54 protein-coding genes (2 of these 54 running past the window's edge) are annotated in these 57,671 nt (G+C 59.7%); 36 read left to right on the top strand and 18 right to left on the bottom strand.

Features of this window, described 5'->3' with window-relative positions:
- The 8 genes from HYN24_RS06080 to HYN24_RS06045 all read left to right on the top strand — a co-directional run.
- Positions 1-1,098 carry the 3' portion of a DUF1329 domain-containing protein gene (locus HYN24_RS06080; RefSeq protein ID WP_240327746.1) on the top strand. It extends 123 nt beyond the left edge of the window, so 1,098 of the gene's 1,221 nt are visible here — the last part of the coding sequence; its start codon lies beyond the left edge, outside the window; its stop codon occupies positions 1,096-1,098.
- A 267-nt stretch (positions 1,099-1,365) separates the two neighbouring features.
- Positions 1,366-2,592 carry an HD domain-containing phosphohydrolase gene (locus HYN24_RS06075; protein WP_117608419.1) on the top strand — a complete coding sequence of 409 codons (1,227 nt, stop codon included), beginning with the start codon at positions 1,366-1,368 and terminating at the stop codon, positions 2,590-2,592.
- A 341-nt stretch (positions 2,593-2,933) separates the two neighbouring features.
- Positions 2,934-3,653 carry a class I SAM-dependent methyltransferase gene (locus tag HYN24_RS06070; protein ID WP_117610226.1) on the top strand — a complete coding sequence of 240 codons (720 nt, stop codon included), beginning with the start codon at positions 2,934-2,936 and terminating at the stop codon, positions 3,651-3,653.
- Positions 3,640-4,101, top strand: a complete 462-nt coding sequence (rnhA, locus tag HYN24_RS06065) for a ribonuclease HI (protein WP_117608418.1) — start codon at positions 3,640-3,642, stop codon at positions 4,099-4,101. Before HYN24_RS06070 ends, rnhA begins: the two co-directional genes overlap by 14 nt.
- Positions 4,098-4,814, top strand: coding sequence for a DNA polymerase III subunit epsilon (gene dnaQ / locus HYN24_RS06060; RefSeq protein ID WP_117608417.1), 717 nt, complete (start codon positions 4,098-4,100; stop codon positions 4,812-4,814). The genes rnhA and dnaQ overlap by 4 nt, the downstream gene beginning before the upstream one ends.
- Positions 4,815-4,821: 7 nt before the next feature.
- Positions 4,822-5,706: a triacylglycerol lipase gene (locus tag HYN24_RS06055; protein ID WP_117608416.1), complete on the top strand. Its 885-nt coding sequence runs from the start codon at positions 4,822-4,824 to the stop codon at positions 5,704-5,706.
- On the top strand, positions 5,703-7,007 hold the full coding sequence (locus tag HYN24_RS06050) for a M18 family aminopeptidase (protein ID WP_117608415.1): 1,305 nt from the start codon (positions 5,703-5,705) through the stop codon (positions 7,005-7,007). The genes HYN24_RS06055 and HYN24_RS06050 overlap by 4 nt, the downstream gene beginning before the upstream one ends.
- Positions 7,000-7,560 carry an isoprenylcysteine carboxylmethyltransferase family protein gene (locus HYN24_RS06045; protein WP_117608414.1) on the top strand — a complete coding sequence of 187 codons (561 nt, stop codon included), beginning with the start codon at positions 7,000-7,002 and terminating at the stop codon, positions 7,558-7,560. Before HYN24_RS06050 ends, HYN24_RS06045 begins: the two co-directional genes overlap by 8 nt.
- On the opposite strand, the gene HYN24_RS06040 is transcribed toward HYN24_RS06045, so the two are convergent.
- Positions 7,552-7,890 (bottom strand): hypothetical protein, encoded by a 339-nt coding sequence (locus HYN24_RS06040; protein WP_117608413.1) that lies wholly within the window; start codon positions 7,888-7,890, stop codon positions 7,552-7,554. The two genes, HYN24_RS06045 and HYN24_RS06040, sit on opposite strands and share 9 nt — an antisense overlap.
- Complete coding sequence (locus HYN24_RS06035) at positions 7,887-8,549, bottom strand: c-type cytochrome (RefSeq protein WP_117608412.1); 663 nt, start codon at positions 8,547-8,549, stop codon at positions 7,887-7,889. Before HYN24_RS06035 ends, HYN24_RS06040 begins: the two co-directional genes overlap by 4 nt.
- A gap of 87 nt (positions 8,550-8,636) precedes the next feature.
- Here HYN24_RS06035 and HYN24_RS06030 point away from each other — a divergent pair, with 87 nt between their 5' ends.
- The 4 genes from HYN24_RS06030 to HYN24_RS06015 all read left to right on the top strand — a co-directional run bounded on the left by HYN24_RS06030 (position 8,637) and on the right by HYN24_RS06015 (position 12,719).
- Positions 8,637-9,896: an ATP-binding protein gene (locus tag HYN24_RS06030; protein WP_117608411.1), complete on the top strand. Its 1,260-nt coding sequence runs from the start codon at positions 8,637-8,639 to the stop codon at positions 9,894-9,896.
- A complete protein-coding gene (locus HYN24_RS06025; protein ID WP_117608410.1) occupies positions 9,893-10,426 on the top strand; it encodes a response regulator transcription factor in 534 nt (177 codons plus the stop codon). The genes HYN24_RS06030 and HYN24_RS06025 overlap by 4 nt, the downstream gene beginning before the upstream one ends.
- A 126-nt stretch (positions 10,427-10,552) precedes the next feature.
- Positions 10,553-12,289: a bifunctional diguanylate cyclase/phosphodiesterase gene (locus HYN24_RS06020; RefSeq protein ID WP_117608409.1), complete on the top strand. Its 1,737-nt coding sequence runs from the start codon at positions 10,553-10,555 to the stop codon at positions 12,287-12,289.
- On the top strand, positions 12,282-12,719 hold the full coding sequence (locus HYN24_RS06015) for a bacteriohemerythrin (RefSeq protein ID WP_162888614.1): 438 nt from the start codon (positions 12,282-12,284) through the stop codon (positions 12,717-12,719). Before HYN24_RS06020 ends, HYN24_RS06015 begins: the two co-directional genes overlap by 8 nt.
- A gap of 105 nt (positions 12,720-12,824) precedes the next feature.
- Here HYN24_RS06015 and HYN24_RS06010 read toward each other — a convergent pair whose 3' ends face one another.
- From HYN24_RS06010 to HYN24_RS06000, 3 genes are read right to left on the bottom strand one after another with little or no spacing between them, the layout of a single operon-like run.
- Complete coding sequence (locus HYN24_RS06010; RefSeq protein ID WP_117608407.1) at positions 12,825-13,289, bottom strand: copper chaperone PCu(A)C; 465 nt, start codon at positions 13,287-13,289, stop codon at positions 12,825-12,827.
- A gap of 13 nt (positions 13,290-13,302) precedes the next feature.
- Positions 13,303-13,905 carry an SCO family protein gene (locus HYN24_RS06005; protein WP_117608406.1) on the bottom strand — a complete coding sequence of 201 codons (603 nt, stop codon included), beginning with the start codon at positions 13,903-13,905 and terminating at the stop codon, positions 13,303-13,305.
- Positions 13,905-14,378 carry a hypothetical protein gene (locus tag HYN24_RS06000; RefSeq protein ID WP_117608405.1) on the bottom strand — a complete coding sequence of 158 codons (474 nt, stop codon included), beginning with the start codon at positions 14,376-14,378 and terminating at the stop codon, positions 13,905-13,907. Before HYN24_RS06000 ends, HYN24_RS06005 begins: the two co-directional genes overlap by 1 nt.
- 199 nt (positions 14,379-14,577) lie before the next feature.
- Here HYN24_RS06000 and nosZ point away from each other — a divergent pair, with 199 nt between their 5' ends.
- From nosZ to HYN24_RS05940, 12 genes are all read left to right on the top strand, one after another.
- Positions 14,578-16,860 (top strand): Sec-dependent nitrous-oxide reductase, encoded by a 2,283-nt coding sequence (nosZ, locus tag HYN24_RS05995; RefSeq protein ID WP_117610225.1) that lies wholly within the window; start codon positions 14,578-14,580, stop codon positions 16,858-16,860.
- Between the two features lie 84 nt (positions 16,861-16,944).
- Positions 16,945-17,253, top strand: a complete 309-nt coding sequence (locus tag HYN24_RS05990) for a cytochrome c (RefSeq protein WP_117608404.1) — start codon at positions 16,945-16,947, stop codon at positions 17,251-17,253.
- A gap of 111 nt (positions 17,254-17,364) precedes the next feature.
- A complete protein-coding gene (locus HYN24_RS05985; RefSeq protein ID WP_117608403.1) occupies positions 17,365-18,129 on the top strand; it encodes a c-type cytochrome in 765 nt (254 codons plus the stop codon).
- Between the two features lie 81 nt (positions 18,130-18,210).
- Positions 18,211-19,185, top strand: a complete 975-nt coding sequence (locus HYN24_RS05980) for a hypothetical protein (protein ID WP_117608402.1) — start codon at positions 18,211-18,213, stop codon at positions 19,183-19,185.
- A gap of 5 nt (positions 19,186-19,190) precedes the next feature.
- Positions 19,191-20,549 (top strand): nitrous oxide reductase family maturation protein NosD, encoded by a 1,359-nt coding sequence (nosD, locus tag HYN24_RS05975; protein ID WP_117608401.1) that lies wholly within the window; start codon positions 19,191-19,193, stop codon positions 20,547-20,549.
- Entirely contained in the window at positions 20,546-21,454 is a 909-nt protein-coding gene (locus tag HYN24_RS05970) for a 4Fe-4S dicluster domain-containing protein (RefSeq protein ID WP_240327745.1), read from the top strand. Before nosD ends, HYN24_RS05970 begins: the two co-directional genes overlap by 4 nt.
- A 19-nt stretch (positions 21,455-21,473) precedes the next feature.
- The gene (locus HYN24_RS05965; RefSeq protein ID WP_205421452.1) at positions 21,474-22,451 is read left to right on the top strand and encodes a NapH/MauN family ferredoxin-type protein; all 978 of its coding nucleotides are present in this window, start codon (positions 21,474-21,476) and stop codon (positions 22,449-22,451) included.
- Between the two features lie 51 nt (positions 22,452-22,502).
- Entirely contained in the window at positions 22,503-23,354 is an 852-nt protein-coding gene (locus tag HYN24_RS05960; protein ID WP_117608400.1) for an ABC transporter ATP-binding protein, read from the top strand.
- A gap of 2 nt (positions 23,355-23,356) precedes the next feature.
- A complete protein-coding gene (locus HYN24_RS05955) occupies positions 23,357-23,848 on the top strand; it encodes a hypothetical protein (protein WP_117608399.1) in 492 nt (163 codons plus the stop codon).
- On the top strand, positions 23,849-24,676 hold the full coding sequence (locus tag HYN24_RS05950) for an ABC transporter permease (RefSeq protein WP_117608398.1): 828 nt from the start codon (positions 23,849-23,851) through the stop codon (positions 24,674-24,676).
- On the top strand, positions 24,673-25,167 hold the full coding sequence (locus HYN24_RS05945; protein WP_117608397.1) for a TlpA disulfide reductase family protein: 495 nt from the start codon (positions 24,673-24,675) through the stop codon (positions 25,165-25,167). Before HYN24_RS05950 ends, HYN24_RS05945 begins: the two co-directional genes overlap by 4 nt.
- 113 nt (positions 25,168-25,280) lie before the next feature.
- Complete coding sequence (locus HYN24_RS05940; protein WP_117608396.1) at positions 25,281-25,835, top strand: hypothetical protein; 555 nt, start codon at positions 25,281-25,283, stop codon at positions 25,833-25,835.
- A gap of 80 nt (positions 25,836-25,915) precedes the next feature.
- Here the strand turns inward: HYN24_RS05940 and HYN24_RS05935 are convergent, their stop codons facing one another.
- On the bottom strand, positions 25,916-26,224 hold the full coding sequence (locus HYN24_RS05935) for a hypothetical protein (RefSeq protein ID WP_117608395.1): 309 nt from the start codon (positions 26,222-26,224) through the stop codon (positions 25,916-25,918).
- A 160-nt stretch (positions 26,225-26,384) separates the two neighbouring features.
- On the opposite strand from HYN24_RS05935, the gene HYN24_RS05930 reads away from it, so the two are divergent.
- From HYN24_RS05930 to HYN24_RS05905, 6 genes are all read left to right on the top strand, one after another.
- On the top strand, positions 26,385-26,789 hold the full coding sequence (locus tag HYN24_RS05930) for a DUF1924 domain-containing protein (protein WP_117608394.1): 405 nt from the start codon (positions 26,385-26,387) through the stop codon (positions 26,787-26,789).
- 1 nt (position 26,790) lies between these two features.
- Entirely contained in the window at positions 26,791-27,252 is a 462-nt protein-coding gene (locus HYN24_RS05925; RefSeq protein ID WP_117608393.1) for a cytochrome C, read from the top strand.
- 5 nt (positions 27,253-27,257) lie between these two features.
- Entirely contained in the window at positions 27,258-27,863 is a 606-nt protein-coding gene (locus HYN24_RS05920) for a cytochrome b/b6 domain-containing protein (protein WP_117608392.1), read from the top strand.
- A 12-nt stretch (positions 27,864-27,875) separates the two neighbouring features.
- The gene (locus HYN24_RS05915; protein ID WP_117608391.1) at positions 27,876-28,532 is read left to right on the top strand and encodes a response regulator transcription factor; all 657 of its coding nucleotides are present in this window, start codon (positions 27,876-27,878) and stop codon (positions 28,530-28,532) included.
- Positions 28,529-29,878, top strand: a complete 1,350-nt coding sequence (locus HYN24_RS05910; protein WP_117608390.1) for an ATP-binding protein — start codon at positions 28,529-28,531, stop codon at positions 29,876-29,878. The genes HYN24_RS05915 and HYN24_RS05910 overlap by 4 nt, the downstream gene beginning before the upstream one ends.
- A gap of 65 nt (positions 29,879-29,943) precedes the next feature.
- Positions 29,944-30,912, top strand: a complete 969-nt coding sequence (locus HYN24_RS05905; protein WP_117608389.1) for a hypothetical protein — start codon at positions 29,944-29,946, stop codon at positions 30,910-30,912.
- A 61-nt stretch (positions 30,913-30,973) separates the two neighbouring features.
- Here HYN24_RS05905 and HYN24_RS05900 read toward each other — a convergent pair whose 3' ends face one another.
- The 8 genes from HYN24_RS05900 to HYN24_RS05870 all read right to left on the bottom strand — a co-directional run bounded on the left by HYN24_RS05900 (position 30,974) and on the right by HYN24_RS05870 (position 44,889).
- Positions 30,974-31,471 carry a hypothetical protein gene (locus HYN24_RS05900; RefSeq protein WP_117608388.1) on the bottom strand — a complete coding sequence of 166 codons (498 nt, stop codon included), beginning with the start codon at positions 31,469-31,471 and terminating at the stop codon, positions 30,974-30,976.
- Entirely contained in the window at positions 31,455-31,697 is a 243-nt protein-coding gene (locus HYN24_RS15790; RefSeq protein ID WP_162888613.1) for a hypothetical protein, read from the bottom strand. Before HYN24_RS15790 ends, HYN24_RS05900 begins: the two co-directional genes overlap by 17 nt.
- A gap of 138 nt (positions 31,698-31,835) precedes the next feature.
- Positions 31,836-33,089, bottom strand: a complete 1,254-nt coding sequence (locus HYN24_RS05895) for a hypothetical protein (RefSeq protein WP_117608387.1) — start codon at positions 33,087-33,089, stop codon at positions 31,836-31,838.
- Between the two features lie 101 nt (positions 33,090-33,190).
- Complete coding sequence (locus HYN24_RS05890; protein WP_162888612.1) at positions 33,191-35,572, bottom strand: tol-pal system YbgF family protein; 2,382 nt, start codon at positions 35,570-35,572, stop codon at positions 33,191-33,193.
- A gap of 89 nt (positions 35,573-35,661) precedes the next feature.
- Positions 35,662-41,619: a multiheme c-type cytochrome gene (locus HYN24_RS05885; protein ID WP_162888611.1), complete on the bottom strand. Its 5,958-nt coding sequence runs from the start codon at positions 41,617-41,619 to the stop codon at positions 35,662-35,664.
- The gene (locus HYN24_RS16350) at positions 41,616-42,005 is read right to left on the bottom strand and encodes a cytochrome c3 family protein (RefSeq protein WP_371413246.1); all 390 of its coding nucleotides are present in this window, start codon (positions 42,003-42,005) and stop codon (positions 41,616-41,618) included. Before HYN24_RS16350 ends, HYN24_RS05885 begins: the two co-directional genes overlap by 4 nt.
- Positions 42,006-42,194: 189 nt before the next feature.
- On the bottom strand, positions 42,195-44,027 hold the full coding sequence (locus tag HYN24_RS05875) for a cytochrome c3 family protein (RefSeq protein ID WP_117608383.1): 1,833 nt from the start codon (positions 44,025-44,027) through the stop codon (positions 42,195-42,197).
- Complete coding sequence (locus HYN24_RS05870; protein ID WP_162888610.1) at positions 44,002-44,889, bottom strand: hypothetical protein; 888 nt, start codon at positions 44,887-44,889, stop codon at positions 44,002-44,004. The genes HYN24_RS05875 and HYN24_RS05870 overlap by 26 nt, the downstream gene beginning before the upstream one ends.
- 183 nt (positions 44,890-45,072) lie before the next feature.
- Between HYN24_RS05870 and HYN24_RS05865 the strand changes: the two genes are divergently transcribed.
- The 3 genes from HYN24_RS05865 (at position 45,073) to HYN24_RS05855 (ending at position 48,276) form a co-directional block, all read left to right on the top strand.
- Positions 45,073-46,035 carry a diguanylate cyclase domain-containing protein gene (locus HYN24_RS05865; protein ID WP_117608381.1) on the top strand — a complete coding sequence of 321 codons (963 nt, stop codon included), beginning with the start codon at positions 45,073-45,075 and terminating at the stop codon, positions 46,033-46,035.
- Entirely contained in the window at positions 46,032-47,330 is a 1,299-nt protein-coding gene (locus HYN24_RS05860) for an NAD(P)-binding domain-containing protein (protein ID WP_162888609.1), read from the top strand. Before HYN24_RS05865 ends, HYN24_RS05860 begins: the two co-directional genes overlap by 4 nt.
- A 91-nt stretch (positions 47,331-47,421) precedes the next feature.
- On the top strand, positions 47,422-48,276 hold the full coding sequence (locus HYN24_RS05855) for a DUF6502 family protein (RefSeq protein ID WP_117608380.1): 855 nt from the start codon (positions 47,422-47,424) through the stop codon (positions 48,274-48,276).
- A 54-nt stretch (positions 48,277-48,330) separates the two neighbouring features.
- On the opposite strand, the gene HYN24_RS05850 is transcribed toward HYN24_RS05855, so the two are convergent.
- Positions 48,331-48,939: a TlpA disulfide reductase family protein gene (locus HYN24_RS05850; RefSeq protein ID WP_240327744.1), complete on the bottom strand. Its 609-nt coding sequence runs from the start codon at positions 48,937-48,939 to the stop codon at positions 48,331-48,333.
- A gap of 4 nt (positions 48,940-48,943) precedes the next feature.
- Here HYN24_RS05850 and HYN24_RS05845 point away from each other — a divergent pair, with 4 nt between their 5' ends.
- From HYN24_RS05845 to ppk1, 3 genes are all read left to right on the top strand, one after another.
- Positions 48,944-50,263, top strand: a complete 1,320-nt coding sequence (locus HYN24_RS05845) for a class I adenylate-forming enzyme family protein (protein ID WP_117608378.1) — start codon at positions 48,944-48,946, stop codon at positions 50,261-50,263.
- Positions 50,260-51,600 carry an isochorismate synthase MenF gene (locus HYN24_RS05840; protein WP_162888608.1) on the top strand — a complete coding sequence of 447 codons (1,341 nt, stop codon included), beginning with the start codon at positions 50,260-50,262 and terminating at the stop codon, positions 51,598-51,600. The genes HYN24_RS05845 and HYN24_RS05840 overlap by 4 nt, the downstream gene beginning before the upstream one ends.
- A 123-nt stretch (positions 51,601-51,723) precedes the next feature.
- Positions 51,724-53,805 carry a polyphosphate kinase 1 gene (gene ppk1 / locus HYN24_RS05835; protein ID WP_117608376.1) on the top strand — a complete coding sequence of 694 codons (2,082 nt, stop codon included), beginning with the start codon at positions 51,724-51,726 and terminating at the stop codon, positions 53,803-53,805.
- A 31-nt stretch (positions 53,806-53,836) separates the two neighbouring features.
- Here ppk1 and HYN24_RS05830 read toward each other — a convergent pair whose 3' ends face one another.
- The 3 genes in view from HYN24_RS05830 to HYN24_RS05820 are tightly spaced (at most 21 nt apart) and all read right to left on the bottom strand, a layout consistent with a single transcriptional unit that may run on beyond the window.
- A complete protein-coding gene (locus HYN24_RS05830; protein ID WP_117608375.1) occupies positions 53,837-55,630 on the bottom strand; it encodes an acyl-CoA dehydrogenase C-terminal domain-containing protein in 1,794 nt (597 codons plus the stop codon).
- Between the two features lie 21 nt (positions 55,631-55,651).
- Positions 55,652-56,599, bottom strand: coding sequence for a nitronate monooxygenase family protein (locus HYN24_RS05825; RefSeq protein ID WP_117608374.1), 948 nt, complete (start codon positions 56,597-56,599; stop codon positions 55,652-55,654).
- A protein-coding gene (locus HYN24_RS05820) for a long-chain-fatty-acid--CoA ligase (RefSeq protein WP_117608373.1) crosses the window boundary here: on the bottom strand, positions 56,599-57,671 show its 3' portion. It continues 586 nt past the right edge of the window; only the last 1,073 of its 1,659 coding nucleotides appear in the window; its start codon lies off the right edge, out of view; it ends in the stop codon at positions 56,599-56,601. Before HYN24_RS05820 ends, HYN24_RS05825 begins: the two co-directional genes overlap by 1 nt.

Genomic DNA, 57,671 nt, shown 5'->3' with positions numbered 1-57,671 from the left:
CTGCGCAACGGCTGGTACGACATCAAGGTGGCACCAAGCACCTCCTTCGACGTTGATAAGGCTTATATCGCGGTCACCGAAAGGGAAGCCAAAAAATCCCCGGCCCGGCTGGGAGACAAACCCGGCGAAATACTTGGCTATACCGGTGGCCGCCCCTTCCCCGAAGAGCCTCAGACAAGCGATCCGCGCGCCGGGGAAAAGATCGCCTGGAATTTTCGCTACGCGCACGGTGATGGCGGCGCCATCCTGCCCATTCTGTGGAAGTACCGCAATCTGCTGAGCGGTCAGGTTGAACGCTTGTTGCGGGTTGAGGTGCGTTTCCTGAAATTCAAGTATCGGACGACGGCCAGCCCCATACCGGACGTCACGCCCAACCCTTCCAATATCTATGCGGCCAGCTACCTGAAGGTCTTCGAACCGACCGATTTCAAGAATACCCAGCTCCTGATCCAGCGCTTTGACGACGATGCCAGGCAGGATGATGCCTACATGTATTTTGGCTTTCAGCGCCGGGTCCGTCGCCTGGCCACGGGTCAAACGACAGATGCTTTCCTCGGTTCCGATGTCATGATTGAAGATTTTGATGGCTACAACGCCCGGATCTCCGAAATGAAGTGGACCTACAAGGAGACCCGGCAGTTATTGATGCCCTTCTACAACCACAATGACTTGAAACTCTCCGATGAATTCAAGGATCCGGACGGCTTTCAATATGTGAATTTCAGCGGACAAGGAGGCTGTTTCCCCGACATCGCCTGGCAGATGCGCAAGGTTCATGTCGTTGAAGCCGAACCGGTCATGCCGGCCCACCCTGTCAGCAAGCGTATTTTCTATTTCGATGCGCAAACCTATGCCATTGCCCGCACGCTGATTTATGACCGCAAGGGCGAACTCTGGAAAATCGCCATTCTCGGCAAATCGCATCCCGATCACCATCTGCCGGGCAACAAGGGTACCGGGGTTCCCCTCAATGACTCAGGCGCAATGATCGACGTCCAGGCCAAACATTGTTCGACCGGCCAATTCAAGACCCTGGCCCAACCCGGGCTCAGTCCAAACGGGCTATTCCAGGTACAGAACCTGCGCGGAGGGGATTAAGACTGCTGGCTGCTTAGCCAACAACGCATCGGCCAATGTCGCCGTTCGGTTGGCAATCGGGTTCGGTCAGCAATGAGGGAGTTTGCTGTCGCTCGTTTGCCAAACAGGCCGGGCGACAGCAGGAAAGACTGATCGCATGAAATTCACCCTTGGGCAAACGAAATTGATGGAAAAGCTCAGCTATTATCTAGGCTTGGTTCTGAACACCTTGAATCTCGCAAAAGCAGAGGTTTGCGACTAAGCGAATTGCCAATCTGAGGCCAGCCTGTGTCGACCTATCGCGTCAATCTGCATCAAGCCATCTACTCCTTGTCAGATGCTCTCGATCTCGTCGGTGTTACGCATATTCACCACGGCAAGCGGGTAGCCTACATCGCAGCAGAATGCGGCAAAAAGCTGGGGTGGTCTGGGCGGCGTCTGGACGACCTCTTTCAAGCGGCCATCCTGCACGATTGCGGCGTCTCGAAAACCGTCATCCATTCCCGCCTGGCTCAGCTGGAATGGGAAAACGAACACGAACACTGCGTCATCGGCCATGCCCTGCTTGGTCAATGCCCGCAGCTAGCGAAGCTGGCCGATGTCGTCCTGCACCATCACACCCATTGGTCTGTTCTCAAGGATCTAGACCTCCCCGAAGAAACCCGGCTTAACGCCAGTTGCATCTATCTCGCTGACCGCATCGATATTCTGACGCTGGGTAACCTCAAGGATAACTCCAACATTCTGCTCGGTGTGCGGGACACCTGCCGACAGGTCATCGAGCACAAAAATGAATGGTTCCATCCCGAGATGGTCGAGGTTTTTCTCGAACTGGCCAGTTCAGAAGCCTTCTGGTTTCGCCTTGAAAGCGAGCAGGTCGCTGGCTATGCGGCGACCTGGGTCGGTTGCGAAAGCGAGGGGCAGCTTGAATTCTCCGATCTGCGCAGTCTCATGCATGTCTTCTCGGTGATTGTTGACGCGAAAAGTCCCTACACGCAAAGACACTCGGATGCTGTAGCACGCCTGGCCCGCTACATCGGCGAAAAGATGGGCCTCTCGCCCCGGACCTGCGAACTTCTGGAACTGGCCGGCCTGCTGCACGACCTGGGCAAACTCCGGGTCCCCGATAACTATCTCGACAAGCCCGGCAAGCTCACACCCGAGGAATACGCCATCGTTCGTCGGCACAGCTTCGATACCTTTAATATCCTGAAAAACATCAGTGGCCTGGAAGAAGTAGCTCAATGGGCCTCGCAGCACCACGAACGGATTGATGGCTCGGGTTACCCCTATCATTTGCAGAAAGCCGAACTCTCACTCGAAGCCCGCATCATCGCTGTTGCCGATGTCTTTCAAGCGCTCGAGCAGCACCGCCCCTACCGCGGCCCGCTACCGGCCAAGGACATTCTCGACATTCTGCAGGAAGAGGTAGAACAGGGAAAACTCGATGCCGAGGTCGTGGCCAGTGTAGAAGCCAACCTCGAACAATGCTGGGCCGTTGGCTTTAGCAAATGACGGTATGCAAGATGGCACAAGCAGCCTGATCCGCCGCGTGGTCGTAGCCTTTGCGCCCCCCCTGACCGCTTGATTTTGCTTTGACGGATGACGGGCTGACAGGGGCATTGATACACTCGCGACCCTCGGCCATGAGTGCGAAGAACAGCGAAGATTTACGCCGATCCAAGGTCAGGATGGATAGCGGTTAAAATCCCGGAACTGGCCTGGTCGTTATGGCGCCGGTTATTGAACTGGATATTGAACGAACGCAAAAATCGTTGCGGCAAAAGGCATTTCAAATCAACGCAGGAATGAACGAAATTTCAACCATGCCGGAACTCTCGAGTGCAGCACCCCGGATGTCAATTCCCGGACTCGATGCCTGGCTGTCCACGGCACCCGGCCGTTATGTGCTGGACTGGGAACAGCGCCAGCTCGACGCTGCCGTGGCTGACGTTTTTGGCTTCCATGCCCTGCAACTGGGGCTACCCCACGGCGACTTTCTGCGTGCCAACCGGATTCCCCTGCGCCTCAAGGCCGGCGAGTTCGGTGCCATCGATCTGCAGTGTGACTGCACTGCCCTGCCGTTCGCCTCGCTGAGCACCGATCTGGTCGTGCTCCCCCATATCCTCGAATTCAGCGACCAGCCGCACCAGATCCTGCGCGAAGTCGAGCGCATCCTGATTCCCGAGGGCCAGGTCATCATCGTCGGCTTCAATCCCATTTCACTGTGGGGTGCCAAACGCAAATTCGACCGCAGTGGCGAGTTTCCCTGGAACGGCAGTTTTCTCTCGGTCAACCGCCTCAAGGACTGGCTCAAGCTGCTTGGCTTCGAAGTCGACCGGGGCACCCTGGGCTGCTACCTGCCACCGGTCGACCAACTCAAATGGCTGCAAGGTCTGCAATTCATCGAATCAGCCGGCAACCGCTGGTGGAATTTTGCTGGTGGGGTATACGTGCTGCGCGCCATTAAGCGCGTCCATGGCATGCATCTGATCACCCCCAACTGGCGTAACAAGTCGGTGCGCGCCAAGGCGCTGCGCCCGATTGCTCAAAAGGAATCCAATGAAGGCCACTGAAGAAACCGTCGAAATATTTACCGATGGCGCCTGCAAGGGCAATCCCGGCCCAGGCGGCTGGGGTGCTATCCTGCGTCTCGGGCAGCACGAAAAGGAGTTGTGGGGAGGCGAAAAGGAAACGACCAATAACCGCATGGAACTGACCGCGGCAATCCGCGCCATCGAAGCGCTCAAGCGTCCGATCGGCGGCAAGATCTACACCGACTCGCAGTATGTGCTGAAGGGTATCAACGAGTGGATTCACGGCTGGAAACGCAACGGCTGGAAGACTTCCGACAAGAAGCCCGTAAAGAATGCCGACCTCTGGCAACAGCTCGATGCCCAGGTCAAATTGCACAAGCTGGAATGGGTCTGGGTCAAGGGCCACGCCGGGCATCCGGAAAACGAACGGGCCGACGCCCTGGCCAATCGCGGCATTGACGAATTGAGAAACGGGGAAGCGGCATGAGACAGATCGTCCTCGACACCGAAACCACCGGCCTTGACCCACGCTCGGGTCACCGCATCATTGAAGTTGCCTGTATCGAGATGGTGAATCGGCGCTTTACCGGCCACCACCTGCACAAATACATCAACCCCGAGCGCGAGATTGATGAAGGCGCCCAGGCCGTACACGGGATCACCCTCGAATTCCTTGCTGACAAGCCAAAATTTGCCGACATCGCCGATGAGTTCCTCGAATTCATTAATGGTGCCGAACTGATCATCCATAACGCGCCCTTCGACATCGGCTTTCTGAATGCCGAACTCGACCGCCTCGGCCGCGTGCCGGTCGGCACCATCTGCAACGGGGTGATCGACACCCTGCGCATGGCCAAGGATCTCCACCCCGGCAAGCGCAACAGCCTCGACGCGCTGTGCGAACGCTACGAGATCGACAACTCGAGCCGCACCCTGCACGGCGCCCTGCTTGACACAGAGTTGCTGGCCGATGTGTTCCTCGCCATGACGCGGGGGCAGAACTCGTTGATGATCGAACCGGACGCCGCAGCGCGCCCGAACCTCGGGGCAGACGGCCTGGTTCGCCAGCGCAAGCCGCTCACCGTGCAGCGCGCCTCGCCCGAAGAACTGGCCGAGCATGAACGCGTCCTGAAAGCCATCGACAAGGAGTCGAAAGGCGCCTGCCTATGGCTGGCCAAACCCGACGCCAACGCGGTCTGAGCCCGACATGGTCCCTATCTCCCTACTTATCTGGCTTACTCTCGAAACGGCCGCTTACGTGGCTTTCGGTCGTCAGGTCCTGCACCTCGAATGGCCGTTGGCCATTGTCGGGGCGATCAACTGCTTGCTCGGCCTGCGCTTCTGGATGAATGCCACGACCTGGCTGTTTGCCATGAAATTCGCCTCGCCGGCCCCGGCGCTCGGCGTCGGCCGGCGCTTTGTGATGATGGCCGGCGAGTATTTCGCCTTCCTCCTCACCTTCCTCCTCGTCCTCCCCTTCGAGCCGCTGTGGATGCCGGCCGACCGCCTTCCGCCGGGCCGCAAGCCTATTCTCCTGGTGCATGGTTTCGGCTGCAGTCGCGGCGTCTGGTGGCTGCTGCGCCGCCGCCTGGAGGCAGCTGGTCACAGCGTCGCCACGCTTAGCCTGACGCCGCCCTACACCAGCCTCGGCAAATTGGTGCCGCAACTCAACCAGCGTATCGAGGAAGTCTGCGCCACCACCGGCAGCAAACAGGTGACGCTGATCGCCCACAGTATGGGTGGCCTGATCTGCCGCTCCTACCTGGCTCGCCACGGCAACAAAAAGGTTGACCAACTATTCACCCTGGCCACGCCACACAGCGGCAGCGTGCTCTCCCGCCTTGGCCTGGGCCAGAACTCCCGCGAAATGACGCCGGGATCACTGTGGCTGCGCGACATGGCGACCGAACCCTTGAGGGTTCCCACCATCAGCCTGCGCAACCCTTACGACAACTACGTCATGCCTCAGGACAACCAGCGCCTGCCCGGCGCACGTGATGTCGAACTGCCGGTGGCCGGACATATTGCGATGCTTTACGATAAACGCATTGCCCGACTGTTGCTTGACTTGCTGAACCCCAAGACGCCATGAAAATATCCCCTGCTGTCCGCGCCCAGGCGCAGGATCTCCTGGATTTCATCGATGCCAGCCCGAGCCCGTGGCATGCCGTCCAGACTTGTGAAACACGGCTCACGGCAGCCGGCTTCAGTCGACTGGATGAAGCTGAGCGTTGGACCTTGATCCCCGGTAGCCGCCACTACGTCGTACGGGGTGGCGCTTCGATCATTGCCTTCATCGTCGGCAACCAGCCACCAGCAACCACCGGCCTGCGCCTGATCGGCGCTCATACCGACTCGCCCGGACTGCGCCTCAAGCCGAAGCCGGCGGACGATGCTGCCGGCATGGTGCGCCTCGGCGTCGAAGTCTATGGCGGTCCCATCCTCGCCACCTTTGCCGACCGCGACCTGTCGCTGGCTGGCCGCGTCACGGTACGCACCCCCGCTGGTTTCGTGATCCGTCTGATCCGCTTCGACGAACCGTTGCTGCGCCTGCCCAACCTCGCCATCCACATGAATCGCGAGGTTAACGAAAGCGGCCTGAAATTCAACAAGCAGACCGAACTGCCCTTACTGCTCGGTGTTTCGGAAGACGGCACAAAGGCCGAAGCACGTTTCCGTCAGCCCATCGCCGACCGCCTTGGTGTTAAGGCAGACGATCTGCTGACCTGGGAACTCAATGCCTACGACACACAAAAAGGTGTCCTGTGGGGTGTTGAGAGTGAGTTCATCGCCAACAGCCAGCTCGACAACCTGGCCTCCTGCCATGCTGCACTGAGCGCCTTGCTCGCCACCGACCAGCCCGCCGCCACCTGCCTGTGCGCCTTTTTCGATCACGAAGAAGTCGGCAGCGAAAGCGCCACCGGGGCCGGCGGCAGTTTTCTCGTCGATGTCATTGACCGGATGGCCAACAGTGCCAGCCTGGATAGTGAAGACCAGCAACGAATGCTGGCCCGCAGTTTTTTTATCAGCGCCGACATGGCACATGCCTGGCACCCCAACTTTCCCGCCGCCTACGAACCCTGTCACCACGCGCTGGTCAATGCCGGCCCGGTCATCAAGAGCAATGCCAACCAGCGCTACAGCACCAGTGCCGAGACAGCAGCCCGCTTCATGGCCATCTGCGCCAAGGCTGGCGTGCCCTGCCAGCAGTATGCCCACCGCACCGATCTCGGCTGCGGCAGCACCATCGGCCCGATCGTCGCCGCGCGCCTGGGCATCCCCAGCGTGGATGTCGGCTCGCCCATGTGGGCCATGCACAGTGTCCGCGAAAGTGCCGGCGTCCTCGACCACGGCTGCATGATCGCCGCCCTGAGCAGCGCCTTCGATGGTTGAGTTTCTAACCGACGCGCAGGCGCTGGCAGCCGGCACGGCGACGCTGGCCTGGCTCTCGCGAAAGCCGCTGAGCCGGCTTGGCAGCCACGGTTTCTATCGCTTCTTTGCGTGGGAGGCCATACTCGGTCTGCTGGTCCTGAATCGCCAGTTTCTTGACCGCGAGCTGACAACGCTCAACCTGCAGGTCGCTTCACTGCTCCTCCTGATCAGTATCGGCCTGGCCCTCACCGGGCTCCTCACGCTGTATCGGCAGGGCCACCCGGACCGGCAGCGTGACGATCCCTCCTTCTACGCTTTCGAGAAGACGACCCAACTCGTTTCGACGGGCATCTTCGGCTATATCCGCCATCCCATGTACAGCTCGCTGCTGGCCCTGGCCTGGGGCACTTACCTGCTCGACCCCGGACTGACCGGCAGTATCCTCGTCGGGGCGGCCACCCTGTTCCTTTGGCTCACCGCCAGGACAGACGAAAAGGAATGTCTGGCCTATTTTGGTCCGGTCTATGCCGAATACGCCCAGCGCACCAAACGCTTCATCCCCTTTCTATTCTGACGCAGCCGACGTCCCCATCATTTCGTTGCAGGTGGCACGGCCAAAGGTTTCAGCCTTTTTCGGGCTGGAAATCTGCGGCTCTTCGTAGATGCGCCGGATGATGTGATTGGTAATGCGCGCCCCGTCGCTGCCATCCTCATCAAACAACTTCATCGGCCGCCCCTTGTCGCGGTTGTAGAACGCCTGCAGGGCATGATCGCGCACCCGTTCGCAGAAACGGATGCGCTGGGCATCGGGCATGCTGTCGTCGATCTGTCCGGGATGACCGTGCCCCCAGGCCGAGGAAAGAATAAGCAGGACCATCATCCCGATCAAGCTTGAACGCTTCATTCGCCGTGCTCCTGAATCGATGTCAGATAAGCCAGAACATCCTGGATATCCTGCAGATTGAGGGCATTGAGCAAGCCAACCATACCTTCCTCGTCATGCGGCCGGTCGCCCTTCAGATAGAGGTCAACCTGACGCTGCAGATACGGGGTGTATTGCCCGACCAGCATCGGAAACATGCCTCGCCCCCGGCCGCTCTTGCCATGACAGGCGGCGCACTGTTTCTGGTAGATTTTCCCGCCATTGGTCAAATCGCCCTCGGCGCGGGGGACGATCATCACTTTTTCAGCCATCAGCAAGCGGGTCAGCGCATCCTCGGTGCCGACATAGGTCGGCATTTTGGTATCCAGCTCGATACCGGCGAGATAGGCGGCAATGTCCTTGATGTCGGCATCGGACAGCTCACGCTCCTGCGTATAAGGAAACATCGGGATATTGACCCGCGTCCGCGAGCGAAAATTCCTTAACTGGGTTTCGATGTATTTAACCTGCTGCCCCGCAATCCGCGGGTATTCGCCTTTCTTGCCGCCCTGGCCGTTATCGCTGTGACAGGCGGCGCAGGTACCGTTGATTTCCTTGCCTTTTTCAAGGTCGACGGCGCTGGCCGGCAGGTTCAGCACGAGCACCGTCAGCAGTAGTGAAAAGCGAAATACCTTCAGCATGCAGACCAACTCCCAAGGATCAATGCGACGAATTGTCGCACCTCTCAAGCCACTGAAAATTGACACAAATCACGCATAATCCGGGTCATGGCAATAACCCTGAGCACAACCGCAAACTCTGACCACCTGGCCAACCTGCGCCGCCTCGTCCTCGGTCGCTGGGCGGTGCTCGCCGTCCTGGCGCAACTCATTCTGGTTGGACCCGGCCTGCTCGACATCCCCGTCCCGCAGACACCGCTCCTGGGTATTGTCGCCATTGCCGGCCTGTTCAATGGCCTGGCGCAATGGCGAACGGCCAGCGCACGCACGGCCACGACAGGCGAAATTTTCAGCCACCTGCTGTTTGATGTCGGGATCCTGAGCGCCGTGGTATTTCTCAGTGGCGGCGCTGCCAACCCCCTTGTCTCGCTGCTTCTGCCACCGGTGGCGGTCGCTGCCCTGACGCTGCCGGGACGCTGGGTGGCGACCATTACCACCATCACCATCGCCGCCTATTCGCTGCTCATGGTTTATTACATCCCCTTGCCAATGGCCGATGCAACCCGGGCGACGCGCCTGCACCTGGGCGGCATGTGGCTGATTTTCGTTGTCTCTACCGTGATGATCGGCTGGGTTATCGTCCGCACCACCCGCATTATTCGCCAGCGCGATGCTGAACTGGCCACCGCCCGCGAACAGGGGCTGCGCGATGAGCGCGTCATGGCGATGGGAACGCTCGCTGCCGGTGCCGCGCATGAACTTGGCACGCCGCTCGGCACGATGGCCCTGCTGGCCGGCGAACTGGCCAACGAAGCCGGTCTAAGCCCGGCAGCCCAAGAGGACATTGCCCTGCTGCGCCAGCAGATCGGTGTCTGCAAGCAGATCATCACCGGCCTCTCACGCCGGGCTGGCGCCGAACGTCTGGAAAACTCGCCGCTGCAGGCTGCCGACCAGTGGCTCGCCGAGGTACGCCAGCATTGGCATGCGGCCCGTCCGCAGGCGAGCAGCCGGCTGATCGTCACCAGCGACGGGACAGCCCCCGATATCGTCGCCGACCCACGCCTCGAACAAGCCGTCCTCAACCTGCTCAACAATGCTGCCAACGCTACCGCCAGCCCGCTTGATATCCGTCTGGGCTGGAGTACCGAAATCCTCAGCATCGACATCCGTGACCACGGTCCCGGCTTTCCTCCCGAGGTACTTGAACTCGGTGGACAAGCCAGCTTTCCCGCCCATGAACGGGGTAGTGGCGTCGGCCTGATGCTGACCCGCAGCGCCGTCGAGCAGCTGGGTGGCAGCTTGACCCTGGCCAACCCCGACGACGGCGGCGCCCTCGCCCGCATTGAACTGCCCCGGACCAAGACATGAACGAACCGACACTGATCATTGACGATGACCCGAGCTTCAACGCCATCCTCGTCCGCACGCTTGAGCGACACGGCCATCCCGCCCACGGCGTGCTCGATCCCGCGTCGGCCCTGGCTGCCGCGCGAGAAACCGGGGCTGAACGCATCGTCCTCGATCTTAATCTCAACGGCAGTTCCGGGCTGGCCCTGATCCCACAATTACTTGCCATCAACCCGGCCTGCCGCATCGTTGTCCTGACCGGCTACGCCAGCATTGCCACAGCCGTCGATGCGGTGAAACTCGGCGCCATCCAGTACCTGGCCAAACCGGTCGAAATAGAAGCCATCCTGAGTGCCTTCGACGATGAAGATGGCCCCGATTTCGAGTTGCCCGCGTCCGATGAGCCGCTGTCAGTCGACCGTCTTGAATGGGAACACATCCAGCGCGTCCTCCACGAAAACGATGGCAATGTTTCAGCCACGGCACGCGCCCTGAAAATGCACCGCCGTACGCTGCAGCGCAAACTTTCAAAGCGCCCGGTCAAAACCTGAGACAAGCGCGCCCGGCTTGGCCGGGCTAGTACTTTATGGTTAGTTTTTACGGCTGGTTTCCGATATGCTGGCAGAAAATCCTTTTCACATGGCGCCTGCGGTATATCTTCGAACCATCCGTCATCAATGCATAGTGACCACCTTCTCAGCAGAAACCCACCCGGGACCCAGGGACAGCTTCTCGACAAGTTCAATCTGGCCCAGGTTGGCTTGCTGTGCCTCGATAAGGATCTGCGGATTCGCGAAGCCAATGCCCTGGCCTGTACCATCGCTGCCTGCCCTGGCGATGCGCTGATCGGCCAGGATATTTTCGCCAGTTTTTTCGGTCAGCATGATGAGGCCACGTGCCGCGCCGTAGCTACCGCTCTCCGTACAACCGGCTACTGGAACGGTGAAATCAGTCTGCGCCGGCCGGATGGATCGCCATACACTGAGCAGATCTCGATCGCCGATGCCGGGACCTGGTCCGGCTCCGACCATGGCTACCTCGCCATCATCACCAACTACACCTGCGCCAGCCAGGCCAGAGAACAAGTCCATCAATTCGCCCACTTCGATGCCCTGACCGGCCTTCCCAACCGCCTGCTGCTAATGGACCGGCTCGAACAGATCATCGCCGCCAACCGGCGAACCGATAGCCTGCTGGCCATCTGCTTCATCGACCTGGACGGTTTCAAACACGTCAATGACAGTCTCGGTCACGATGCGGGCGATGCCCTGCTCATCGAAATCGCCCGGCGCATGCAGGCCTCCTTGCGCAGCGCCGACACCGTCGCCCGCATTGGTGGCGATGAATTCATCGTACTGCTTTCCGTCATTGACAGCGAAGATGAGTGCTACCAGACCATCGAGCGATTGCTCAAGGTGATTGCCGAGCCGTGCACACCGGTGGCCGGCGCGCAGATCCAGGTCAGCGCCAGTATTGGCGTGACCATTTTCCCCGACGACGACAGCGATGGCGAAACCCTGATCCGCCATGCCGACCATGCCATGTACGCCGCCAAACGGGCTGGCAAGAACAGCTACTGCATGTTCGATGCGCGCATGGAACAACGCCTGGAAGCTCGCCAGGACACCTTGCTCCGGGTTTCCCGCGCCATGCGAACGGGGCAGTTCGAGCTGCAATACCAGCCCACACTCGACGTCAGGAGCGGCAGAATTGTTGGCGTTGAAGCGCTGATCCGCTGGAACCATCCGGTACTTGGCTGCCTGCTGCCGGGTGAGTTCATTCCGCTCATCGAGGACAACAGCGCCGCTCTCGAACTCGGCGAATGGGTGATTCGCGAAGCCTTGCGGCAATGCCATGCCTGGCATCAGCGCGGCCTGGATCTGGACGTCAACATCAATCTCTTTGCCCGGCAACTGCAGCATCCCGGCTTTCCCGCCGCACTCGCCCGGATGATTGCCGAAACCTGGCCTGACATGCCGTCCGGCCGCCTGATCCTTGACATCGCCGAACCGACGACGGGCAAGGCCCTCGAGTCGGCGCAAACGGCCATCCGCAGTTGCCGCGCGTTGGGCGCAAACTTTCACCTCGACCAATTCGGCGCTCGCGACTCCGCCCTCAAATCATTGCGCAGCCTCGATCTTGACGGCGTGAAAATCTATCGTACCCTGATCAATGACATGCCCTATGACCGAAGCGCTGCCAGTCTGGTCGAGGGTATCGTCGGCCTTTGTCAGGCGTTCGGTCTGAGCGTCACGGCGGTCGGTGTTGCCAACGAGGATCATCGCTGCGTGTTGAGTCAACTCTCTTGCGATTTCATGCAAGGCAATCAAATCAGCTCTCCATTGCTGGCGCCCGAACTTGAAGAGTGGCTGGCAAGTTTTTCTTCCAATGCGTCAGGAGCAAGGCATGAGTAGCGTTTTCGCTGACATCGAATGGACCGACCAGTTGGTCACCGGCATCCCGGAAATCGACCGGCAGCATCGCTATCTCGTGAGCGCCATCAATGACGCCAAACACAAGCTGCGCGAATTTCCCGACCTCAAGCTGATTGAGCAGATCACCAAGGATCTTCTCGGCTACGCCATCTATCACTTCGAAACCGAAGAGGACATGATGCTTGAGTTCGGCTATGCCGAGGCCAGCACAGCCGACGCCGAGTTGCACCAGAAGCAGCATCGCGATTTTTCTGCCCAGGTGATCTCCGTCCGCGATGCCCTGCGCGCCGGCCACCCGGTTTCAGTCGAGGACCTGCTCGGCTTTCTCAACAGCTGGCTGGTCAATCACATCATGAATACCGACCAGAAACTGGCCACCTTTCTCAGGGAGAAAAAGGCAGCATCCTAAGCAACCAGGTCAACTCGCTCCGAGCAATCGAGCGTCACTGGTTGCTACACCAACGGCAGCCCCCATTCGGCAAGCCTCGCCGGGTACACCGCCCGACCACCAGCCTTAGTGCTTGTGCTCCATCGCCGGCATGCCAGCCGCCATCGGGCGGACGACCCGGGCATCCACCTGCTTGCTGCTGCCATCATCGAAACTCAGGGTAATCGGCACGACATCGCCTTCCTTCATCGCTGCCTTGAGGTCGATCATCATGACGTGCAGGCCGCCCGGCTTGAGCACGGCTTCACCCTTGGCCTTGACCTCAATACTGGCAACCGGCCGCATTTTCATGACGCCACCTTCATTGAGATGGGTATGAAGCTCGGTAATTTTGGAGGCCGGGTTATCTGCCCTGAGCACCTTGGCGTCCTTGTCGCCATTGTTCCTGATCACCATGAAGGCGCCAGTCGCCGGTGCATTGGGGGGGGCCAGCCGGACGTAGGCGTCCTGAACCGAAATCTGGTCGGCAACGCCGGCCAGAACGCCGGCCGAGAACATCAGGCCAACTGCGAGCAGGGACAAGTGCTTCATGCGTCTTTCTCCATCAGTTTATTTTCAGATACTTGCGAATCGCGACGACCACCTGATCGGGTGGCGTGGCATGGACCATCTTGCCAACCAGTTGGCCATCCGTGCCAACAATGAAGGTGTCGGACGAGTGATCAACGACATAACCACCACCCGACGTTTCAACTTTCTGTTCGGCGTAAAAAACGCCATAACGCTTGGCAATCTCAGCAATGACTTCAGGCGCTCCGGTCGCCCCGACCATGGCCGGGTGGAAAAACTCGGCGTATTCCTTCAAACGCTCCGGCGTATCGCGTTTCGGATCAACCGACACAAAAATCATCGCCACCCTCGCCACTTCCTCGGGCTTAAGTTGCTTGAGCCCTTCTGCCGTAGCCGCCAGGGAGGTCGGACAGACATCCGGGCAATAGGTATAGCCAAAATAGAGGAGCACGAGTTTGCCGCGAAAATCACTCAGTGAAACCGGCCCGCTCGCTGACTGCAGCGTGAAATCGCCGCCGGCCGCAATCGCCGCACTGGGCAAGGGCCTTTCCGGCATTTCCGGCTGCCACATCAGGGCTACCCCGGCAATCAGCAAGGCCAGCGTGGCGGCAATGAAAATCAGGATGCGTTCGGACATCAGTGATTGTGCTCCACGGTCGAAAAGCGGTACGGAATTGCTACCCGCTCGCTACCTGTTTCGATCAGGACGGTCGCCTGCCAATCCATTTGCCCGGTGATGCAGACCGGCAAAGTCACCTCGGCAACATGGCGACCTGCGCCGCGATCAGCCAGCAGAGGCCGGTTCAGGCCCATGTTCATCTCGGTACCGGCGAAATCAACTTCAACACGGGTCGGCGAAAAACCGGTGGTCGTGACCTCCACTTCAAATGGCTTGACCAGCGGCACCGGGCGCGTGCCCATCGCCAGACTGACCGTACCGCCAGATGGCAGGGCAACGCTGCAGGCTTGCCGCTGCAGACTGCAGACGGGGTCGGGCTGCACCGTGACATCCGCCTTGGGCAAGAGCATCGGCGAGAGTTTGTAGCCAACGACGACAATCAGCGCGATCAGCTCCAGGCCTATGACATCGATCAGTATTTTCTTGTTCACTAGTTTGCTTCTGGGGTTCGAGCCAATCGGAATCCCTGCATTTTCGCCGAATGCATCTGTTTGGATTTAGCAGACATCAATTCTTTCACACTCTGCGAAGAATACAGTGTGCGGCAAATTGTCGCAGCGTAGCCATGTTGCAGGCGGCAATGGGGGAATGGAAGTTTTTTTGCTTCTGATGCTCATGGGAGAAATCAAGATGAAAAGATTTGTAGTCAAAACCACCGCGCTGCTTCTCGCCGCCGGTTTCGCAGCCACGGCCTGGTCGGCCGAATCGCTGCAGGACGTGATGAAGCGTCGTGGTCTGAGCCAGCAGGATCTGCTCGCCGCGTCCAAGACCTACGTCCCGACCGGCAAGCGCGACGAATTCGTCGTCTTCAGTTCGGGCGGACAATCGGGCCAGATCATTGTGTATGGCATTCCGTCCATGCGCATCCTCAAGTACATCGGCGTATTTACGCCGGAACCGTGGCAGGGCTATGGCTTCGACGAAAACTCGAAGGCCGTGCTGCGCCAGGGCAACATCGACGGCAAGGAAATCAACTGGGGCGACACGCACCACCCGGCCATTTCTGAAACCCAGGGCAAGTACGACGGTCAGTTCCTGTTCATCAATGACAAGGCCAACCCGCGTCTCGCCGTGATCGACCTTCGTGACTTCGAAACCAAGCAGATCGTGGTCAACCCGATCTACAAGTCGGAACACGGTGGCGCCTTCGTCACGCCGAATACCGAATACGTCATCGAAGCCGCCCAGTACGCCGCACCGCTCGAAAACAAGAAGTTCTACCCGCTCGAAGACTTCAACGAGAAGTATCGCGGTGGCGTGACCTACTGGAAGTTCGACCGCAAGGAAGGCCGCATCGATCCGAAGCAGTCCTTCTCGATCGAACTGCCGCCCTACTCGCAGGACTTGTCGGACGCCGGCAAAGGCCCGTCTGACGGCTGGTCCTTCACCAACTCCTTCTGTTCCGAGCGTTACGTCGGCGGCATCGAAAAGGGCCGTCCGCCGTATGAAGCCGGTTGCTCCGCCAAGGACACCGACTATCTGCACGTGATCAACTGGAAGAAGGCGGCCGAACTGGTTGCCGCCGGCAAGGCCAAGGTCATCAACGGCCACAAGGTGCTGATGATGGAAACGGCGATCAAGGAAGGCATTCTCTTCCTGGTGCCGGAACCGAAATCGCCGCACGGCGTTGACGTGACCCCCGACGGCACCCGCCTGATCGTCGCCGGCAAGCTCGACACGCACGTTTCCGTCTATTCCTTCGACAAGATCCAGGCCGCAATCAAGGCCGGCAATTTCGAATCCAAGGACCCCTACGGCATTCCCGTGATCGCCATGAAGGACGCGCTGGACAAGCAGGTTCAGCTTGGCCTCGGCCCCCTGCACACACAGTACGACTCGAAATCCTGCATCGCCTACACCTCGCTCTACGTCGACTCCCAGGTTGCCAAGTGGAACTACTGTGACGGCAAGGTGCTCGACAAAATCTCCGTGCATTACAACATCGGTCACCTGATGACCATGGAAGGTGATTCCGTCGATCCGAAGGGCCGCTACCTGGTCGCCCTCAACAAGCTGGCGATTGACCGCTTTGTCCCGGTCGGCCCGCTGCACCCGCAAAACCACCAGCTGATCGACATTTCGAACGACAAGATGCAACTGTTGTACGACATGCCGCTGCCGCTCGGTGAGCCGCACTACGCCGTGGCTATCGACGCCACCAAGCTGAAGCCGGGCGTCCGCTACAAGGTCGGCACCGACTCCCGTACCGACAAGCCCCATCCGGGTGCCGTCCGTGCCGGTGAGGAAGTCACCACCAAGAAGGGCAACAAGATCGAGGTCAAGGGTACGCTGATCCGTTCGCACATCACGCCGGAAACCATCGAAGCCGAAGTTGGCGACGAAGTGACCATCCACCTGACCAACCTCGAACGCGCCCAGGATGAAACCCACGGCTTTACCGTGTCGACCATGAACGTGCACGCTTCGGTTGAGCCGGGCAAGACGGTGACCGTCAAGTTCAAGGCTGACAAGGAAGGGGTGTATCCGTACTACTGCACCGAGTTCTGCTCCGCCCTCCACCTTGAAATGCAGGGTTACCTACTGGTCAAGCCGAAGGGCTGGAAGCCGGGCAAGAGTGAAGCGGCCAAGGCCGTCTATACCGAAGCCGACTACAAGGCCACGGTGAAGAAGGTCGTTGATACCCAGGTTGTCATTGATTCCGTCGTTGGCTACATCACCAGCGTCAACTTCAAGGACTTCCCAGATGTCGTGAACATGGTTGACGACGCTACCGACCAACTCGGCAAGATCAAGGAAGCCAAGGCCAAGCACGAAGCCGCAGCGGCCAAGAAGGATTGGGACCAGGCTAACCTGTGGGCCGAGCAAGTCTGGCAATACCAGGTCAAGGCCGCCGACATCGGCCTGCGCGCCAAGACCTACCTTGAGCAGAACGGCGCCAAGAAGGTCAAGTAAGCCAAAAGTCTTGATCTGACTTAAGGCATTCAGCGGGGAACAGAGCCAATCTGTTCCCCGTTTCACATTAAGGAGGGAATACCCATGAAATTTGTAATGACTTTGCTCGCCGCCGGGCTCATCACCACCCCGGCCTTCGCCGCACTTGATGGCGCAAAACTCTATGCCGAAAAGACCTGCAACGCCTGCCACGGCCCGAAGGGCGACAAGCCGCTGATGCCGAATTACCCGAAGGTGGCCGGCCAGAACGCCGCCTACTCGGAACAGCAGATCAAGGACATCAAGAGCGGTGCCCGCAACAACGGCCAGACGGCCGCCATGAAGGGCGTCCTGCACCTCGTCAATGACGAGGAGATCAAGGCCATCTCGGAATACCTGTCGAAACTGAAATAAACAGGAGAAGCCGGTTTTTCCCGCTTCTGACCAACATCAAAGAACGCTGATATGCGCAGTGAAACAATGCTTTCAGCGTTCCGAATCACCTGCCATAAAAGGAAACCAAACATGAAAGCATCACTGCTTTTGATCAGCTTGCTCACGGCAGGCATTGCCTTTGCCGCACCGCCAGCCCCGAAATCCGAAGGCATCGAGGGCAAGGATTACAAGTGGAATGCCCAGGGTGGCGAAAAGAGCGAGGCACTGAACAAGAAGGGCGACGCCAAAGCTGGCGAAGAAGGTTACGAAACCTGCGGCGCATGCCACCTGCCCTCTGGCGCTGGTCGTCCGGACGGCACTTTCCCGCAACTCGCCGGCCAGCACACCACCGTGCTGATCAAACAGATGGCCGACATTCGCGCCGGTCTGCGTGACAACCCGACGATGTACCCGTTTGCCGCCACCCTGACCGATGCCCAGGAACTGGCCAACGTTGCCGCCTACATCGAGAAGCTGTGCATTCCGCTCGACCACGGTCATTACGACTCGAAGCCGGGCGACAACATGGACAAGAACTGGAAGGCTCCGGCCGATACCGACAAGCGCATCGCCGACGGCAAGGCCTTGTACGAAAAGGAATGCCTGGAGTGCCATGGCAAGAACGGCGAAGGCAACAAGGAAAAGTTCTATCCCGTCATCGCCGGCCAGCACTACAAGTACCTGCTGCGCCAGATGACCGAAATTCGCAACGGCCATCGCCGCAATGCCAATCCGGACATGGTCAAGATCATCAAGAAGTACACCGACGATCAGCTGATTTCCATTTCGGCCTATCAGGCCAGCCTGGTCATGCCGGGCAATATGTGCAAACCGAAAGCCGGCAAAAAGAAGTAACGCTTTAGACTGGTTGCCTGAACCTGCTTCAGGCAACCATTTCCAGTCGACAACCGGAGGCATTCAACAGAGAGCAGCAACATGGAAAAACAAAATAAAATCATTGGTGGCCTGACCCTGATTTCACTGGTCTGCCTGATCGCCGCCTACTTCGCCCCGATCTGGTGGGTCTCGCTGACCGCCCCGAATTACCCGCCCGATGCCTTCCCCGATGGCATCCGCATCCATTTCCATTTCGACGGCGTCTATAACGGCTGCAAGGCGGCCGGCAAGGGCACCCGCATGGCCAACGAGATCATTCAGAAAGATCTCTCCCACGAAGACGAGCGTTACAACCCGATCACCGACGCCGCCAAGAACGTCGACAAGGGCGCCGAAGGCCTCGACTGCGTCCATGAGATGAACACCATCAACCACTACGTCGGCATGTTCCCCATCGCCACCGGGGCGCCGGTTGAAAAACCGCTCGCCAAGTTCTTCTTCGGTTTCTTCGCGGTGATGTTGGCAGCCTTTGCCATGCCCCGGAAAAAGCCCCGCTTGCTCGTGCTGGCTGCCGGCTTCGCCGCCGTTGCCGCCTGGATGATCATCGACCAGTTCGTTCTCGGCCATCTGGAAAGCCACGTTCAGGCCTACATGCAGGAGTCCGGCACCTTCTTCAAGGATATGGAGCGCATCAACGCCTGGGGCGACAATGTGCGCAATGTCTCGACCATCGTCATTTTCGGCCTCATCGCGGTGATGGGCATCGTCATTGCCGGGGTGGCCAGGATTCGCCCCTTCCAACTCCTGCTCGCCCTCGTTCCCGCCCTCCTGCCGGTCTTCTTCGTCATCACCTACGCCGGCTGGCTGTGGTTCTTCGGCCACAACATGCACCCCTGGGGCGCCTTTACCGTGAAGCCCTTCATGCCCACCGTCTTCGGTGAAGGCAAGGTCGCCCAGTTCTCGACCTTCTCCTATCCATACTGGGGCTATGGTCTGCTCGTCGCCATCTTCGTCTGCATGATGCTGGCCTTGCTGATCCGTCGCAAACAGTTGCGCGAAGGGACGGCCGAGTAAGCCGTATGCACCATCTGAACCATCTGGCCAAGCTGAGCCTGGCTGCTGCCCTGCTCCTTGTTCTGACCACCGGCCAGACCGAGCCGCAAGGCGGCGTTCCGGCCGGCATGGGCGCACGAGCCGATGTCGATCGGCCGAAGCCGACCTTCATGCTGCATGAGCGCGACAAGCGGGTGCATGGCCTGAAACCCTTCCAGGATCTCGTCGACAAGGCACCGGCTGGGTCCGTCCTCAAACCGCCGGCCGGCAGCTATGCCGGCCCGGTCGTCATCAACAAGCCGCTGACCATCGACGGTGGCGGCCAGGTCAGCATCGATGCCGGCGACCGCGGCACGGTCATGATCCTCAATGCCAGCAACTCGACTCTACGCGGCCTGCGTCTGACCGGCTCCGGCGACTCGCACGATTCCGACGACTCCTGCCTCGATGTACGGGGTGACGGTAATACCATCGAGAACCTGACGATGGACAACTGCCTGTTCGGTCTCGATCTCAAGCAGTCCAATCACAGCATCATCCGCGGTAACAGTATCCACTCCAAGGACCGCGAGCTCGGCGTTCGGGGCGACGGCCTGCGCCTGTGGTACAGCAATGACAACCTGATCGAGAAGAACCGGATCATCGACTCGCGCGATATGGTCGCCTGGTACTCGCACAAGAATATCTTCCGGGAGAATCTCGGCCGACGCAGCCGCTATTCCATTCATTTCATGTTCGCAAACGACAACGTCGTCGAACGCAACGAGTTCTACGACAACGCCGTCGGCGTCTATTTCATGTACACCGAGGGCGGCATCGTGCGCGACAACGTCATCTCGCACGCCACCGGTGCCACCGGCATGGGCATCGGTTTCAAGGAAGCCTCGGGGACAATCATCGAGAACAACGAAATCATCTACTGCGGCGTCGGCATCGGCTCCGACCTGTCCCCCTTTCAGCCCGACAGCAACATCGAGATTCGGGGCAACCGCTTCGCCTACAACGGTACCGGCATCCTGTTCAACAGCGAAACCGGCGGCAACAACATGATCGACAACATTTTCGAGGGCAACCTGACGCAGGTTGCCTATGGCGGTCACGGCGACAACAACAACAGCCCGAAGAACGTCTGGCGCGGCAATTACTGGGACGACTACCAGGGCTTCGATCGCGATGGTGACGGCTTCGGCGACAAGACCCACGAGCTCTATGCCTATGCCGACCAGATCTGGATGGAACTACCAATTGCCCGCTTCTTCCGCAGTTCACCGGTGATGGAACTCCTCGACTTTCTCGAACGCCTGGCCCCCTTCTCGACGCCCGACCTGATCCTGCGCGATGAACAGCCACGCTTCATCAAACCGCAAAGAGCGGCCCGCGCATGAGCGATCTCGACCACGACCGCAGCACCGACGACGCCTTGGACGTCGCTCCGGCCGAGCCGACGCCGCGCCCGTCGACGCCAGCCGGCAAGCCGGCGGTATCCATTGCCAAACGGCAAACCAACCGCCGTCGCGTCCTGCGCACGATCCTGCTCACCGGCGGCGTCCTCGGCGCCGCGCTGTCCGGCTTCCTGCCCCTCGTCTATGCCCAGAAGAAACGTCTGCGCCCACCCGGCGCCCTCGATGAAAAGGACTTCCTCGGCAGTTGCATCAAATGCGGCCAGTGCGTCCAGGTCTGCCCGGTCTCGGCCATCAAGCTGGCCGACCTGATCGACGGCGTCGGCGTTGGCACCCCCTACATCGACCCACGCCAGCAAGCCTGCGACTTCTCCTGCGATGCCGTGCAGTGCATCCTGGCCTGCCCGACCGGCTCGCTGACCTACCACAAGCCCGATTTTCTCCCCGTGCGCCCGGGTGCCGCGCTGGCCGCCAAACCCATCCTGATCGCCAAGGAAAAGGACGCCGAGCCGACGCTCAATCTGCACGAACGCATCGGCGTCGCCCGCCTGACCCGCCCGGAGGCCTGCCTGGCCATTCAGGGCAAGGGCTTCAAGGGGCTGACGCGAGGGGCCGACTTCAGGGGCAAGCTGCGCTACATGTCCGTAGACCGCTGGAAGCCGGTGAAGGTCAGCAGCCATCCCTACGATGTCGCCGAATGCGATCTGTGCGTCCGCGAATGTCCGGTCAAGGGGGCCATTTCGATCGAAACCGTGTTCGCCCCGGATGGCAGCAAGCGCAAATCGCCGGTCATCCACGAACCCTGTGTTGGTTGTGGTGTCTGCGAAATGGTCTGCCCGGTGGAGCCAGGTTGTATCACCGTCGAAGCCGGCGAGGTCTGGAAAATATGACCAACAGGAATCCCCGCCGATGAGCGCCCTTCTCAAACGCCGCTTTGTCGATCAGATCAAGGTCATGTTTGGTGCCGAACCTTCGAAACCGAAGGAAATCAGCCCGGCCGCCCAGCAGATTCATTTCTACAAGAAAGGCAACCGCGACCTCATTGCCGAAAATCTGCATGCCCGCGCCCATGCCGGGCACAGCAACAAATGGCGCAATCGCCGCTGGGCGACGCTGATTTTCGCCAACCTGCTATTCACGCTGTCCTTCTTCCTCGACATCCAGATTCTCGAAGGGGCGCTGACTGCCTCGCGCTTCGTCGGTTTCCACCTGATCGACCTCAATTCGGCGCTGCAAGTGATGCTCGCCCACAAGCACATCATCAACAATCTGCTGATTGGCACCGGCACCGTGCTCGTTCTTTGGGTACTGCTTGGCGGCCGCACCTTCTGCTCCTGGGTCTGCCCCTACCACCTGCTGGCCGAATGGGCCGAAAAGATCCATCTCTATCTGGCCAAAAAGAAACTGGTCACCGACCAGACCATGGACCGCCGCCTGCGCACCGTGTTCTGGGCCATTTTCGCCCTGCTCGCGCTGGCCACTGGCTACACCGTCTATGAAGCCATCTCGCCAACCGGCATCCTGTCGCGCGCCCTGATCTATGGCCCCGGCCTGGCACTGCTCTGGGTGCTGGCCCTGCTCTTCTTCGAGGTTTTTTTCTCGCGCCGCGCCTGGTGCCGCTATGCCTGCCCGATCGGCCTGACCTACGGCGTCGTCGGCATCGTGTCACCGGTCCGCATCATCTACAAGCTCGATGCCTGCTTCCACGAAGGCGATTGTCGCAAGGTCTGCCTCGTGCCGCACGTGCTGGACACGGTGATCAAGGGCCGCGCCGTCGAAAAGGAAGTACCGATTGGCCCCGACTGTACGCGCTGTGGACTCTGTGTCGACACCTGCCCGACCGGTTCGCTGAGTTTCGAGGTCAAGGGCCTGTCCAAACTGGCCTGAAATTTGACGCAGATTCAGGGCCGACCAAAGTCCCCCACCTATAATTTGCCCATGATCAAATTTACGAATCTGGTAAAAGACTTTCGCCGTGCCCGCATCCTGGATGGCATCAGCCTCGACATCGACCTTGGCGAGCGCGTCGCGCTGATCGGCTCGAACGGTGCCGGCAAGACCACGCTGATTCGGTGCCTGCTGGGTGAATACACGCACCATGGCGAAGTAACGATCAACGGCCTCGACCCGCGCAGCAACCGGACGGAAGTGCTCGGCAACATCGGTTTCGTGCCGCAATTGCCGCCGCCGCTGAAAATGCCGGTCGGCCAGCTGATCGATTTTTCGGCCGCCCTGTGCGGCACTGACCCCCAGCGTATCCACGACATAGCCCGACGCCTTGGCCTCGACATCGACGCCATCCTCACCCGCCAGTTCGTCCGCCTCTCCGGCGGCATGAAACAAAAACTGCTGATCGCCATCGCCCTCGGCCGCGAGGCCAGAGTGCTGATCATGGACGAACCGGCCGCCAATCTCGACCCCGAAGCGCGCAAGATTTTCTTCGACCTGCTGGCCGAGCGTCTCGACGATGCCACGATGATCATCTCCAGCCACCGCCTCGACGAGGTCTCGGCCCTGGTCAACCGGGTCATCGAAATGGACATGGGCAAGGTCGTCCTCGACGACAAGGTGGCCGATGCCGTAACCCTGACGGCCCGCCTGGCCTGCCGCGTCGTCCTCAGCCGCTTTGAACCAGCCTTCGCCAAGGCACTGGCTGGCTGGAACCTGTGCAGCAGTGACGACAACCGGGTCTGGGAAGGCGACATCGCCGGCCCTGACCGCCTCCGCTTCCTCGGCATCATTTCCCGCTACACGGCGCTGGTCAGTGACCTGTCGCTATCCGAGAACTGACCATGTGCAACCAGCAACGCCGCCACTTCATCAGCCGCCTCGGCCTCGGCGGATTTATGCTCACCCCGCTCGCCACCGCCCTATCGGGCTGCAGTAACAAGGGTGGCTGGCCGGACGGGATGGCCGAGATCAAGTGGGACCGCGACACCTGCACCCGCTGCAGCATGGTCATTTCCGACCGTCGCTTCGCGGCCGAAATCCGGGGCGGCCCGGACAACGCCGTATTCAAATTCGACGACCCAGGCTGTCTCGCCTTCTGGCTCAAGGAAAAGAGCGAGAAATTCCCGTGGCTGACCGACCCCGCGACCCGTATCTGGATCGCCGACTACAACAGCAAGAGCCGCGAGGAGATGAGCTGGCTCGATCCGAAACGCGCCCAGTTCATCACCAAGCAATCGCCGATGGGCTACAACTTCGCAGCCGTTGCCATGCCCATGCCGGGCAGCCTCGATTTCACCGACATGCGCCAGCACACACTGGCCAAAGGCAAGTAAATGAAACAACTGTGGCTCACCGCCAAACTCGATATCGTCGAATCCCTGCGTGCCCGCTGGTTCCAGATCTACACCCTGGTCTTCGGTGGCATTGTGGCCCTGCTCTTTCTCTTCGGCCTGACCGAATCGCGCGTCCTCGGCTTCATCGGCCTGTCCCGTCTACTTGTCACCTACATCCAGCTGACCATGGCCATTCTGCCCATCTTCGTCCTCATCACCACCGTACGCTCGGTAGCCGGCGACCGTGAGGCCGGCGTTTTCGAATATCTGCTCTCGCTGCCGGTATCCCTCTCGGCGTGGTTCTGGGGCAAGATTGTCGGTCGCTACATCGTGGTGTTCACCCCGGTCTTCCTTGCCATGCTTGGGGCCGTAATCTGGGCCACCATCCAGGGCATCGAAGTGCCGTGGGACATGTTTGGCTACTACACCGCCCTCCTCGCCGTCATGGCCCTGTGTTTCCTCGGCATCGGCATGCTCATTTCGGCTGTTGCTCGCAGCACCGACATGGCCCAGGGTGCAGCCTTCATGGTCTGGCTCTTCCTGCTACTCTTCCTTGACCTCATCCTGCTCGGCGTCATGATCCAGGGCAAGGTCGCGCCGGAACTCGCCGTCACGCTGGCCCTGGCCAATCCGCTGCAAGTCTTCCGGACCGCCGCGCTGGCACTGTTCGACCCGCAACTGATCGTTCTCGGCCCCTCGGCCTATGTCATCCTCGACCTCTTTGGTGCGACCGGCTACAAGATCTTTGCGCTGGTCTACCCGGCAACCCTCGGCATGGTCAGTGCTACCATTGGCTACTTCATCTTCCGTCGTGGTGATCTGCCTTGAAAAAGCTGTTTGCAGTTTTCGTTTTTAGCCTGTTTTCCGGCCTGACCACTGCGCAGGAAACCACCTCATCGGCCCCGCTGTTTGCCGCCACGCTCAACGACCTCCGCGACAAGCCGGTCGCCCTCGAGCAGTACCGTGGCAAACCGCTCGTGGTTAATTTCTGGGCCCGCTGGTGCGGCCCCTGCCGGGCTGAAATTCCCGAACTGCTGAAGTTCCGCGCCGCCCATAAGGGAAAGGTTGAAATCCTCGGCATCGGCATTGAAGACAACGCCGAGCCGGCCAAGGATTTTGCCAAGGCCTACGACATGAACTACCCGGTCTTCGTCGCCAAGGACAAGGGTATCCCGCTCATGCAGGCGCTTGGCAATACCCGGGGCGGCCTGCCCTACACGCTGTTCATCGACCGCAACGGCGAGGTCGTCCAGAAAAAGCTGGGCGTCCTCAAGAAAGCCGATTTCGATGCTGTGCAGGAAGCGCTGCTGAAGAAATAGGTCCTTAAGCGACCCAGGTCACAGACCGGCCCAAAGCCGTCCGATATAGTTGCCCCGATTGCGCCCGGCCCTTGTGCCCGGGCTATCGACAACAATTTGCTTTCGGAGAATCCATGACCATCAACCGCCTCGCATCCACCCTCCTGCTCGCCGGCCTTGCGCTCGGCACCACGGCCAGCCACGCCGACGGCCTCAGGTTTTTCCCCGGTCTCGACAAGGACTTCAAGGCAGAGCCTTCACTGGCTCTCTCGGCTGGCGTCATGGGTGCCGCGGCCACCAACAGTGACTCGATGTTCGTTTATGGCCTCGACTTCAACATGAACTGCGGCCTGATCCAGACCCCGGACAACCGTATTCGCACCCACGTTCAGATCAATCACGTCGACGAATCCGGGATGAAAGCCACCTCCTTCGAACTATCGCCGCGTTACACCGTGCCGCTCGGCAGTGGCTTCTCGCTCGGCGCCGGCCCGGTGCTCGGTGTCGTCCTGGCCGACAACGGCCGTAACGACAAGAGCCTGTTCGGCTACGGCGCGGTGGTTGGGGCCAACTACCGCAAGGGCATGTACTACTCGGGCCTCGACCTGCGCTACCTGAACACCAGCCAAAGCGATGGCGTCAGCTTTGAAAACTGGGCGCTGATGGCCAAGGTTGGCATCAACTTCTAAGCACCTCGCCGATGACTGACGAAAATGGAAGGCAGATGCCTTCCATTTTTTTGTCATGGCTGCGGGCGTCGCCCCTTGCTTTACAGAGGTCGTGACGAATCGATAGCCTTAAGGAACCTTTGCCGCGCCTGCTCCAGTTCAGCCTGCCCGGCCTCGCCGACCAACTGCTCACAGGTCTCGACAAAAGCGTTGAAGGCCATGCGCACGACGGGTGCCTCAAGCCGTCCCTTGCCTTCGACAGAGGGTAAGTCGAGCGGCCTCAGCACGGCATGACGGGGAATGATGCGTTGCCCGCCATCCTCGGAGGATGCCGTCAATGGACCGGTTTTGACAAAGACCTGTCCCTCGTATTCAAAGCGGGCGCCGATGGCCAGATGCTGAAGTTTCATGACGGGTTTCCGGTAATGCTTTCCAAATTGAGCGAACGGGGCGCGTAGAAGGCCCTTCGCTCTGAATCTTAGCGTTAATCACCCCTTAAGTTTCGCCTAAGGCACCTTTAAGGCTCGCTCCCTACACTGCTTCTCCATGAACACACCAAGGAGAAGAACAATGAAAGCGATCCCCTCCATCGGCCTGCTGCTGGTCAGCCTGGCCAGCCATGCCGAGACGCCGCAGCAAGTTCGTCAGATTTATGTCAGCGAAGCCAGCGCCCAGCAAGCCGGTTTCACCCCATCTGCCAAGCGCGGTGAGGCCTTTTTCCGCCAACGCTTTGCCATCAACGACAAGATGCCGGCGTGCACCAGTTGCCACACAGACAGTCCGCTCAAGGCCGGCCAACATGCGGTAACCGGCAAGAACATCCGGCCGCTGGCCGTGGCCGCCAATGCTGAACGTTTCAGCGATCCGGCCAAAGTTGAAAAGTGGTTCGGCCGCAATTGCAAGGAAGTCGTCGGTCGCGCCTGCACGCCGGGCGAGAAGGCCGATTTCGTGACCTACCTGAGCGAGGTACGCTGAGATGAAACACATTTTACTGATCGCCCTGCTCGGCAGCGCCTTCCCGGCCCTGGCGGACCGCCTGCCGATGCCGGCCAACGCCCCGGCCAGTTTCAGCGCGGAGTGCAGCAGTTGCCATATTGCCTACCAGCCGGCGCTACTGCCGGCCAAGGACTGGCGCAAGCTGATGAGCGGTCTGAGTGACCATTTCGGCACCGATGCGACGGTGGACAGCAAGAAAGCGCAGGAAATCACCGCCTTTCTTGAGCGTAACGCCGGCGATCCCAGCCGTCTGGGCAATGCCGGCAATCCGCCGCGCATCACCAAGACGGCCCGCTTTTTCGGCAAACACGATGAAATCCCGGCCCGCTTCTGGCGCGACCCGCGCGTCAAGTCGGCCGCTAACTGCGAAGCCTGTCATGGCGGTGCCGCCAAGGGCAATTACAGCGAACGTGACATCGCCATTCCTGAATTGAGGGAGTAATCATCATGCAAAAAATACTCGTCTGGGACTGGCCGGTTCGCCTCGGCCACTGGCTCATGGTCGGCGGCTTCGTCATTGCCTGGCTGACCTCGGACAGCGAAAGCTGGCGCCTGGTCCATGCCGCTTCTGGCTCGGTGGTCGTTGCCGCAGCGCTCTTCCGTCTGCCCTGGGGCTTCATCGGCTCACGTTACGCCCGCTTTGTCGACTTCCTGCGCGGCCCTGGCTCGGTCATTGGCTACCTGCGCAGCCTGCTGCGCCTGGAACCGGATCACCATACCGGCCACAATCCGGCCGGCGGGTGGGCCATCATGCTACTGCTCGGTCTCGGCATCACCACCGGCCTCATTGGCTGGGCGATGTATAACGAATCGGGTGGCGAATGGCTGGAAGAGCTCCACGAAGGCCTGGCCGTCACCATGCTGACCGTGGTTGTCATCCACGTCGCCGGAGTCATTTCGGGCAGCCTGCTGCACGGTGAAAACCTGGTGCGGGCGATGCTAACCGGCCACAAACAGGGTTCGCCCGACGATGCCATCCCCTCGGCCCGCCCACTGGCTGCCATCGCTCTCCTCGTCTGGGTGGCTGCTGCCAGCTGGTGGCTGGCAAGCTGATAGAATAAAAGCATGCGCATCCTGCTTGTTGAAGACGACCCCGAACTCGGCGATGGCCTGACCATCGGCCTGCGCCAGTTCGGCTTTGCCGTCGACTGGCTGCGCGATGGCAACTCCGCCGACCAGGCCTTGCAGTCAGAAAGTTTCGACCTGGTGGTCCTCGACCTTGGCCTGCCCAGACTTTCCGGCATGGATGTCCTGAATCGCGCCCGTGGCCGGGGACAGACCATGCCCATTCTCATCCTCACTGCCCGTGACGCCACCGGTGATAAGGTTTCCGGTCTCGATGCCGGGGCTGACGATTACCTCGTCAAGCCGATCGACCTCGACGAACTGAGCGCCCGCATCCGCGCCCTGACCCGGCGCAGCGCCGGCCGCGCCGCCCCACTGCTGACGCGGGGCGAACTGAGCGTGGACCTGGCCGCACACCGGGTTACGCTGTCGGGGGATGAAATTGACCTGTCCGGCCGCGAATTTTCGCTGCTCCAGATGCTCCTTGAGAACGCCGGCCGCGTGTTGACCCGGACCCAGCTTGAGCAATCGGTCTACGGCTGGCGTGACGAGCCGGACAGCAATGCCCTCGAAGTACACATCCACCATCTGCGCAAGAAACTCGGCGGCGACCTCATCCGCACCCTGCGCGGGGTCGGCTACACCATCCCGAAATGAGCCAGCCGGCCACCACCCTCTGGTTCTCCCTGCGTCATCGCCTGCTCGGTCTGCTGCTTGGCGGCGTTGCAGCCGCCTGGCTGGTGACCATGGTGTTCAGCTATATCGACGCCCACCACGAAGTCGATGAACTGTTCGATGCCCAGCTCAGTCAGGCCGCCCAGACCCTGCTCGCCCTGGCCAGCCATGATGAGGGCGACGACATTGAGGATCTCGGCGACGCCTCGCACAAATACCAGCGCCGCCTGCGTTTCCAGATCTGGCGCGCCGACGGCCGGTTGCTGATGCGCTCGAAGAACGCCCCGGAAACACCGTTGACCGATGCCATAGGCTTTTCCGAAACCCAGGGCGACGATGGGCACTGGCGTCATTTCAGCCAGTGGAACGAAGATCGCAGCCTGCAAGTCCAGGTCAGCGAAAACCACCATATCCGCGACGAGTTGATCGGTCACATTGCCTGGCGTCTGCTCCTGCCCGCACTCTTCGGCCTGCCCTTGATCGGCCTCTGGGTCTGGCTCGCCACCCGGCAGGGCTTTGCACCGCTGGATGGTATCGCCCGCCAGATCGCCAGTCGCGACCCGCAACAATTACAGCCGGTGCAACCGTCGACCGCACCCGAGGAGATCCGCACCCTGCTCGAAGCGTTAAATGGCCTGTTCCAGCGCGTCGAACACACGCTCGAAGCCGAACGCCGCTTTACTGCCGATGCGGCCCACGAACTGCGCACCCCGCTGGCCGCCTTGCAGGCCCAGTTGCAGGTCGCCCAGCGCGCCCGCGACAGCGACGAGCGCGACCGCTCGATGAGCCAGCTGCAAAGCGGCCTCACCCGGGCCGCCCACCTGGTCGACCAGATGCTGCATCTGGCCCGCCTCGACCCCGAATCCGGCCTGCCCAATCCGCAAGCCGTCGATCTCCCGGAACTGGCTGAAGAAGTTTGCGCCGATCTCGGCCCGCAAATTCTGGAAAAAAATATCGATTTCGATTTCACCGCCAGCCCCGCCTGCCAGGTCACCGGGCAAGCCGAATGGCTACGGGTGCTGATCCGCAATCTGGTCGACAATGCCGTTCGCTATACCCCGGAAGCCGGCCAGGTGCGCGTCAATATCACCAGAAGCGAGGCGCAGATCACCCTCTCGGTCAGCGATAGTGGCCCGGGCATCCCGCCAGAAGAGCGCGAATCCGTCCTGCGTCGCTTTCACCGCCTGAATCAGGGGAGCCAGCCGGGCAGTGGCCTCGGGTTGGCCATCGTGGCACGCATTGCCGAACTGCATGGTGCCACGCTCAAGCTCGACGCATCTAATATGCCAAAAGGCCTATTGGTCACGATACAATTCCCCGGCCGCTGATTATCGGATTATGATCCGTGACTGGCCGCAGGCCGTTTTGTGCCGAAGCATTCGTGTAGAAGACCATGACCTCTGAGTACCAACTGGCAAAAGCCCCCAACTCCTCCGACAATCCGCCCGAAGGCACCCGTCGCATCATCGACGGCCTTGAGCGCGTGTTTTACGATGGTTACTGGATCAAGACCTACCCCGTCCCGGCTGACTCGCTGGAAGCCAAGAAAAAACTCATCGAGGCACTGACCCGCCGCCTGTTCAACCACACCGAACATGGCCTGAACATTCCCGGCACCCGCCTGCACGAAGCGCGTACCACTTACGAGAACGAAACCGATCCATCCCGCAAGCGCGTCAAGGGCGCCATGCTGGCCGGCGCCCTATTCAACCGGGCGGCCGACATCTTCCGCAAACTGGTTGAACTGCAGGCCTGCGGCATTGAAATCCTCAGCGACAACCCACTCATGCGCGAATGTGGCAAATGCCTGCTCGACGCCATGGAACTCGGCCGCTGCGTCATGCATCGCAGTGGCGAGGAAGGCATCGACGAACTGTGGGGCGAGCCTTTCCGCGCCTTCTCGATCCCGCTCGAAGACTTTTACGAGAGCCGCTACATCAAGATTGGCCAGGTCCTGCGTGATATCGACCTGATTTCCAACGCGATGATCGACAATTTCAGCGGCATCCCGGCCTTTTCGGATATCGAAGGACCGGTCCGCGATCTGGCGGTTGCCGCCAAGATCAAGACGGAAACCCTGCGTACCGACAGCGACATTTTCGATGTCTGGGCCGGCATGGTCACGGCAGGCGAACGCCTGGCTAGCCTGACCGTGGTCAACGGCCCTGGCGTTTATAGCGCGCCGTTCACCTACAACCTCTCCGACGGTCTGCAACTGATCCGTCAGGGCCGTGACCTGATTTTCTACATTTCCCGTGCCAGAACGGCGATGCCCAAGAGCACGCGGGACTATATCGACCTGTGCAAGAACTATCTGGCGACCGGACGGGCCCCGCTCTTCATCGGGCATCTACCGGCGTAGCAAAATCAGTCTTGCAGGATCGGCCAGGCAATCAGCCCGGCACGAAGATCAGATATCGTGGCTAACCCTTGGACTGCGCCCTGAACAGATTCAGTGCTCGCTCCAGGATGAGCCTGTCTGCAATATCCTTGTCGCGCACGGTTTGTTTTGTTCGCAGCAGACCTTCGAGACTGACCGTTCGGACGGGGATGCCCTCCAGATCAACGGTCACAGCATAATGTTTGAGGGAATCGTAGGTCTCACCGCATGCATTTAGCATAATATCGACCAAAAAGGCGTCGGCAACCCGAATGTTGTCACCTTCCGCAAACCACTCCGGCTCCAGGTCCTTTGCCGCCTGATCTGGCAGCACCATTAACGCCGCCTTAACTTTGACCCCGGATTCCGTTGTTGCCGGAACCAGCACGTCGATGTCCGTTGTGGCCCGATGGTAGCCATGAACAAACAGCGCATACCCACCGATAAGCAGGTAATCGACTTGTTGTCGATTCAACGACGCAATCAGTGCCTTGAGATCCTCCAGGGACGCTGGTCGGCAATACTCATCCGTTTCGGCCATTGACTCGCTCCAATGCAAGCTTTGCCATTCCCTTGGCCAGGCTGTCCAGTTGATGCTGGTTGGCGTCTTCGTGTGTTTTGAAACGGTACACGCCTTTGGCAATGAATGTCGTATTGCCCGTCGGCAAGCGATGCATTTCATCATTGAAGCGAGCCCCTTCGGCCAGGAGTGCTCCGGACGCAAGAAGACCAATGGGGCGCTCTTTGCGCTGACCTACTGTTCTCATGCTAAAGCCTCCTGTCCTTGGTTGCCTAGATGATACACCGACCCTCGAATCGCGCCGCAGACACAAAATCTGGATTGAAAAACAATGTCCCCGCATACGCGGGGACATCAAATCATCCTGAATCCTGGCAATCGCCGATCAACGTTCCGTATTCAGCTCCACGACCAGCGTCGTATTGCCCAGCTTGGCCTTGACCGGGGCGGCGATGATGTCGCCCTTACTCTGATCGGCACTACCGGTCTTGGAAATCTTGGCCGTCACCAGAACGTCAGAGAACTGGGAAATGGTGCGATTGGGCATGAGCGCCATGCTGTCATCGAGACGAAACTCGATAGGGAAGTCTGCGCCCTTGTAGCGACCGACGGCGAGCGGCGCACCGCTGCCATCCGGGGCCTTGGCGACGACGAAGACAGTATCATCAGCGGCAACCTTGCCCTTCAGCTTCGGGCTCAGCGTCACCACGCCGGCCACCGCACCCAGCGCCATCGCCGGCTGGGCTTTGGCGGCTGTCGGGGTGGCATCGGCACCCGGCTTCTTGCCAGAGATCATCGAATTGGCTTCGGCAATGTTGGCATCAGCCAGCTTGGCATCCATCGATTCCGGTGCCGCGGCGGCCTTCATACGCTTCCAGAATTCGATGGCACCCTTGTAATCGGCCCGATCAAAGGCTTCACTACCAGCCAGAGCCAGCGCCTTGACATGCTTGCCATCGGCGGCAAGCGCGCGCTTGACGATCTTGCGGCCTTCGTCATCCCATTTGCGATCCTTGGTCATCACATGCGCATCAGCCCAGTCGGCCAGCGTCTGTGCATCCAGCGTAACCAGAGCGGAGGCCTTGGTATAGGCAGCATCGGCTTCGGCATGACGGCGCAGTTCGCTGTAGGTTTTGGCCAGCAACAACCAGCCCTCGCCGTTGTTGGGATCTTTCTCCATCTTGTCCGCCAGCTTCTTGACCACCGTACCGAGGTCACCGCCAGTATTACCCTGCTGCCCCGGCTGCGCATGCGGTGCGCCCGGCATGGCGCCCGGCTCACTGATTGCAGCGGGCTTCTGGGCATCGCCGGAAGGCGAAGACATCCAGATGGCAGCCACGGCAATGACGACCACAGCAGCGGCAGCGATCAAACCAAGCTTTTGGCCTGAGACCGGCAAGGTGAAGGCCGGCTGGGTTTGCACCGGATCGAGCACGGCAGCATGCAGAACAGCCTGCTGGCGATCAAACTCAGCCTGATCGATACGCCCTTCAGCCTTGGCCAGGAGCAATTCACGCAGGGCCGAAGCAACATCAACCTTGGCGACAGCCGGCGATTTATTGGCTGCGTATTTGCCCAGCCCCCACAAGACAAGCAGGGAAAGCGCAATGCTTGCCAGAACGATGTAAACGAAAGTCATATTGGGTTCACCGAATTATTCTGAAAGGAAGTGGGGGTAAAAACGAATCTGGCAACCCGGAAGTTGCCAGAAGTTCAAAGCCGATTGGCGATCAGCTGGGTTTAGCGATAGTCCCAACGAATGCCGAGATAGAGATATTCACGCTTGTTACTGCTCGTCGTGGTCCCAGTATTTTTGGAATCGCTGTAGCCAAGCTCACCTTCTATGGACAGATCGGGGCGCCATTGATGAACTAATTTGACGCTCGGCGAGAATTGGGTCGAATTCTGTCCGCTGTCGCTGTGCTGGCTGTAATAACGGATATTGTTTTCCAGACGCCAGTTTTCTATAAACGGATAGATATAGCTTAGACCGAGATTCTGGCCGGTGTAGTTCGGCCCGGAAATATAGCCGAGATAGGCGACGCCGATCCCGTTCGGAACAAACAGGTTGGTGGCGATGGCCTGCGCAGAATACATGTTCGTGCGACCCGATGCATCAGAAGAAGCCCGACAGGTCTTGGTAATCATGTCGTAGCTGTCAGTTACACAGAGACCCATTTCCGAAATGCGCATCGTACCCCTCGGACCTTCGACACAAAGGGGGTCGGTCGGATTGGCACCGTCCTGAATTTCCTTACACATCTGGGCCAGGGGAATCGTGGCATTGGTACCGGTAATCTCCGACATCCGGTAGTCAAACCCGAACTGCCAGCGCTCACCGACCGGAACAGTGACACCAGCAGCGAACATGCTAGAGGCTGACGTTGTGTCAGAAACCAGTTGCCGGGATTGGGTCATACCGACATTGGCAACCAGATCATTGGCGTTCGAGTACCCCGATGACGGCAGGGCATTCAGGAGGCTATAGGACGGTGACTTCCGATAATCGTAGGAGACAAAATAATTGTTCCCGGATTTGTCCATGTAGTTGAGTTGCCCCATCCCGATATTCATGCCCTTGTAGAGCAGGTCGTAATCGAGCATGCCGTACCCGTTCAAGGCACCGTCAAAATAGCGGAACTCCGATCCAATAGCACGGCGGTTCAGAAGACCGTCGAGCTTTTCCTCGATGGCATACAGGCTGGCGCCTGGGCGAGCCAGTTGGGCCGCAAACTCAACGCTGCCACCGTAAAACGTCTTCTTGAATGGCGCATTGAAGATGACGGCATCACCGTAAACCGCACTCACCTTGAAGTCCGGATTGAGGTTGTAGCTACCCGTAATACCGTCGAAGCGATCCATGACACCACTGCCGTTCGGATTCTGGCGACCGGCCCGAACAAAATAACCGACTTCACGGTCAGTCCGCTCGGCGTAGGCCGCATATATGCGATTGTAGTCACGGCTCGGCTGCATGAAATTGCGGCTGTCTGCATCACGGAAAACGATGCGCGTATCGGTCACCGAATTACGCAGACGGGCATTGAGATTGATCGACGAAATCAGCGACTCCTGGTCCTTTTTCATCGGACCCGAATCCTGCTGCGATTGGCCGGTGAAGAAATACGAGGACAGGCTACCCGTCACCACCCATTCGGCCGGCTTTTCATCACGCACCCTTGCAACACGCTTAACGGTGTCGGTCACCGGCAGCGCAGCCAGACGCTGCTTGATTCTCGGCGCATCGGAGGAGGTCGGGTAAAGCTTCAGGAAAAGCTCGTATTCCGCCTTCGCCTTCGTGTTTTCACCGTTTTTCTCCCGCGCTTCGCCGAGCAAAGCTTGAGCAGCCTGCGTCTGGGCGTTGCCAGGTAGGCTCAGGATACGGTTCATGCGGTTGATGGCTTTCGGATAATCCGCCTTTTCAAAGGCATCACGACCATCGGCCAGGAATGCCTGAGCGGTTGCTTCGACTTTTTCCGCTGTCATGACCGGCGCTTCATCAGGTTTGCTGGCATCCGGAATCTGGGTAACCGGGGTTGCCGGAGACTCGGCGGTCACAGCTGCCACCACGAGGGGCGCTACGGCGACGGTCGGCAAAGCAGCCTTGGCTTTTTCCTTGTCCTTCTTTTTGTTTGTGGCTGGTGAAACTGCCACCACTTTTTCCTTGGGGGCTGCTTCAGCAACAGCCGGCACCGCCTTGGCGGGCTCGGCGACAGGCAGGACTACAGGTGCTGGCGGAGCCTTAGCTTCAATCAGAGCGGGTACGAGAATCTCGATACTGTGATTGTCATCACCAGGACGAACCTTGAACGTAGTGGACTTTGCGAAAGTGATCAACATGCCATTGACCAGTTCCGGATAGGCCACCGTGAATTTCGGCACCAGGTCGCTCTTCGGCGAACGCAGGACTTCCTGCATCACTTCGCTTTCGGAAAAGCCCGGATTCCTGACGCGGAAAAAGATGCGCAGAAATTTCCCCTCGGCATCCGGCACATGCCTGACGTACTGGATTTCCGGTCCAAAGTGGATGGTGATCTGCGCGTGCTTTTCGTCAGCCCGGGCAATATCGATGGAATCGAGAATGTTCGCGAACGCGTTGGCGCCAAACAGCAGCGCCGCCACGAATAGACCAATCCGACAGATCAACTTTGAAAGCGTCACCGGTGATGCCGCAGCATGTGCAAACCTGACAATTACGTTATCTCGCAAAATCAATTCCATTTTGTATAGGCCGAACCGATACTACCCAACGGCCGGTGGCAACCACTCGACGAACAATCCTTGCTGCCGGCACTATGATGGCTGGACCGACTTACTCTGAAGTTTGCCGCATTTCCAACCAGATAGGTAGAGCTACGGTCGTGACAGGCGTAGCACGGCGTTCCGGTAAGCATGGCATGCAAGGTGGCACCCGTCTTGGTCGAAGTGGCAAACGTCGACGTGGTATGGCAAGCGTCGCACTTGTTGGCCGCGCCATAGGGCATGTGATTGGTCGGCTTGACCGTAACCCCAGTGTATGGGGACACGTGACAGGAATCACAGGTACCGGCTACGACCCCAATGTGGTTAAAGGTATATGGCCCGGTCCATGCTGTCTTGTTATGGCAGGCGTCGCAGGATGCCGTCGTTGGCAGGTGGCTGGCCGGTTTGTAGCTCATGCTCGGGTAGCTGACGAGGTGGCATGTCGAACACGTTCCGGCGGCAATACCCGTGTGGGCATACGGCAGGATCAGTGGCAGCCAAGAAATCCCCGTACGGTGACAGACACTACAGGCGGCGGTGGTCGGAATATGCAAAACCGGCTTGCCCGAGGCTATCGTGCCGTTATGGCAGGTCGCACAGGAGTTCGTCCCCATCTGCGTTGCGGTGTGTGCAAAGCTGGTCGGCTTCCACAATGTCGTCGTATGGCAGTAGTCGCACTGCTGTGTCGTCGGCATGTGTGTTGCCGGTTTGGCTTGCGCGTTGAGCGTCGTGTAAGCACCACCGTGACAACTGATACAGTTCCCGGCCGTACCGGTGTGGTTCATGGCCGCCGGGGCAAACAGGGTGTAGTTATTGTGACAGGTGTCACACTGCCCGGTGGTCGGGATGTGGTTGGTCGACTTGCCAATGGCGATGACGCTGTTATGACACGTCGAGCAGCGGCCTGTGGCCGGTGGCGAGAGTACCGAGTGATCCTGCGTATGCATCGCCCAGGAAACAGTCGACGTGTGGCAACTCGAACACTGCGCCGTCGTCACCTGGTGGGTCACGGGTTTCATCTGTGCGTTTTGCGAGAGATAAGCACCGCTGTGGCAGGTCGAGCACGCGGTCAATCCGGTATGACTCATCGCCGATGGGGACCAGGTTACGAAAGTCTTGTGGCAGGCAAAGCAATCGCTGGTCACCGGAATATGCGCCGCAGACTTGGCCTGCGCATTGATCGACGTATAAGTGCCGTTATGGCAGGTCGAACACACCGTCATCCCTGTGTGATCCATCTGCGCCGGATTGAAGGCAATCTGGTTCTTGTGGCAGGTATCACAGGTTGCGGTGGTCGGGATGTGCGTCGTCGGTTTGCCCAGCGCAGTCGTACCGTTGTGGCAGGTCGAGCAGACACCAGGCGGCGTGGCGTGGGCAAAGGTTGCATTGGCCCAGGTCGTCGTCGAGGTGTGGCAGGTATCGCACTGCAGCGTCGTCGCTACGTGGGTAGCCGACTTTTTCTGCGCATTGACCGCCACATAAGCACCGCTGTGGCAGGTCGAACACTGACCGTTCAGCCCGGTGTGGCTCATCTGTGCCGGGAAGAACGCCACGTAATTCTTGTGGCAGTTATCGCAGGAACTCGTCACCGGGATGTGGGTTGCATTCTTGCCCAGCGCGTTGGTTCCATTGTGACAAGTGGCGCAGGTGCCGGCAGCTACGCCGGTGTGGGCGTAGGTAGCGGGCTTCCAGGCGATCGTGCCGTGACAGGTGTCGCAAGAAGCAGTCGTCTGAATGTGCGTCGCCGGCTTGATCTGCGCATTGAGCGCCGTATAGGCACCGCTGTGGCAAGTCGCACACTGGCCAGTGGTGCCGGTGTGGTTCATCGCCGCCGGCGCAAATGCCACGAAGGTGTTGTGGCAGGTGTCGCACTGACCGGTCGTCGGAATGTGGTTGGTCGGCTTGCCCAGCGCATTGATGCTGTTGTGACAGGTCGAGCAACGACCGGTCGCTGGCGGCGTGAGGACCGCGTGATTCTGCGTGGCGATGGCCCAGGACGTTGTCGAACTATGGCAGCTTGAACATTGCGCCGTCGTCACCTGGTGGGTAATCGGCTTGGCCTGCGCGTTCTGCGCCAGATACGAACCGTTGTGACAGGTCGTACATTGGGTCAGACCGGTGTGATCCATGGTCGAGGGCGACCAAGTAACGAAGCCGTTCTTGTGGCAGGTATCGCACTGACGGGAGTCCGGAATGTGATTGGCCGGCTTGGCCAGTGCGTTGGCGTAGAGGTAATTACCACTGTGGCACCACGAACACTTATTCGCCGAGTTGCCACTGGTGTGGTTCATCTTGGCCGGCTTGAAGGCGGTCGTATTGGTGTGACAGGTATCGCACTCGGCTGCCTGAGTCGGAATATGCGTCGTCGGCAGGCCAAGGGCATTGATGCCGTTGTGACAGCTCGAACAGCGTCCGGTCACCGCCGGAGTCGCCGTGGCGTGGTTGAACACGCCGGTTGCCCAGGTGGTGGTTGAATTGTGGCAGGTGTCGCACTGGGCGCTGGTGGCGATGTGGGTTGCCGTCTTCTTCTGGGCGTTGATGCTGACATAGGTACCGCTGTGGCAAGTCGAACACTGCCCCGCCAGACCGGTGTGGTTCATCGTAGCCGGGGCAAATGCCGTGTAATTCTTGTGGCAGGTATCGCACGCCGCCGTGGTCGGAATGTGGGTGGTCGTCTTGCCCAGCGCACTGGTGCCGTTGTGGCAAGTTGCACAGGTTCCGGCGACCACGCCCTGGTGGGTATAAGTGGTCGGCTTCCAGGCAAGGGTGCCGTGACAGGTATCACAGGACTGCGTGGTCGGAATGTGGGCAGCCGACTTGACCTGAGCATTGAGCGCCGTGAAGGCACCGCTATGGCAGGTCGCACACTGACCTGCCGTACCGGTGTGGTTCATGGCAGCCGGAGCGAAGGCGACGAAGGTGGCGTGACAGGTATCGCACTGACCAGTGGTCGGGATGTGGTTGGTCGACTTGCCAAGCGCCGTGGTGCTGTTGTGGCAGGTCGAGCAGCCGCCGCCACCGAGGACAACGGTATTCGGGTGAACATAGTTGACGGCGGTAGACCAGGAGGTCGTCGACAAGTGACAGGTCGAACACTGATTGGTCGTTGCCACGTGCGTCGCAGGCTTCATCTGTGCGTTTTGCGAAAGGTAAGCGCCGCTGTGGCAAGTCGAGCAAGAGGTCAGGCCGGTGTGGTTCATGACCGCCGGCGACCACGTGACATAGCCGTTGATATGGCAGGTATCGCACTGGGAACTTACCTGAATATGTGCCGCCGGCATCGGCAAGGCATTCTTCGAGGCATAGGTGGCGTTATGGCAGCTCGAGCAAGTGTTATTCACGTTGACGTGAGCCATCTGGGCCGGCTTGAAGCTGACGAAATTCTTGTGGCAGGTGGAGCATGCCTGAGTTGTCGGAATATGGCCGGCGCCCTGCCCCGTCGCGGTTACGCCGTTATGGCAACCCGCACTCGTACAGTTGGCATAGACCGTCGGCGCATGGACGTAGGCAACCGCCAGTTTCCAATCCACCGTCGAACCGTGACAGGTATCGCACTGCGACGTCGTGGCAACGTGGGTAGCCGGCTTGGCCTGCGCATTCATCGCCACGTAGCCACCATTGTGACAACTAGCGCACTGGCCGGCCATCCCGGTGTGGTTCATCTGCGCCGGTTTGAAGGCCGTGAAGTTGGTGTGACAGGTATCGCACTGGGCGGTCGTCGGGACGTGTGTGCTCGGCTTACCGATCCCGTTGGTTCCGTTGTGGCAGGTCGAACAACGGCCAGTCACAGCCGGGCTGGCGGTGGCGTGATTGAAGACGCCGGTCGCCCAGGTGGTAGTCGAGTTGTGGCAGGTCGAACATTCGGCCGTCGTAGCAATGTGTGTGGCCGGCTTGACCTGCGCATTTTGCGCGAGGTAGGTACCGCTGTGGCAGGATGCACAGGCAGTCAGACCGGTGTGGTTCATGGCAACCGGCGACCACAATTTGAAGTTGCTGGTATTGACGTGGCAGGTATCGCACTGTGCCGTCACGGGAATATGGCCGGCTGACTTGCCCAGTGCATTCTGGGCAACATAATTGCCGTTGTGACAGGTCGAACACTGACCCGTCAGGCCAGTGTGATCCATCGCCGCTGGCTTGAAAGTCGTGTAATTCTTGTGGCAGGTATCGCACTGTGCCGTGGTCGGAATATGGCCGACCGTCGGTTTGCCGAGGGCATTGACACCATTATGACAAGTCGAGCAGGTTCCGGCTGCGACGCCGGTATGGTCAAAGACGGCCGGCTTCCAGGCCGTCGTGCCATGACAGATTTCGCAGGACTGCTGCGTCTGGATGTGGGTTACCGGCTTGGACTGGGCATTGACCCCGTTAAAGGCACCGCTGTGGCAGGTAGCACATGAATTCCCGCCAATCTGGGTAACGGTATGGGTAAAGATGGCCGGCTTGAAGGAGACAAAATTGTTGTGGCAGCTATCGCACTGCGCCGTAGACGGGATGTGATTGGCTGGTTTGCCCAAGGAGATGCCATTACCGTGACAGTTTGAACAATTGCCAAATGCCGAGCCATCGTGGGTATAGATATAGGCCGTCCACGTCGTCGTCGATGAATGGCAAGAATCGCACTGCGCCGTGGTCGTGACGTGTGTTGCCGGCTTGGTCATGGCATTGACGGCGATGAACGCACCACCGTGGCAGGTATCGCACTTGCCGGCGAGGCCGGTGTGATTCATGGCTGCCGGAGCAAAGCTTATAAATCCGTTGACGTGACAGGTATCGCACTGCGCGATAGTCGGAATATGCCCCGCCTTTGGCTGACCCAACGCGTTGACAGCAGTAAAGGAGCCGTTATGGCAGGTTGAACATTTTCCTGTCGTACCCGTGTGATCCATGACCGCCGTGGCAAAGCCAGCAAAGGTCTTGTGACAGGTATCGCATTGCCGGGAGTCCGGAATGTGGTTAACCGACTTGCCGAGCGCATTCGTGCCGTTGTGGCAGGTCGAACAGCGACCAGCCACGGCAGGGCTCGCCGTGGAGTGATCAAAGACACCGGTTGCCCAGGTCGTCGTCGAGCTATGGCAGGTATCGCATTGTGCCGTCGTGCTGATGTGAGTTGCCGGCTTGGTCTGGGCGTTCTGCGGCAGATAGCCGCCACTATGACAGCTCGAGCACTTGCCGGCCATCCCAGCATGGTTCATCACAGCCGGCGACCAATTCACAAACCCCAGCGTGTGACAGGAGTCACAGGAGACGGTGGTCGGAATATGGCGCCCGGAACGACCGAGTGCATTGGCAAAGACATAGCTGCCATTGTGACAATTGGCGCACTGACCAGCCGTGCTGCTGTGATTCATCTGGGCTGGCTTGAAGGCGACCTGATTGGTGTGACATGTATCGCAAGTCGCCGAAGTCGGAACGTGATTAAGCGGCTTGCCTATGGCATTGGTACCGTTATGGCAGCTTGAACAAACACCTGGAGGATTGGCGTGGGCAAATGTCCCTGTTGCCCAGGTCGTCGTCGAGGCGTGACAGGTATCGCACTGCGCCGTCGTAATGACGTGCGTCGATGGCTTGCTCTGGGCATTTTGCGAGTCATAAGCACCAGAGTGACAGGTAGAACACTGGCCATTCAGGCCGGTGTGATTCATCGTCGACGGTACGAAACTGACGAAATTGGTGTGGCAGGTGTCGCAGGAGGCAGAAGTCGGGATATGGCGGGCGGTTTTGCCAGTTGCGTTGACACCGTTGTGGCAGGTTGAACACCGACCATTCACACCGCCAGCGTGCGGATTGGTAGCAGGAAGCCAGGAGGTTGTCGTATGGCAGGTGCTGCAAGGCTGAGCCGTCTGAATGTGCATCGCCGGCTTGGTCAATGCATTGGCACCAACGAAGGCTCCGTTGTGGCAGGTAATACAATTAGTAGCTGTCACCCCGATAAGCGGGTTAATCGGGTGCCCTGATGCCCCTTGAGTAAACCCCGGAGCTCCGCCAGAAGCAGCCTGGGAAATTGTTCCACTAGACGCAACCCCCAATATCGCACCAGCCCCCCCGAGGTATGACAAACAGAGCACTCAATATTTTTAGCCGGAATGTGGTTTGCACTCTTATTCCACACAAGTGCCCGAGATCCCGGACCTGCATGGCAGGTTGAACAAACTCTTGGCGTACCCTTAAACGTCCCACCGGTATGGCACGACTCGCAAGGAGCTGCCCTATGGAGTGGGTCAAGAGACACACCAGTTGTCGCGTGATCGAACGAAAGATTCTGCGCCGCACCAGCCCCGGTCTGTCCAAACGCTTCCCCCCATTGCCCCATGAACACTATGGCCGCAGCCAGTAGCGCGAAGAGAATGCGTAGTAGATTTTTCATGGACGGATCATCCTGTGGCACCGGGGATTCCCGACAATTTGGCTAAAAAACGGGGGACTGCACGAACAACGACATGAGGCAGCAAAACTGCAAGCATTTGCGGGTGGGAATTTATCACACAAATTATGCATTTGGCTACCGTCGGACCTTTTTCCAGTTTGCAGTCACGTGACAACGTTCACACTGTGTACTGAAACTGCCGTTATGGACGTCATCCTTGACGTGGCAGCTGACACAAAGCTTACTGACCTTCGCCACGCCGGGCTTGGGCGGCTTGTGACAGTCGTAGCAATCGACCTTGGTATGCCCACCATCGAGGATGAAATTGGTCTTCGAGTGATCGAAGTCCCAGGATTTCCAGGTGCCGGTGTAGTGACAGCTCTCACACTTCTTGCCGAACGCCCCCTTGTGCTTGTCGTCCTTCTCGTGACAACCGTTACAAGTCAGAGGCGCGTCCTTGAAGGCCGGCGACAGGTGACATTTCTTGCACTCGACCTTGGCATGGCTGCCAGTCAGCGGGAAGCGCGACAGTTTATGGTCGAACGGTGCGTCCTTCCACTTGGTTTCATCGTGGCAGCTTTCGCACTTGTTGCCGAGCTGGCCCTTGTGCTTGTCGTCCTTCTTATGACAGGCAATACAGGTGTTTTCCAGCTTGCTCTTGTAGATATTGCCCTTTTCCGGCAGGTGGCAGGCATCGCACTTGGTTTCCCTATGCTTGCCCTTGATCAGGTACTTGGTTTCCTTGTCGTGATTGAAGATGCTGGTCTTCCAGTCCTTGGCCGTGTGGCAGGTGCCGCACTTCTCGCCGTAGCGGCCCTTGTGGCCCTTTTCATCGTCGTTCTTGCGGTGGCAGGCGTAACAGGTCGTATCCACCTTCAACTTGGTGGCCTTGGGGCCGCTCACACCACCCTTGTGGCAGGTTTCGCACTTGGCGTCCTTGTGCTTGTCGCGCAGCGGGAAATCGGTCTCGTCGTGGTCGAAAATGGAGTTCTTCCAGCTCCGCTCGTTGTGGCAGGACTCGCACTTTTCGCCCAGTTCGCCCTTGTGGCCTTTTTCCTGGTCATCCTTCTTGTGACAGGCGACGCACTTGTTGGGCAGCTTGACCTGATAGATGTTGCCCTTCTCCGGCAGGTGGCAGGCGTTGCACTTGGTCTGGCGGTGCTTGCCCTTCAAGGCGTACTTGGTGTCCTTGTCATGCTCGAAGTCGATTTCCTTCCACCCCTTGTCGTTGTGGCAGGATTCGCACTTGATGCCGTAACGGCCCTTGTGGCCCTTGTCCTGGTCGATCTTCTTGTGACAGCCGTTACAGGTCAGCGGGGTCTTCTGGTAGGTCTTGTCCTCGTGGCACTCCTTGCACTTGACGTCGGCGTGCTTGCCACCAACCAGGGAGAACTTGGTCTTTTCGTGGTCAAATTTGGTGTCGGTCCACTTCTTTTCGTTATGGCAGTTCTCGCACTTCGTGCCGAGATGGCCCTTGTGGCCCTTTTCGTCGTCGATCTTCTTGTGGCAGTCGTTACAAAGCTTGGGCGCTTCGCGGAATTTCTTCTTCGGCAGGTGACAGCTGTCGCACTTGGCCTCTTTGTGAGCACCAAGCAGCTTGAAATCGGTACGTGCGTGATCAAACGTCTTCTTGTCGATGGGGGCCATATTGGCGGCCCGCCCCTTGTGCTCGATGTGGCAATTGCGGCAGGCGTTATCGTCGAGCTTGCCATGTAGACGTGTCTTACCACGAATGTCGGTGGCAACATCCTTGTGACAATCCAGGCACAGCCTGGTCTGCGCCTTCTTGTCGAAGCGCTGGTGGCACTTCTCGCACTCTTGTTCGTATTTGGCGTGCCCGGTAATCACCTCACCCGGCATCAACGCCTTTTCGACAGCCGACTGCGCCGACGCGCCACCGGCAAACAGGGTCGCCGCGAGCAGCAGTCCGGAAAACAGCCGCTTAATACATGTGGACGGCAACGACATGGACGACTCCACTGAAAACCAGCAAATAGAGGAAGGGAATATGGATAATGTGCCAATAGGAAAACAGCAATTCCCAGACGGAAAGCTGGGAAGCCATGACGATAGAATCGAGATAACGGTCGATCTGGTCCTTGGCCAGCCGGTAGTTCATGATCACATCGCGGCGCGACCCACCCTGCTCCTTAAACTGCCTGACCAAGCCGTTCTTGGCATCTGCCCGGACTTCCCTCGAAAGGCGCCGGCTCTTCCAGTGCAAGGTCATGAAGCGCCAGACGCGGTACAACGTGGACCCGGTCTGGTCAAAGGCCATATCGCGAAAAGCTTTGAGCCGTGGCTCGATATCCGGCTGCAGGGCATAGATCGAGCGCACGTGGATGGCACATTCGGCCATCAGCACCGCCACATCTTCGAGAGTGAGCTTCTTGCCATAGAGGCCGCGGTGGATACGGCGGTAGATAAAGCGCCCCATGACGCCACTGATCGCCACCAGCAGCATCGAGTAGAGCGCCGCTGCCCCGTTGAGCGAACCGGTTCTGAAGGTCGAATGGAAGAGGACCAGCAGCGGACCGACAATACCAGCCACCATGTGATACTTGAACCATGACTCCATTTTCCCCAGACGTTCCCAGGAGGGAATCCGCTTGCGCAAGGGGTAGAGCAGAAGGGCGAGCATGAGCAGTCCGCCGACCAGGCCAATATAGTAGGCAAAATCGGAGTTGGATGCGTAGAGCTCCCCCGTCCGGACCAACCAGGCGAGAAAGACGACCAAAGCGACGAGGACCAAGATCGACACGCGCCAGACGAGGCGCAGTACCGACTCACCGGAGGACTTTGCTTCTCCCTCCGTAGAAATCACAGTCATCGGGCCCAGCGCACTCGTATCCATAAAATCCAATTCAGTTATCGGCTCGAAGCCCTGACGCCCGAAGCGCCCCGTTGTCACTAGTCTACCGGGTTGCCGCATGGCGAGGTAAAATTTCACACTGGCTCAAGAATATCAAAAAATTTACTTGGCAAGGTACACCCCGTTCCGGAGAAATCGAAAATGGCCGAAAACACCACGCACACGACAAAAGCCGGCACAATCAACTCCGCGGGTTCGATGGGTGGCCTGCTTGGCATCTTCGTCATTGCCTGCGTTGAATTCCAGCGCCACTGGCCGACAGGAACCGGCTTGATTTACCTGGCCATCAGCGTCCCGCTCCTGCTTATCTGGATCGCCCATCTGGCCGGCTGGAAGCTTGCCGAGCGCAATGCAGGGCTGGCAGTCGACATCGCCATCTACGTACTGATCATTGCCAGCCTCGGCATCCGCTTCGGACCCAGCCAGTCAACCTCCGAACTGGCCACCACATTATTGTTCTGGTCGCCCCTTGTCGCAGGCTGGTGGGCCTGGCGCTACAAAAACATGGCCCGTCAGATGTGGCTGCTGCTCGGCGGCTTTTTTGTCATCCTCACCTGGCAAATGGCGAGTCAGCACGAACGCCTGGACGAACATCTCATACTGTCACTACTGGTTGCGCTGGTCGTCCGCTATGTCTCTCAGTCGTCGGCTCCGGATCACAACGCCACCATGAACCTGCGCGACCCGCTGACTGGCCTGCCTTCACCTGAATGTTTCGAAGCCGAACTGGCCCACGTCTCCTCGATTTTCGACCGCCATCAACTGCCGCTCTCGCTGGTGGCCTGCCGGATTACCCCGCTGGCCACGACCCAGCTCCAAGATGCTCAGTTGTGCCAATACGCTGAAACGATCACCAACCGCCTGCGCACCTCGGATACCGCCTGCCAGTGGGACCGGACCACCTTCATGATTCTTCTTCCCAACACCACCGAGGCCATGGCCGGCAAATTGGCGCAGGGAATCCGGAACGCATTTGATCATCTTGATTTTGGCCAGAAAACACCGCTCGCCGTCACCATCGCCACAGCCCAGCACCAACCCGGCGAAGACCCGATGAGCACGGTCAGCACGCTGGAAAACAAACTTGTGGCGGCCGCCGAATGATCTCCGACCTGCTTTTCTACATTCTTCCTGCCCTGCTCATACTGGTGCCGGCGGCATTTCACCTGCGCTCCCAGAAAAAGGTTTCAGCCGCCCACCACGCCGTTCTCAAGGAAAACCAGGAAGCTGGCCTGACCGAGCCACCATCGTTGCACCCGGTGGTCGACCTGTCGATCTGCATGGGTTCGGGCGCCTGCGTCAGAGCCTGCCCGGAACATGCCCTCGGGGTCATCAAGGGCAAGGGTGTCCTGATCAATCCCACCCACTGTATCGGCCATGGTGCGTGCGCCCCGGCCTGCCCGGTCGGCGCCATCAAGCTGGTCTTCGGTACGGCCAAGCGCGGCATGGACATCCCCGAGGTCGATCCGGATTTCCAGACCAACATCCCCGGCATTTACATCGCCGGCGAACTCGGCGGCATGGGCCTGATCCGCAACGCCATCCGCCAGGGCACCTCGGCTGTGAAGTCCATTTCGAGCCGGCCGCGCGGCACGGCCGAGTACGATCTGGTGATCATCGGGGCGGGCCCGGCCGGTATCGCCGCCTCGCTGGCCGCCAAGGAAATCGGCCTGAATTACGTCACCGTTGAGCAGGAAGATTCGCTCGGCGGCACCACCTATCACTACCCGCGCAACAAGCTGGTGATGACAGCCCCGATGAATCTGCCGATAGTTGGCGAGATCAAGGTACGTGAAGTGAGCAAGGAAGAACTGATGGAAATCTGGCAGGGCATTCTCAACAAGGCCACGCCAAACATCCATTTCAGTGAGCGCATGGAAGAAATCACCCCGGTCGACGGGGCATTCACCATCCGCACCAACAAGGCCACCTACACGACAGCCAGTGTGCTGCTCGCCATCGGCCGCCGCGGCACCCCGCGCAAGCTCGGTGCCAAGGGCGAAGAACAGCCTAAGGTGGTCTATCGCCTGATCGAGGCCGATCAATACCGTGGCAAGCACGTCCTCGTCGTCGGTGGCGGCGACAGCGCACTGGAAGCCGCCCTCGACATTGCCAACGAAGCCGGCACGCACGTGACCCTGAGCTATCGCGGCAAGGCCTTCGACCGGGTCAAGCCGAAAAACCGGACGCGGCTGGCCGAAGCCATCGCCGACAACCGGATCGAACAGGTGCTCGAAACCACGGTCAAGGAAATCACCACCGACAAGATCTTCCTCAAGTTTGGTGATGAAATTCTCGAACGGAAGAACGATGCCGTCATCGTCTGTGCCGGCGGCGAATTGCCGACACCGATGCTGAAAAAAATGGGCGTTCAGGTCAATACCCGCTACGGCGATTAACAATGTGAAATTTGATGTAGCTCGGCTTTTTGGCATATTTTCTGGGTATCCTCTTTACCCCTACCGGTGAAAGTGGGAAAATTCTCCGCAAATGAATGCCAACTCCGAGTCGCCGCTGCGCTCTGCTCTTCTCTCCGCAATACATCGAGTCCTGTCGCCCATCGTCCGCGTCATGCTGGCTTACGAGATCACGCTGCCCATGGCGATCGAGTTGCTCAAGCGTGTCTTTGTCGATGTTGCCGAACGTGACTTTTCGCTCAACAGCAAGGCCTCTACCGATAGCCGGATTAGTCTGATCACCGGTGTGCACCGTAAGGATGTCAAACGTCTGCGCGAATTGCCCGATGTCGAAGCCAATCTGCCACCCAAGATTTCACTGAGCGCCCAGGTCGTTGCAACGTGGATCACCGATGCCCAATGGCTCGATGAAAGCGGCCAGCCACGCCCGCTGCCCAGGCTGACCGGCAAGGCCGGCGAGGCCTCCTTTGAAACGCTGGTCGCCAGTATCAGCCAGGATATTCGCCCGCGCTCGGTACTTGATGAATGGCTGCGCCAGGGCGTCGTCAAGATCAACAAGAAGGACGAAGTCGTACTCGTCAACAATGCCTTTGTGCCGAGGGAAGGCGAGGAAGAAAAGCTCGCCTATTACGGTCACAACCTCGGCGATCATGCAGCCGCCGCCGCGGATAACGTGCTGACAGCCGGGGATCCGTGGTTTGAGCGCAGCGTGCACCATGATGCGCTGAGTGAAGCCCAGGTTGAAGAACTGCGCGAGCGCGCGGCCAAACTCGGCATGCAGACGCTGACCCAATTGCACACGCTAGCTGCCCAGCGGGCTGACAATGACAGCCAGTTCCCGGCCGATCTCGATTTCGGGTCGAAAAAGCGCTTTACCTGTGGCGTCTACTTTTACAGCACCGACGCCACCAAGGTGGCAAAAAAATAGAACCTAAGGCTTGCCGATGGGCCTGCCGCTAAGTCCAATATAGCGCAATCCTGTTTATTGCGCCTTGAGGCGAAACGCCTGCGTAATCAGGTTGATTGCCTCCGGACTGTCCCAGGCCCGCGACCCGGAAATTTTCTTGATGATCCTACCATCGCCATCGACCAGCACGGTCAGTGGCAAACGATTTGCCCCCAGCATGTTTTCCAGGACCAGATTACGGTCGATGTAATTCGGAAAGCTGACGCCTGATACCTTGACGAATTTTGCCGCCGCAACGTAATCGTCGTCAGTCGAGATACCAACGATGTTGAAGGCCTTGCCGCCGTAGCGCCGATTGAGACGCTCGATCGACCCCATCTCCTCCCGGCAGGGGCCGCACCAGCTAGCCCAGACATTGATCAGAACCGGCTTGCCGCGAAATGACGAGAGCTTGCCGGGGCCGCCGACCAGCGGATTCAATTGGGCTTCGGGCAGCAACGCGCCGACCGGAACCTCGCCGGGCGTTGCGGCCATCGCCCCACCAGCCAATAGCATGAGGCAGAGACCGACTGCCATCCCCTTGAGCGCCCCGCATCGCCAGTCATTACTGCCCATACCAAACTCCATGAAATCCATTCTCCGCAGGACAAATCGGTCCCGCGCCAAGGCGTTATCGTAAGGCATTTTCTTGATCTGTCTCGCCTTGAACAAGGCAGGGCCTATTTATAATCGAAAGCTTATGGCATCCCCTTCGAATTCTCTCGCCAATCATCTGCAGCAGGCAGCGGCCAAGCATCCGCTGACCAGCGCCTGGCAGCATGCCGGAGAAAGCGTGACGTTTGCCGCCTTGCTCAAGGACATTGAATGCTTGGCCGCCCGGATCGCCAGCCGTCAGTGGGCCATCGTCGAGACAGGCAACAGCCTGCATCTGGCCCGCCACGCATATGCCTGCAGCTACCTCAACCGGCCGTTTTTCCCCCTTGAAATTGGCCCGTCGATACCAGCCATCGCCACGATTCCGGACCAAGCCGCCTTGATCATCGCCACCAGCGGCAGCGAGGGGACGCCACGCGCCGTCGTTCTAGGCCAGCGCCAGCTCGATGCTGCTGCCGCTGCCTCAAATGCCCTCCTCCCCCTGCATCCTGGGGATATCTGGCTGAACTGCCTGCCGCTCTACCACATCGGCGGCCAGGCAATCCTCTGGCGCTGCGCCCGCGCCTCTGCCACCATGCTGCTCCACAACGGCTTCGCCGCCGAGGACGTTGCCGCCGACCTGGATAGCCATCCGGTCACCCACATTTCTCTGGTCCCGGCCATGCTCGCCCGGCTGCTCGACATCGGATGCCGACCACCGGCCAGCCTGCGCGTTGCGCTGATCGGCGGGGCTGCACTGGCCCAATCCCTTTACGACAAAGCTGTGGCCACCGGCTGGCCGCTCTACCCCAGCTACGGAATGAGCGAGACGGCCGCCCAATTCGCCACCTTCAAACCGGCTGATGGCCCCTGGCATGCTGGTCTGGTCGGCCAGCCAATGCCCGGCCACGACATCCGCATCGGCGAGAATGGCCGCCTTGCCGTGCGCGGTCCGCAGGTCATGGCCGGCTACATCGACGGCAGCGGCATCGATGCCGATGGCTGGCTGACCACCGGCGACCTCGCCCGGATCGACAGCTGTGGCAGCCTGACCATTCTCGGCCGGGCCGATGACATGCTGATCAGCGGTGGCCGCAATGTTCATCCACAGGAGATTGAATCCTGCCTGGCGGCCTGCCCCGGCGTCGTCGATGTCGCGGTGACCGGCCAGCCCGACCCGGTCTGGGGTGACCTCATTGTCGCCCTGATCGTCGGCCCCACCTCCCCGTCCGAACTACTCGCATACGCCCGCCAACACCTGCCGTCAGCTGCCTTGCCGCGCCGGGTTCTCGGCGTCAGCGGCCTGCCCCGCACCCCGACCGGCAAGCTGGAACGCCCCGCCTTGCGCCGTCTGGCTGCCGAGGCCAACTCGTGATCCATGCCCTGCTCCGCTGTCTGACAGCGCCATCTACGCTAGCGAAACTCGAAGCGCTCGCGACCGGCGCCCCGGGGGCAGCCCCGGTCAGCCTGCGCCTGCCACTGGGGTGCGGTGACACGGACTGGCTGAACCTCCTGCCTGCCGACACCCCGTACTGGTATCGCGCCCGGCCCGATCAGCAGGAATATCGTCTGGCCATTGGCCACGCCCTCCACGTCACGAGCGCCGGCCCCAACCGCTTCGCCGCACTGGACAACGCTTTCGCCGGATTCTGCCGGGACTGGCGGCGCAACGGGCCGGCCTACGCCTTTGCCGGCTTCGCCTTCGCTGCCGACAACCATGCCCCGCTGCCCAATGCTCTCCTGGCCATTCCGTCCATCCTGCTCGAAACGGTGGCCAGCGAATGCTGGGTGACCCTCAGTACGCCAGCCGGCCGACTCGCCGACGCCATCACCGAATGGCCAAAGCTGTTGGCGAATGCCTCCCCCGCCCACCTGCCACAACAACGCGGCGAACGCCCGGAAGGTTTGGCCGAACAAGCCTGGCTGGCCCGCGTCAAGGCGGCACTGCGGGACATCGACGGGGGACGGGTCGCCAAGATCGTCCTGAGTCGTCGCCGAACCATCGAGGCCGACGGGCCATTCCCGGCCTGCAGGGTTCTCGGGCAACTGGTCCGTCAGCAACCATCCAGCCTGGTGTACGCCTATGGCAACGGCCAGCAGCACTTTCTTGGCGCCACACCGGAACGTCTGATCCGTCTGGTCGACCAGCGCATCGATGCCGACGCACTGGCCGGCACTTCTTGGCCAGGTTCGCTGGCGCTCTCCGCCGGCAAGAACCGGCACGAGCAGGCGCTGGTCGTCGAGGCGGTCTGCGCCGCCCTGTTGCCGTTCTGCGACCAGCCGCCGACCATAGGCCTGGCCAGCGAACATGCCGCCGGCCACCTGCACCACCTGCGCAGCCGCATATCGGCCAAGGTCGGGCCGGACACAACACTGCTCGACCTGGTCAGGGCACTTCACCCGACACCAGCCATTGGCGGCTTCCCTGTCCTGGCAGCCCAGGCCTGGCTGGCCGAACACAAGGAACAGCGCAGCGGCTGGTACAGCGGCGGGATCGGTCTACTCAACGCGTCTGGCGACGGCGAGTTTTCCGTCGCCCTGCGCTCCGCCCTGCTCGATGGTCATACCGCCAAGTTGCACGCCGGGGCCGGTATTGTTGCCGGCTCAGATGCGCTACAGGAACTCGCCGAAACCAATGCCAAGCTGGACACCATGCTCAACGCGCTGAGCCCGGCAAGCAGACTTGAATCCGGCGACAGTCGCCGGGCCTGAGAAAAATCAGCTGTTTTTGCAAATCCCGGCAAATGCCCTTCAGCTGTCATCGTGCTGTAATTTTTATGCAACAAAATTATGATCTTGAGGCATATACTTCAGGAATCACATGGAACTTGCGCGATGACCCATCCTCTTCCAAAGCCCCGCTTTCCGACGGAAAACTATCTCAACCGTGAGCTGGGTCTACTCGCCTTCAACCGGCGGGTTCTCGCTCAGGCAGAGGACGAGCGGATGCCACTGCTCGAACGGCTGCGCTTTCTGTGCATTGTTTCGAGCAATCTCGATGAATTCTTCGAGATCCGCATGGCCGGACTCAAGGAACAGGTCAAAGCCCATGCCACCGTGGTCACCACCGATGGCAAGACCGCCCAGGAAGCCTACCGGCTGGTCTCCGCCGAAGCTCATGCCATCGTTACCGAGCAATACGAGCACTTCAACGAAATCATCCTGCCGGCGCTCGCCAAAGAAGGCATTCGTTTTCTGCGCCGTTCGTCGTGGAACGAAGCCCAGCGCGAGTGGATCCGCAATTACTTTCTGCGTGAAATGGTGCCGGTTCTGACGCCGATTGGGCTCGATCCGTCGCATCCTTTCCCGAAAGTGCTCAACAAGAGTCTGAATTTCGCCATCGAACTCGAAGGCAAGGATGCCTTCGGCCGCAGCTCCAATGCCGCCATCGTCCAGGCGCCGCGCGTCCTGCCGCGCGTTATCCAGTTGCCTGAAGAGCTGGCCGGCTGTGCCTATGGCTTCGTTTTCCTGTCATCGATCCTGCATGAATTTGTCGGTGAATTGTTCACCGGCATGACCGTCCTCGGCTGCTACCAGTTCCGCGCCACGCGCAACTCGGACCTCTTCGTAGACGAAGAAGAAGTCACCAACCTGCGCACCAAGCTGCAGGGCGAACTTCCCCAGCGCCATTTCGGCAATGCCGTGCGCCTTGAGGTAGCCAACAACTGCTCGGAGGCAATGACCGAATTCCTGCTCGCTCAGTTCAACCTCAAGCCAGCCGATCTCTATCGCGTCAATGGCCCGGTCAATCTCGTCCGCCTGATGCAGGTCCCGGACTGGGTCGATCGCCCGGACATGAAATTCACCCCCTTCGTCCCCGGCCTGCCCAAAGCCGTCGGTAAGGGCGTCAATATTTTTGACACCATCCGCAAGACCGACGTCCTGCTGCACCACCCCTACCAGTCCTTCGCGCCGGTCATCGAGTTCCTCAGCCAGGCGGCGACCGACCCCGCCGTGGTGGCGATCAAGATGACGGTGTACCGCACCGGTACCGACTCAGTGCTCATGGAGTCGCTGATCCGCGCTGCCCAGAACGGCAAGGAAGTCACCGTCGTCGTCGAACTGATGGCCCGTTTCGACGAGGAAGCCAACATCAGCTGGGCTACCAAGCTCGAAGACGTTGGCGCCCATGTGGTCTATGGCGTCGTTGGCTACAAGACCCACGCAAAGGCGCTCCTTATCGTGCGCCGCGAAGAAGGTGGCCTCAAGCGCTACGCTCACCTCGGCACCGGCAACTACCACCCGCGCACCGCCCGCCTTTATTCCGACTTCGGTCTGATGACGGCCAACGAGGAAATCACCAACGACGTCAGCGAAGTCTTCAAGCAACTGACCGGTCTGGGCAAGGCACGCACCCTCAAGCACCTGTGGCAGGCCCCGTTCACGCTGCAACCCAATGTCGTTGCCGGGATCCGCGCCGAAACGGAAACGGCCAAGGCCGGCGGCAAGGCCCGCATCGTCGCCAAGATGAATTCGCTGCTCGAACCGGAAGTCATCGATGCCCTCTACGAAGCCTCGAAGGCCGGCGTCGAAGTCGACCTCATTGTCCGTGGCGTCTGCGCTCTGCGTCCTGGCGTACCGGGACTGTCGGAAAACATTCGCGTCCGCTCGATCATCGGCCGTTTCCTTGAACACCACCGGATCTTCTATTTCCTCGCCGGCGGCAAGGAAACCGTTTACCTGTCCAGCGCCGACTGGATGGAACGAAATTTCTTCAAACGTATCGAGCTGGCCTTCCCCATTATCGATCCCAAGCTGAAAAAGCGGGTCATCACCGAAGGCCTCAAATTCTATCTGGGTGACAACCAGCAGGGCTGGGACATGAACAGCCAGGGGAACTACCAGCGTCGCCGCACATCGCGTGCCAAGCCACACAATGCCCAAGGCGAACTGATGTTGACGTTGGGCAACAGCTGATTGGCGCACGGCGCCGATCAGCCGTCACGCCCTAAAAAATTTCGTCGCCCATCCCGGCCAGCGCGGCATCGCCGGCCCTTACCGTTTCACCGTATGACGTTGCCTGGGGCAGCATCTGGTCGGCATAGAAACGGGCCGTAGCAATCTTGGCGCGATAGAAAGCCTGATCGCCTTCGGCCCGGTCGATATAACCCGCCGCCGCCAGCGCCGCCTTGCCCATGAACCAGCCGCCGCATACAGTGACGGCCAGGTGCAGGTAGGGCACGGCCGCAGTCAGGACGCCGGAAAGGCCGGTTTTGGCATTGGCAGCCAACCATTCGGTGGCCTCTGTCCAAGCCTTGAGTGCCACGCCTAGGCGCTGGCCGATAGCCTGCAGTTCCGGCTTGCCCGACGCGCCGAGGGCCTTGGCCGTGGCATAAACCTCGCCGAACACGATTTTTGCCGTGCCCCCCTGATCGCGCATCAGTTTCCGGAACAGCAGGTCGTTGGCCTGAATACCGGTCGTCCCTTCGTAAATGGTGGTGATACGCGAGTCGCGCCAGTGCTGGGCAGCGCCCGTTTCTTCGATGAAACCCATGCCGCCGTAAATCTGGACGCCGAGCGAGGTGACTTCGATACCCATTTCAGTACCACCACCCTTGACGATGGGAATCATGAATTCGGCCAGGAAAAGATTGCGTTTCTTTTCCTCCGGATCGGTCACGGCATGCGCCCGGTCAAGCAACCCCGAGGTGAAGTAAGCCATGGCGCGGCAGGCCTCGACGCGGGATTTCATGAGCATCAACATGCGCCGGATGTCGGGGTGGTGATCGAGCGTAACCAGCGCCTCGCCAGTCACCGCATCGCGCCCCTGCTTGCGCTCGCGGGCATAGCCGAGCGCCTGCTGGTAGGCCCGTTCGCCCAGGGCGATACCCTGCAGGCCAACGCCAAGGCGGGCTTCGTTCATCATGATGAACATGTATTCGAGGCCACGATTGGCTTCGCCGAGCAGGTAGCCGACGGCACCACCATTGTCACCATAGGCCATGACGCAGGTCGGGCTGGCGTGGATGCCAAGCTTGTGTTCGATCGAGACGCAATAGGCGTCGTTGCGTGCGCCGAGCGAACCATCGGCATTGACCAGGAATTTCGGCACCAGGAACATCGAGATGCCCTTCACTCCGGGTGGCGCATCGGGCAGGCGGGCCAACACGAGGTGGACGATGTTGTCCGTCATGTCGTGATCGCCGTAGGTGATGAAGATCTTCTGGCCGAAAACGCGATAGCTCCCATCTGCCTGCGGTTCGGCGCGTGAGCGGATAAGGGCCAGATCGGAGCCGGCCTGTGGCTCGGTCAGGTTCATCGTGCCGGTCCATTGGCCGGTAATCATCTTTTCCAGGTAAATCGCCTTCAACTCATCGCTGGCACAGGTCAGCAGGGCTTCGACCGCGCCGGTCGTCAGCAGGGGACCGAGTGAAAACGACAGATTGGCCGAGCAGACCATTTCCTTGACGGCGATACCCAGCGTATCGGGCAGGCCCTGACCACCGAAATCGGCCGGTGACGAAATGCCGTTCCAGCCCGCTTCACAGAAGGCACGGTAGGCTTCCTTCCAGCCGGTCGGCGTGGTGACGCCGTTGGGGGTCAGCTTGCAGCCCTGCTGGTCGCCGATGCGATTGAGCGGGGCGAGGACTTCACCGGAAAATTTGGCCGCTTCATCCAGTACGGCATCGGCCAGGTCGGGGGTCGCTTCCTCGAAACCGGCGATCTGGCTCAGTTCCTTGAAACCGGCCAGTTCATCCATGACGAAACGCATGTCTTTTACGGGCGCTCTATAGTCGCTCATGTTGTCTGTCTCCTTAATGCTTCAGAATGGATTGCTGCATAGCGACGCTTTGGCCACCTTGTATTCCTGTCTCAGGCGGGCAATCAACCCGGCCGTCGGCATCACGTCATTGATCGTGCCAACGCCTTGCCCGGCCCCCCAGATGTCTTTCCATGCCTTGGCATCACGGGCGCCGCCGAAACTCATCGCCGTCTTGTCCTTGACCGGCAGATTGGCCGGATCGAGACCGGCAGCAACGATGCTCTTGCTCAGGTAGTTACCATGCACCCCCGTGAAGTACGGCGTATAGACCACGTCCTTGGCGGCTGAATCGACAATCGCCTGCTTATAGGCTTCGACGGCATTGGCCTCGGCCGTGGCGATGAAGCGCGTGCCGATATAGGCAAAATCCGCTCCCATGGCCTGCGCGGCGAGAATCGCACTGCCGTTGGTGATCGAACCGGAGAGGGCAATCGGGCCATCGTAGAACTTGCGGATTTCACCTACCAGGGCGAACGGGCTGAGTGTCCCGGCATGACCGCCGGCCCCGGCGCAAACCAGGATCAGGCCATCGACCCCGGCCTCAAGCGCCTTTTCGGCATGACGGACGCTGATCACGTCATGAAAGACCTGACCACCGTAGGCATGGACATGCGGCACGATGGCCGTCGGTGCCGACAGACTGGTAATGATCAGCGGCACCTCGTGCTTTACGCACAGCCCCATGTCGTGTTCGAGGCGGTCGTTCGAGGGATGGATGATCTGGTTGACGGCGAACGGTGCCGCCAGGGGGTCAGCCGCCAGTTCACTCTTGATGCGGATCAGCCATTCGTCGAGCAGTTCCTTCGGCCGGGCATTGAGGGCCGGGAAGGAACCGATCAGGCCACCCTTGCACTGGGCAATGACGAGATCGGGGTTAGACACGATGAACATCGGCGCACAAATGACCGGCAGCGCGAGATTCTTGTTGAGTGATGCCGGAATAGCCATCACGCCCCCTCTTTCAAAGCGCGACGCAGGATCTTGCCAACATTGGTGCGCGGCAGGTCATCACGGAATTCAACATGTTTGGGAATCTTGTAGCCGGTAAGCAGGCCGCGACAATGCTCAATCAGCATGCGTTCGGTCACCGCCGGGTCCTTGCGGACGACGAAAATCTTGACGGCCTCACCGGAGTTCTCATCGGCCACACCAATCGCTGCGACATCCATCACGCCGGGGTGCATGGCGACGACTTCCTCAACCTCGTTCGGATAGACGTTGAAGCCGGAGACCAGGATCATGTCCTTCTTGCGGTCGACCAGGAAGACGAAACCCTTCTTGTCGACGTAACCGACGTCACCGGTACGCAAAAAATGGTCCGGATAGAAGGCAAGGTCGGTTTCATCCTGACGTTGCCAGTAGCCTTTCATGACCTGTGGTCCGCGAATGCAGATTTCGCCAACCTGCCCTTGCGGCACTTCATGACCGTAATCGTCGCGGATCGACACCTCGGTCGACGAAATCGGCAGGCCGATGGAACCATTGAATTCGCCCATGTCGAGCGGATTGATCGTTGCTGCCGGCGAGGTTTCGGTGAGGCCATAGGCTTGCAGCAGGGGCGTCCCCGTCACCTGCTTCCACTTCTCGGCGACCGGCCCCTGGACGGCCATACCGCCGCCCAGCGTGACACGCATGGTCGAAAAATCCAGCGCGGCGAAGTCCGGATTGTTGAGCAGCGCGTTGAACAGCGTATTAACACCGGTCACCACCGTCACCGGGTACTTCGCCCACTCCTTGACGAAGCCGGGAATATCCCGCGGATTGGCAATCAGCAGATTGCGCGCGCCGACCATCAGGAAAGTCAGGCAATTCGCCGTCAGGGCGAAGATGTGATACAGCGGCAAGGCGGTGATAATGAATTCCTCGCCCTCACGCACCACCGGCTTGATCCAGCTGTAGGCCTGCATCACGTTCGAACTAATGTTGGCATGCGTGAGCATCGCCCCCTTGGAAACCCCGGTCGTGCCACCCGTGTATTGCAAGAACGCAATGTCGTCCTGAACCAGTAGCACCGGCTGGC

Source organism: Dechloromonas sp. HYN0024 (assembly GCF_003441615.1).
Lineage (GTDB): Bacteria > Pseudomonadota > Gammaproteobacteria > Burkholderiales > Rhodocyclaceae > Azonexus.
Note: the sequence above shows the minus strand (reverse complement) of the source record. Positions and strands in the feature narration are given on the sequence as shown.

Bases quoted from the DNA above. Each gene is read 5' to 3' on its own strand.
- HYN24_RS05960 (WP_117608400.1), top strand. From the start codon at position 22,503: ATGATCAAATTTACGAATCTGGTAAAAGACTTTCGCCGTGCCCGCATC.
- HYN24_RS06070 (WP_117610226.1), top strand. From the start codon at position 2,934: ATGTCAATTCCCGGACTCGATGCCTGGCTGTCCACGGCACCCGGCCGT.
- HYN24_RS06025 (WP_117608410.1), top strand. From the start codon at position 9,893: ATGAACGAACCGACACTGATCATTGACGATGACCCGAGCTTCAACGCC.
- rnhA (WP_117608418.1), top strand. From the start codon at position 3,640: ATGAAGGCCACTGAAGAAACCGTCGAAATATTTACCGATGGCGCCTGC.
- HYN24_RS06050 (WP_117608415.1), top strand. From the start codon at position 5,703: ATGAAAATATCCCCTGCTGTCCGCGCCCAGGCGCAGGATCTCCTGGAT.
- HYN24_RS05940 (WP_117608396.1), top strand. From the start codon at position 25,281: ATGACCATCAACCGCCTCGCATCCACCCTCCTGCTCGCCGGCCTTGCG.
- HYN24_RS05870 (WP_162888610.1), bottom strand. From the start codon at position 44,889: ATGACTGTGATTTCTACGGAGGGAGAAGCAAAGTCCTCCGGTGAGTCG.
- HYN24_RS05930 (WP_117608394.1), top strand. From the start codon at position 26,385: ATGAAAGCGATCCCCTCCATCGGCCTGCTGCTGGTCAGCCTGGCCAGC.
- HYN24_RS16350 (WP_371413246.1), bottom strand. From the start codon at position 42,005: ATGGGGCAATGGGGGGAAGCGTTTGGACAGACCGGGGCTGGTGCGGCG.
- HYN24_RS05980 (WP_117608402.1), top strand. From the start codon at position 18,211: ATGGAAAAACAAAATAAAATCATTGGTGGCCTGACCCTGATTTCACTG.
- HYN24_RS06005 (WP_117608406.1), bottom strand. From the start codon at position 13,905: ATGTCCGAACGCATCCTGATTTTCATTGCCGCCACGCTGGCCTTGCTG.
- HYN24_RS06040 (WP_117608413.1), bottom strand. From the start codon at position 7,890: ATGAAGCGTTCAAGCTTGATCGGGATGATGGTCCTGCTTATTCTTTCC.
- HYN24_RS06010 (WP_117608407.1), bottom strand. From the start codon at position 13,289: ATGAAGCACTTGTCCCTGCTCGCAGTTGGCCTGATGTTCTCGGCCGGC.
- dnaQ (WP_117608417.1), top strand. From the start codon at position 4,098: ATGAGACAGATCGTCCTCGACACCGAAACCACCGGCCTTGACCCACGC.
- HYN24_RS05895 (WP_117608387.1), bottom strand. From the start codon at position 33,089: ATGACTTTCGTTTACATCGTTCTGGCAAGCATTGCGCTTTCCCTGCTT.
- nosD (WP_117608401.1), top strand. From the start codon at position 19,191: ATGCACCATCTGAACCATCTGGCCAAGCTGAGCCTGGCTGCTGCCCTG.
- HYN24_RS15790 (WP_162888613.1), bottom strand. From the start codon at position 31,697: ATGAGAACAGTAGGTCAGCGCAAAGAGCGCCCCATTGGTCTTCTTGCG.
- ppk1 (WP_117608376.1), top strand. From the start codon at position 51,724: ATGACCCATCCTCTTCCAAAGCCCCGCTTTCCGACGGAAAACTATCTC.
- HYN24_RS05965 (WP_205421452.1), top strand. From the start codon at position 21,474: ATGAGCGCCCTTCTCAAACGCCGCTTTGTCGATCAGATCAAGGTCATG.
- HYN24_RS05850 (WP_240327744.1), bottom strand. From the start codon at position 48,939: ATGCCTTACGATAACGCCTTGGCGCGGGACCGATTTGTCCTGCGGAGA.
- HYN24_RS05860 (WP_162888609.1), top strand. From the start codon at position 46,032: ATGATCTCCGACCTGCTTTTCTACATTCTTCCTGCCCTGCTCATACTG.
- HYN24_RS06030 (WP_117608411.1), top strand. From the start codon at position 8,637: ATGGCAATAACCCTGAGCACAACCGCAAACTCTGACCACCTGGCCAAC.
- HYN24_RS05935 (WP_117608395.1), bottom strand. From the start codon at position 26,224: ATGAAACTTCAGCATCTGGCCATCGGCGCCCGCTTTGAATACGAGGGA.
- HYN24_RS05955 (WP_117608399.1), top strand. From the start codon at position 23,357: ATGTGCAACCAGCAACGCCGCCACTTCATCAGCCGCCTCGGCCTCGGC.
- HYN24_RS06020 (WP_117608409.1), top strand. From the start codon at position 10,553: ATGCATAGTGACCACCTTCTCAGCAGAAACCCACCCGGGACCCAGGGA.
- HYN24_RS05905 (WP_117608389.1), top strand. From the start codon at position 29,944: ATGACCTCTGAGTACCAACTGGCAAAAGCCCCCAACTCCTCCGACAAT.
- nosZ (WP_117610225.1), top strand. From the start codon at position 14,578: ATGAAAAGATTTGTAGTCAAAACCACCGCGCTGCTTCTCGCCGCCGGT.
- HYN24_RS05920 (WP_117608392.1), top strand. From the start codon at position 27,258: ATGCAAAAAATACTCGTCTGGGACTGGCCGGTTCGCCTCGGCCACTGG.
- HYN24_RS05875 (WP_117608383.1), bottom strand. From the start codon at position 44,027: ATGTCGTTGCCGTCCACATGTATTAAGCGGCTGTTTTCCGGACTGCTG.
- HYN24_RS06035 (WP_117608412.1), bottom strand. From the start codon at position 8,549: ATGCTGAAGGTATTTCGCTTTTCACTACTGCTGACGGTGCTCGTGCTG.
- HYN24_RS05990 (WP_117608404.1), top strand. From the start codon at position 16,945: ATGAAATTTGTAATGACTTTGCTCGCCGCCGGGCTCATCACCACCCCG.
- HYN24_RS06055 (WP_117608416.1), top strand. From the start codon at position 4,822: ATGGTCCCTATCTCCCTACTTATCTGGCTTACTCTCGAAACGGCCGCT.
- HYN24_RS05910 (WP_117608390.1), top strand. From the start codon at position 28,529: ATGAGCCAGCCGGCCACCACCCTCTGGTTCTCCCTGCGTCATCGCCTG.
- HYN24_RS06045 (WP_117608414.1), top strand. From the start codon at position 7,000: ATGGTTGAGTTTCTAACCGACGCGCAGGCGCTGGCAGCCGGCACGGCG.
- HYN24_RS05900 (WP_117608388.1), bottom strand. From the start codon at position 31,471: ATGGCCGAAACGGATGAGTATTGCCGACCAGCGTCCCTGGAGGATCTC.
- HYN24_RS06015 (WP_162888614.1), top strand. From the start codon at position 12,282: ATGAGTAGCGTTTTCGCTGACATCGAATGGACCGACCAGTTGGTCACC.
- HYN24_RS05865 (WP_117608381.1), top strand. From the start codon at position 45,073: ATGGCCGAAAACACCACGCACACGACAAAAGCCGGCACAATCAACTCC.
- HYN24_RS05825 (WP_117608374.1), bottom strand. From the start codon at position 56,599: ATGGCTATTCCGGCATCACTCAACAAGAATCTCGCGCTGCCGGTCATT.
- HYN24_RS05985 (WP_117608403.1), top strand. From the start codon at position 17,365: ATGAAAGCATCACTGCTTTTGATCAGCTTGCTCACGGCAGGCATTGCC.
- HYN24_RS05970 (WP_240327745.1), top strand. From the start codon at position 20,546: ATGAGCGATCTCGACCACGACCGCAGCACCGACGACGCCTTGGACGTC.
- HYN24_RS05830 (WP_117608375.1), bottom strand. From the start codon at position 55,630: ATGAGCGACTATAGAGCGCCCGTAAAAGACATGCGTTTCGTCATGGAT.
- HYN24_RS05915 (WP_117608391.1), top strand. From the start codon at position 27,876: ATGCGCATCCTGCTTGTTGAAGACGACCCCGAACTCGGCGATGGCCTG.
- HYN24_RS05925 (WP_117608393.1), top strand. From the start codon at position 26,791: ATGAAACACATTTTACTGATCGCCCTGCTCGGCAGCGCCTTCCCGGCC.
- HYN24_RS05855 (WP_117608380.1), top strand. From the start codon at position 47,422: ATGAATGCCAACTCCGAGTCGCCGCTGCGCTCTGCTCTTCTCTCCGCA.
- HYN24_RS05950 (WP_117608398.1), top strand. From the start codon at position 23,849: ATGAAACAACTGTGGCTCACCGCCAAACTCGATATCGTCGAATCCCTG.